This window comes from Streptomyces europaeiscabiei, from assembly GCF_036346855.1.
Lineage (GTDB): Bacteria > Actinomycetota > Actinomycetes > Streptomycetales > Streptomycetaceae > Streptomyces > Streptomyces europaeiscabiei.
On record NZ_CP107841.1, the window covers coordinates 9,878,920 to 9,936,590 of the forward strand.

The following is a 57,671-nucleotide window of genomic DNA, read 5'->3' on the forward strand; positions in this document are numbered from 1 at the left end:
GCCGGTCAACTGCCCTTCCGCGGCGACCAGCAGCTCCGTCACCCGCAGACCGAAGGCGGCGTCGCACGGATGCGGGCGGCCACTACGGGCGGCCGCCAGCAGCGCGTCCCCCGCCCGCACCAGAGCCGGTACGGCACCTTCGTCGGACGTGGGCAGTACGGTCGTCCCGGTCCGGCCGCGCAGCTCCACCGTGGCGCCGCAGGCCGCGGGCGGGGCGGTGAGGCTGAGGGTGACCGTGCTGGACGCCCCGCCGGTGTGCAGGAGGACCAGATGGACCGTGTCCCCGGGCCCGCGCACGGCGGCGGCCACCTTCTCCACGTCCCCGAGGACCGGCAGCAGCACGGACAGGGCATGCGGGCCCACATCCCACAGGCCACCCTTCTCGCGCCGCCACGGCGAGGCCGTGAAGGGGCTGTCGCTCTCTTCGTCGAACAGCGACCCGAACCACTCCGCACGGGCGGTGAACCAGCCCCCACCGGCGGCCTGTTCGGTGATCCACGCGTCGATCGCCGTCTGGAAACGGGCGGTGAAGAAGACGACGGACGCGACCTGGGCCTCCTCGACCGCCTCGACGACCGCCCGCCCCTCCTCGACGTCCGTCGCGAGGGGCTTGTCGAGCAGCAGATGGCAGCCGGCACGGGCGGCACGTGCGGCGAGCGGCGCCTGGACGGAGGGCGGCAGCGCCACGGCCACCGCGTCCACGTCGGCGAACAGGGCGTCGACGTCCTCGTACACGGGCACTCCGCCGTGCCGGGCGGCGAGTTCCTTGGCCGCCTCCGGCCGCCTGCCCCACACCCCCGCGAAGTCCAGCTCCTGGTGCGCGCTCAGCGCGGGGGCGTAGGCCATCTCGGCCCACGGTCCTGTTCCGAGCAGTCCGATACGCATGTTCCGGTCTCTCCTTGCGCGTTGGGGGCCGTGTCCACGGGGACACGGACCGCCGACGACCGTCAGGGCAGTGCCTGCTCGGTCCAGATGGTCTTGCCCGTGGGGGAGTAGCGGGTGCCCCAGCGCTGGGTGAGCTGGGCGATCAGGTACAGGCCGCGGCCGCCCTCGTCGGTCGTGGCCGCGTACCGCAGATGGGGCGAGGTGTGACTGCTGTCGGTGACCTCGCAGATCAGCTGGCGGTCGTGGATGAGCCGGACCCGGATGGGGCCGCCGCCGTACCGGATGGCGTTGGTGACCAACTCGCTGAGGATCAGCTCGGTGGTGAACTCCAGCTCCTCCAGGCCCCATTCGGCCAGCTGCCTGGTGGCGTCCGAGCGCGCCCGGCCGACGGCCGCCGGGTCGCCGGGCACCTCCCACTCGACGACACGGCCCCCGTCCAGCGCACGCGTACGGGCGACGATCAGCGCGATGTCGTCGCTCGCCCGGCTCGGCGGCAGCGCGTCGAGCACCGCCTCACAGGTGCCCTGCGGTGAGGTGTCGGCCCCGGCCAGCGCGGTCCGCAGCAGTTCGAGCCCGTCGTCGATGTCCCGATCCCGGTGCTCGACGAGCCCGTCGGTGTACAGCACCAGCCGGCTGCCCTCGTCGAGCTCCAGCTGGGCCGTCTCGAAGGGCAACCCGCCCAGGCCGAGCGGCGGACCGGCCGGCACCTCGGGGAAGTCGACCGTGCCGTCGGGCCGGGCCACCGCGAGCGGCGGATGGCCGGCGCGCGCCACGTCGCAGCGCCGCGAGACCGGGTCGTAGATCGCGTACAGGCAGGTCGCCCCGGTGATCGGGGCGGTGCCGTCCAGGACCGCCTCGTCCTGGTCGATGCGGCTGACCATCTCGTCGAGCAGCCCGAGGATCTCGTCCGGAGGCAGGTCCAGCGCGGTGAAGTTGTGGACGGCGGTACGCAGCCGCCCCATCGTGGCCGCGGCGTGCAGCCCGTGGCCCACGACATCGCCCACGACGACCGCTACCCGGGTGCCGGACAGGGGCAGTACGTCGAACCAGTCCCCGCCCACCCCGGCCTGCGCGGGCAGATAGCGGTAGGCGACGTCCAGGGCGCTCTGCTCGGGAAGGTTGCGGGGCAGCAGGCTGCGCTGCAGGGTCTCGGCCATCGTGTGTTCGCGTGTGTACCGGCGCGCGTTGTCGATGGAGACCGCCGCGCGGGCGACGAGTTCCTCGGCGAGGGCCAGCTCCTCCTGGTCGAACGGCTCGGGCTTCTCCGAGCGCCAGAAGTTCGCGACACCCATCACCAGCTGGCCCACGCGCAACGGCACGGTGATCAGCGAGTGGATGCCGTACTCGACGACCTGCGCGGACCGCTCGAAGTCCTGCGCCCGCCAGCCGGGTGCCCGGCTGAGGTCGGCCACGAGGGTCGAACTGCCGCTGTCGATGCTGCGGGCCTGCGGCGAGGAGGGGACGAGGTCGATACGTTCGCCCACCTTGTACAGGGGCGCGTCCTTGCGGATCCCGCTGCACGCCGTGCGGCGCAGTGTGGTGACCGTGTCGGGTTCTTCGCCGCTGAGCGCCGCGGGGGCGAGGTCCACGGTGACGAAGTCCGCGAACCGGGGGACGGCCACCTCCGCCAGTTCCTCGGCGGTGCGGGTCACGTCCAGGCCGGTGCCGACGCCCACTCCGGCGTCGTAGAGCAGCCTCAGGCGCTCCCGCGCGGCCTCGGCGCGGCCGGACAGGGCGCGCAGCTCGGTGGAGTCACGGAGGGTGGCGACGCTGCCGGAGGGCTCGCCCTGCAGATCGGTGGCCCGCTGGTTGACCGCGAGCAGCCGGTCGCCGACCAGGTGCACCTCGTCGTTGGCGACGCGTCCCGAGGTCAGCAGGTCGGCCATGTGCGATTCGAGGCCCAGGGCGAGGACGTTCTGCCCCTCGGCGTCCGCGGGCAGGTCGAGCAGTCGGTGTGCCTCGTCGTTGGCGAGCAGCAGCCGGCCCCCGCCCCCGATGATGATCACGCCCTCCCGCACGGCATGCAGCACCGCGTCGTGGTGCTCGTACATGCGGGTCATCTCGGACGGACCGAGGCCGTGGGTCTGGCGCAGGAGCCGCTTGCTGACGAGTGCCGTGCCCGCCGTGGCCAGGGCGAGGGCCGCCGCGGCGGCGGCCAGTACGAGGGGCAGCTGCTGGTCCGCGACCCCGCCCACGTTCTCGGTGGTGATCCCGGCCGACACCAGGCCCACGACCTTGCCGTCCGGATCCTTGATCGGTACCACGGCCTGGACGAGCGGGCCGAGGGTGCCGTTGACCTCCTCGGTGAAGGACTCGCCCTCCAGCGCGGGTCCGAGGGTGCCGACGAACTTCTTGCCGATGCGGTCCGTCTTCGGATGGGTGTAGCGGATCCCGTCGGTGTTCATCACGACGATGAAGTCGACCTTGGACTGGATCCGGGCGGCCTCGGCCCTCGGCTGGAGCACCGCCGTCGGATCGTCGCTGGTCAACGCCTCCCGGGTGCCCGGCGCGTTGGCGAACGTCTCCGCCACGGCGAGCGAACGGTTGTGCGCTTCCTCGGTGCTGTCGTGCCGTACCTGGAGGACCAGCGCCACCACGGCCGACACGACCAGCACCAGCACGATCACCACCTGCAGCAGGAACACCTGCCCGGCGACACTGCGCCCGCTCAACGCCGATCGCAGGCCCGCCAGCGGACCCTGCCCGTGTCCCGGCTCCCGACTTGCGGCGTCCCCGGATCCGTGCGGTACCCGCCGGGCGCGGTCGTCCCGGCCCTGCGCGGGCCGACCCTGAGGGCGGCGGGTCGATTGAGAGCGAGATCGACCCAGGAGACGGACCATGTGCCCATGTCTACACTGCCCCGCGCCCGGAGGCGAGAGGGGGTCACGCACGGTCACGGCCGATGGCGTCGGTCGTACGGCCCACGAAGCGTGCGCCACCGCTGCGACCTCGCTGTGACCACCTGTGACGTGCCGCTTCCTATCAGGTTCCTGTGAATTTACGAGACGTTTGAACGCATGGGGCTCCGGCTCCGTATTGGGCTGGGGTTTTTCATGCCCGGACCCGACCACGACGTTGTAGGAGTTATCCGTGGGACGCACCACCAGGCGCAGACGCCCATCAGGAGCCCGGCGCGCGACCTCTGCCGCGATCGCGCTGATCTTGGGCGGAGGCGGGCTCGTCGCCGTCAACGTCTACGCGTCGGCCACCGAGGACGACTCGACCGACGACTCCGTCCAGCAGGTCAACTCCGCCGCCGGCACGATCGACTGCCCGGACGTCGGCGATGAACTGACGGAGGTCCCCGACGGGGCACGGGGCGAGGTCGACAAGGAACTCGCCGCCCTGGACCAGCAGGTAGCCGAGGCCTACCAGCGGCTGCAGAACTCCGCGCAGGCCCAGCAGCAGGACGGCGGCTTCGCCGACAACGCGATCATGAACCCGCTGAAGGAGAAGCGGGCCGCGACGATCGAGCGGATCGCGATCGCCATCGACCGTGTCGGCGACCGCCCCGACGGACTCGACTCCCTGGCCGCCTGCGAACTGCGCCCCGCCGAGAACTGGAACGCCGACCAGAACGGTGGCGAGCAGAACGGTGGTGACCAGAACGGCGGCGGTCAGAGCGGCGGCGGTCAGAACGGCGGCGACGACGGTCAGGGCCAGGGCGACCAGCAGGGCGGGCAGGGCAACGGTGGCCAGGCCGGCAACGGGCCGGTGGCCGCGGACTACGCCGACATCAAGTCCGTCCAGCCGAACGCCGGGAACCGGGGCGGGCAGCAGAACGGCTCCACCGGCTCCTTCACCACCGCCTGCGGTGTGAACGCGAACGGTCTGTTCAACTCCGACAACGTCATCGTCGCCCCCGGTGTCTCCAACGGCGCCCACCACTTCCACGACTATGTCGGCAACCAGGGCAACAGCGCGTTCTCCAGCGACGAGGACCTCGCGGCGGCCGACACCAGCTGTGAGAACCAGGGCGACAAGTCCTCGTACTTCTGGCCGGTGATCCGGCTGCAGAACGGCACCGCCGAGCAGGACGCCAACTCTCCCGGCGGCGGCATCGAGGGCAACGCCGGTGAGATCGTGACGCCCAGGGAAGTCACGATGTCGTTCGAGGGCAGCCCGCGCGGTGACGTCACGGAGATGCCGCGACTGCTGCGCATCATCACCGGCGACGCCAAGGCCTTCGTCAACGGAACGGCCAACGCCAACGCGTCCTGGAGCTGCACCGGATTCGAGGACCGTCAGCTGAAGGACAAGTACCCGCTCTGCCCCGCCGGCAGCGACGTCGTGCGCACGTTCAAGTTCCAGAGCTGCTGGGACGGCCGCAACATCGACAGCGCCAACCACCGCACCCACGTGGCTTTCGCCGCCGCGGACGGCAGCTGCGCAGCCGGCTTCAAGGCCATCCCGCAGTTGGTCCAGCGCATCGTCTACGACGTCGACGCGCCGAGCCTCCAGGACGGCGGCCGTACGACCCCGCTGTTCGCCGTCGACGCCTTCCCCGAGCAGCTCCACAAGCCCGTCACCGACCACGGCGACTTCATCAACGTCTTCGACGAGGACCTGATGCGGGAGATGGTGGACTGCATCAACGACGGTCGCGAGTGCGACGCGGCCGACGTCGGCGGCGACCAGGGCGATGACGGTGGCCAGGACAACGGTGGCGACCAGGACAACGGTGGCGACCAGGGCGGCGACGCCGGTCAGGGCGACGACCAGGGCCAGGACCAGGAGCAGCCGGGTGGCGACCAGGGCCAGGACCAGAATCAGGGCCAGGACCAGGACCAGAACGACGGTCAGGACCAGGAGCAACCGGGCAACGACCAGGACCAGGACCAGGGTCAGGACCAGGACGACAACACGGCCGAACCCACCGAGACCGCGCCGGCTCCCGGCGGTACCGACGACGAGGCGAACCAGGGCGGCGACAAGGAGCCCCAGGTCTTCGGCTCGGTGAAGGCGACCCAGCGCGGCAACGCCGCCGGGAACGAGGGCGGCGAGGACGCCGACAACGGCGCGGACGACGGCGGTGACGCCGGAGGCGCGGTCGTGGCCCCCGAGCAGACGGCGCCCGCCGCCAACATCCCGTCGGCCGCCGGTCAGCCCGGATCGCAGGGATCCCAGTCGGCGACGGGCGACCTCGCCGAGACCGGGGCGCAGCTGTGGCCGGCGATGATCGGCGGCGTGGCCGTGCTCGCCGGATTCGTCCTGCTCCGCCGGGTCAGGCGCGGGAGCTACTGACCCCGCAGAACCGTCCGGATGCGGTCCCCATGCTCCGCCAACCTTGTTGATTTGAGCAGGAATCGATCCTGTATCGAACGACTCGGGGCGGAGCATGGCGGAGGTCCGGGCCCGGCGGCTGCCGCTGCTCGGTGATGTCGCCTCGGCCGCCGTGGTCCTCGTGGCCATGGTGGCCGTACGGCTGGGCTCGGGAAGCGGCACCGATGCCTCCCTGCCCGTGACGATCGTGCTCGGCGTGGTGATCGCCGGAAGCCTGGCGGCCGGGCGCCGCGCCCCGCAGGCCGGGTACGTGGTGGGCACGGCCGGGCTGGCCGTGGAGGCACTATGGGTGGGCCCGGTCCGCTGACACCGGTCGCGAACCTCATCGGCGTCCCCTCGCGGGATGAACGCGATGAACGCGATGAACGCGATGAGCGCGGGGGGCGGTTCTGGCGTCGGACGTGTGGCGGGCCGTACGTCCGCAGGGCCGCCGCCGGCAGCGGCTGCTGTGGTGGTGCGGGGCCGCGCCCTGACGGCCTCCGGGGTGTTGCACGGGGTGGTGGCGGTCGTGGACGCGGAGCCGTGGTGGGGGCCGGTGTCCTGGCGTAACCGGTGGTGTTCGGGGTGCCCTTCGGGCTGTTGATGTGGTCGGTGGTCCGGATCGTGCGGCAGATGCCCGCGCGATGGTGGGTGCGGGTCCCGGCAGGCGACCGGACGCGGGAAAAACCCCGCTCGTCGAGCGAACCGGACGGTGACCCCCGTGCGTCCACAGGCTGTGGGGCCTGTACCTTTCACGCGTCGGCGGGCGGTGCGAACGACCCGTTCGGGCCATGTCCCAGGCGGTGGTCACGAATGGAAGTCGATCTATGTCGGCGCCCGAGAATCACCTGTCGCGGCATCGAGTTTCGGCCGTACACTGACAATTCGTAAGCATGCGGGTGGAGTTGACGGGGGGATCCGAGATGTCCGGGGATCAGTACGGCGTAAGAGACCAGGACGGCTGGAGCCACAGCTTCGTCGTGCCGCCTGTGCCGCCCATGCCGCCGGGGCCGCCGCCCGGCCCGGCGGACGCCTGGCGGGCCGTCGGGGTGGGCCTGCTGAACCTCAGCGGTCTCGGGCTCGGCTACGCCCTGATCCGCCGCCCGCTCCTCACCCTGGTGTGCTGGGCGGCCACGGGTCTCCTCCTCTTCACCGTGCTGCCGGCCGACCCTGACGGCGTCTCGGGCACGACCCTCACCGTCTACGGCCTGTTCCTCCTCCTCGTGGCCGTCCACGGTGCCTTCCTCGGCCTGCGCAACCGCCTGGTGTGGCCCGCGAAGTCTCCACTCGCCATCGCGCTCGGCGTGCTCCTCCTCGGCGTACCGGTCGCGGGCGGTCTGCTCTACGAGACCGCGCGGAAGGAGGCCGTCGAGGCGATGCTCCTGGATCGGCTGGAGAAGGCCGACGACCTCGTGGACAAGGCCTCCGGCGAGTCCTTCTCCACGACCCAGTCCGAGTTCCGCAGGGCGCTGACCGCGTACGACGACCTGCGTACCGACCACCCCGACTCCCGGGCGGCCGAGAAGGTCCCGGACCGGCTGAAGACCTTCTACACGACCGTCGGCGCCCCCTACGAGAAGCAGGAGTACTGCGCCGCGGTCGCTCCCCTCGAATACCTGCGCACGGTCCCGCAGACCGTGAGCAAGCAGGACCTCGGCTCGCTGGCCACCTGGCCCGACGACCGGCTCGCCACCTCGCTGTACGAGTGCGCGTCCGCCGGCCTGGCGGGCGACACCGCGGGCTGGCAGGACCAGTTCAGCGACCTCCTCACCACGTTCCCCGACTCGGACCAGGCCGCGAAGGTCGAGCCCGACGTCAAGGCGGCCGTCGACAAGGCCGTCAAGGCCGTGGGCGGCGACGACCCGTGCACCGCCGTGGACGAGCTGGGCACGCTCGGCTCCCAGGTCAAGGCGCTGCCGGGAGACAAGGCGGGTGTGGCCGACGCCCTCGCCGCCGACGCCGGACGGGCCGAGAACGCCGCGTCCGCGGGCGTCTACACCTGTGGCGTGGACCAGTACAAGGACGGCGACTTCGCCGAGGCGGTGACGTCGATGAACGACTTCGTCGACGCCAACAAGAAGCACAAGAACGCGCCGCGCGCCAAGAAGATAGCGATCGCCGCCGAGATCGCGCAGGAGGTCCCGGCGGCCGGCAAGAAGCTGCCCACGACGCGTTCCGGCGGCAGCATCTCCGTCACGGTCAAGAACGACAGCCCGGACGAGATCCAGGTCATGTACACCGGCCCGGTCACCGGCACCTTCACCCTCAAGGGCTGCGGCACCTGCTCCAGCTACAGCTGGAGCAGCACCCTCGTCACCGGGTTCAAGCCGTGCAGCGGCAACGACAACTACCCGCAGCGCACGATCAGCCTGCCGGTGGGCACCACCTACTTCCTGCACAAGCCGAAGGGCGACAACGCGTCCAGCGCCGCCTCCGACACCGCCAAGCTGGAGTCGGGCTACATCTACACAGAGTGCGCCTATGTGACCTCGGGCTACGGCCTGGACTCCTGACGCGCACCCGGTGACCGGAGGGCCGCAGGGGCGGCTCAGCTCCTGCGGCCCTCCACCCACCCGGCGACGTCGTCGAGGTCCTTGGTGACGGCCTTGCGCACGGCGCGGGCGCCGACGGAGCCCATGACCTTGGCGAGCAGACCCGCGACGGCACCGGTCGCATCCGCCGAGAACGTCATGAGGATCGTCGTCGACTCGGGTCCGTCCGCCCGCAGCACCCACTCCGAGACATAGCGGGAGCCGTGCGACTCGGCCTCCACCACATAGCGCTCGGGCGGCTCGCTGACGGTCACCCACATCTCCTCGGTGGCGTCCTTGCCGAACATGCGCCGCGTCTCCCGCCACCGCGTGCCCACCCCGAAACCCCCGTCCGTGAGGACCTCCACCCGCGTGACACCGCTGAGCATCCGATCCATCCGGCTGAGGTCCGTCAGGGCCTCCCACACCCGCCCCTGAGAAGCGGCGACCCGCCGCTCGACTACGACACTTCTGCTGGTCATGACTCCCATGAAAGCACCGGGCACCGCCCCCCGCCCCGTGACGGCCGCCGCCCCGGCCGGCCCGCCAGGTTGCGTAGACGGGGTGCGTAGTTTCACGGACGACCGCGCGGGAGGCGTTCTGAGAGGCTTGGATCTTCGGGTGCGGCCGGGGCCCCTGAGACCGCATGGAAGGGATCGGGCCGCGGGTACTTCTCCTCCACACGTTCGAACACGACACCCTGCCGCCCGGTCCGGCGGCCCTTGTGGGCGAGCCCCGTCTCCGTCGCCGCACCCCATCCACCACGACACGAGGAGAAGCCGATGACCGAACGCCCCGAGGGCGCGCAGGATCAGCCGTCCGCGTCCCCGGCCTGGCCGCCCCCGGCCCAGCCCGACCCGCGGGCAGCCACGCCCCAGCAGGCCCCGCCCGCCGCGCAGTCCCAGCCACAGGGGCCGACTCAGGCGCCGACGCCCACTCAGGCGGAGATACCGATCCCCGCGCAGGCGCAGGCGCCGACCCCGAGCGCCTACCCCTACCCCAATCCCCAGTCACCGGCCGGCTACGGCCCCCCGGTCGCGCCGCCGCCGGCCCAGGCCCATCCGTACGGCCAGCCTGCGGGCGGATACCCGCCGGGCGGCTACCCGCCCCTCGGTGCCCAGCCCACGACGGGCGCCGGCGGACGCGCCGTGCTGTGGGCGCTGGTGGGCGCGGTGGTGGCCTCCGCCGCGTGGGCCGGCGGTGTCTTCCTGCTCGGCAAGGACGAAACGGAGGCGGACCTGCGCGGATACCAGGCCAAGTCCAACCTCTGTTCCTCGGTGGAGTACTCGTCGTTCAAGAACGAGTACCCGGAGGAGGACGACGCGCCGGTGAACAACTCCCTGGAGCACGCGGCCCTCGACCAGAGCTACTGCAGCATCTCCCTCAAGACGTCGTCGACCTCCTCCCTCTCCGACGCGTACTTCTCGGTCCAGATGGACCTCCACAAGAAGACCGACCCCGGCCCCGAGTTCACCGCCCTGTGGTCCGAGTACGACCAGCGGTACGAGGACTACGACGTGGACGAGGTCTCCGGCTTCGGCGACGAGGCGTATCTCGTCACCGAGGACACCAGCTCCGGCAACGACACCAGCGGCAGCCGGTCGGCCACCCTCGCGGTGCGCGACGGCTGGATGACGTACGAGATGAGGTGGAGCGCCTACGGTTCCACCTACGACGACGTGGCGATGCCGGAGGTGGACGACGTCGTGGAGTGGCTCAAGAACGACACCAACGCGACGCTGGACAACCTGCGGGACTCGGACGGGATCTAGGGCTGATCTAGGGCACCGGACCCAGGACACCGGATCCAGGGGCCGGTCGATGGCATCAGGACGAAGCCGCAGGGCTCGAACCCACGGGCGAACCCACGGACGGACGGAGGCGGGGCGCGTACGCCACCGCCTCCGGCCCCTTTCGTACCCGGCGCGGCTCAGTCGTCCTTCGCCTTGGCGTAGTCCTTCGCCATCTGTCCGGCGAAGTCGTACAGCAGGACCTGCTCGTCGCCCACGACCCACGCGTCGTGCCCCGGCGGGCACACGAAGGCGTCGCCCGGCCCGACCTCACCCTCACCACCGTCGTCCATGCGGATGTGCATACGTCCTTGGACGACATAGCCGTTGTGGTGGACCTGGCAGCTCTCCGTGCCCGCGATGGGGGCGACGGACTCCGACCAGCGCCAGCCCGGTTCGAACGTGGCCACGGCGAAGTCGAGCCCCGTGAGGTGAACGGCTTCGAGGTGACCCCGTGGGAAATCGCGCCGCTCGTCCGGCTTCTCGACCGTCTTGATCTCCAGCATGGCGGCTCCTTCCGTTCCGTCCCACCTCCCCATCGTCCGCCTGTCAAGCCGGGGCCGCCAACCGGGGGACCGGGCGCCGCAGGAGGTGCCGGGCCGACGGGAGCATCGTGTAATGGGGTCCGGGAGATCGCTCCCGAGGGAGATGCGATGCGCTCAGGTCGTTCCGCCGGGGAAGGCGGGGTCAGGGCCGCGGCGGGCAGGCTGCGGCGACTCGGCGAGTGGTGCGCCCGGCACTTCGTGGTCGTCATCGTCGCCTGGCTGGTCGCCCTCGCGGCCCTGCAGGTGCTGAACCGGTCCTACGGCGGCGACTACTCGGACGACTTCGACCTCCCGGGCGTGCAGTCCACGCAGGGCCTGGACGTCCTGAAGAAGCACGATCCGGCGGCCGGCGGCTACAGCAGCCAGATCGTCCTGCACGACAACGACAAGACGCTCACCTCCCTCGGCTCCCAGATGTCCGACACGGTCGACGACCTGCAGAAACTGCCGCACGTGCTGTCGGTGCAGAACCCGCTCACCGCACCTTCCACACAGCCGTCGCAGTCGTCGTCCCAGTCGCAGCAGCCGAACGTCGGCCCGCTGTCGTCCGACCAGAAGACGGCGTACATCACCATCCGCTTCGACGAGCAGCCCTCGACCCTCGGGGACGGCTACCTCGACGGCGTGGACGACTCGGTCAAGCCGCTGCGGTCGGCGGGCGCCGAGGTCGAGTACGGCGGGCCGCTGGGCGAACTGGCCCGTCCCGCGCCCGACGACCGGGTGAGCGAACTCATCGGGTTCGCGGTGGCGATCGTCGTCCTCCTCGTCGGCTTCGGCAGTGTCATCGCGGCAGGTCTGCCCCTGGTGACCGCGCTGCTGAGCGCGATCGGTGGCCTCGCCTGTCTCGGACTGCTCGCCGCCGCCTTCACCTTCGCCACCGTCTCCCCGACCCTGGCGACGATGATCGGCCTCGGTGTGGGCATCGACTACGCCCTGTTCCTGATCACCCGTCACCGGCAGAACCTCATGAACGGCGCCGACCCGGTGCGCGCGGCCGGGTACGCCGTGGCGACCAGTGGCCGCGCCGTACTCGTCTCCGGCTGCACGGTCATCATCGCCCTGTGCGGGCTGTACACGTCCGGAGTGAGCTTCATCGGGAAACTCGGCCTCGCGGCGGCGGTCACCGTGGTCTCGGCGGTCATCGGCGCCCTGACCCTGGTCCCGGCCCTGTTGGGGCTCATCGGCCGCCGCATCGACCGCTACCACGTGCGCAGACCGGTCGCCGAGACAGGCGTCGAGGAGGGCGCCGAGATCGAGGGCACCTGGCACCGCTACGCCCAGCGCGTGGAGCACCGGCCCTGGCGGTTCCTGGCCGCGGGCGTCACGACCATCGCGATCCTCGCCATCCCGGTCTTCTCCATCCAGCTCGGCCACATCGGCGACGGCGCCGACCCCACCTCCTTCACCGACCGGCGCGCCTACGACCTGATGACCGACGCCTTCGGCCCCGGCTCCAACGGCCCCCTCACCGTCGTCATCGACCAGACCTCCGTCCCGTCGTCCGACCGCCAGAGCCTCCAGAGCACCGCGCAGAAGAACCTCGACGCCGTGGAGGGAGCCCACGCGGTCACCCCGCTCTCCGTCACCCAGGACGGGGACGTCCTCGTCGGCACGGTCTACTCGAAGGAGTCCCCGCAGAACGCCGACACCACGGACCTGGTGAACCGCCTGGTCGACGACACCCTGCCCGCCTCCGTCTCCGGAACCAAGGCCGAGGGATACGTCACCGGCACCACGGCCTCCCAGGTCGACTTCCGCGACATCGTGGCGAGCCGGCTGCCGCTGATCATCGCCGTCGTCGTGGCCCTGGCCTTCCTGATCATCCTCATCGTCTTCCGGGGCCTGCTCGTCGCGCTGAAGGCGGCGGCCCTCAACGTCCTGTCCATCACCGCCTCGTACGGTGTGGTCGTCGCCGTCTTCCAATGGGGCTGGGGCGGTCCAGCGCTGGGCGTCTCCGGCAAGGTACCCATCGAGAGCTATGTCCCGATGATGATGTTCGCCATCATCTTCGGGCTGAGCATGGACTACGAGATCTTCCTGCTCTCCCGTGTCCACGAGGCCTGGTTGCGCACCGGCGACGCCCGTGCCTCCGTCGCCCACGCCCTGGAGATCACCGCGCGCGTCATCACCTGCGCCGCCCTGATCATGGTGAGCGTCTTCGCCGCGTTCATCATCAGCGACAACATCGTCGTCAAGATGCTGGGCCTCGGGCTCGCCGTGAGTGTCCTCATCGACGCGACGGTCGTACGGCTGCTCCTCGTCCCGGCGGTGATGACCCTCCTCGGCCCGCACGCCTGGTGGACCCCGCACTGGCTGGACCGCGTGCTGCCGCACATCGACGCGGAGGGGAACACGGCCGAACGGCCGGTCCCGCAGGGGCAGGACCGACCGCTCGGCAACTGACGTGCCTCAGTGGAAGGGTGACTGACGATCCATCAGATCGCGATCGTCAGAACGTCAGCTTCCAGCTGTTGATGTAACCGGTGTCGAGGCTGGCCACGTCCTGGACCCGCAGCTTCCAGGTTCCCGCGGCGGTCTCGGAGGAGGCGTCCACCGTGTACGTCGCGACCACGTTGTCGGCCGAGTCGGACGAGGAGGAGTTCTTCAGCCGGTACGCCGTGCCGTCCGGAGCCACGAGGTCGACGACCAGGTCACCGCGCCAGGTGTGGACGATGTTCACGTCCACGGTGAGCGCGCTGGGCGCCGCTCCGGCCCGGTTGACGTTGATCGGGGACTCGACGGTGGAGTTGTCGGGGATCTGGTAGTCGGCGGTGTTCTCGAACACCGACTGGTTCCCCTCCTCGTCCACGCGCCAGGCGAAGCTCGCCGTCCCGGTCTCGTCGGCCGCGTCCGTCACGGTGACGGTCGGGGTCCAGTTCCCGGCCGTGGTCGGGGTGCCCGAGATACGTCCCGTGGCGGCGTCGATGGACAGCCCGTCCGGCAGACCGGTGGCCGCGTACGACAGGGCGCCCGCGTTGGTGGACGACGCCTGGACGTCCAGGGTGACCGCCTGCCCGGTCAGGGTGTACTGAGCGGCCGGCGGAACGACCGTCACACCGTCGAGGATCCGGGAGCCGACGTTGATCGCGGCCCAGGCGTTGGCGGTGTTGTTGTAGGTGACCGAACCGAGCCCGTACAGGTCGGCGGCGGCCCGCAGGGTGTGGGTACGGGCGGCGGCGTAGTTGGTCGTGGACGTCATGTACGTGGTGAGCGCCCGGAACCAGATCTTCTCGGCGGCCTCGCGACCTATCGCCGTCACCGGCAGTCCGTCGAAGGTCGGTGAGTCGTAGGAGACGCCGTTGACGACCTTCGCGCCGCTGCCCTCGGAGGCCAGGTAGTACCAGTGGTTGGCCGGGCCCGAGGAGTAGTGGACGTCGATGTTGCCGAGCGTGGAGGACCAGTAGTCGCGCGAGGAGCCGTCCTTGCTGGGCCTGTCCATGTAACGCAGCGGTGTGCCGTCGCCGTTGATGTCGATCTTCTCGCCGACCAGGTAGTCCCCGACGTCCTCGCTGTTGCCGGCGGCGAACTCCACGGCGGCGGCGAAGATGTCGGAGGTCGCCTCGTTCAACCCGCCGGACTCACCGCTGTAGACGAGGTTGGCGGTGACCGACGTCAGACCGTGCGTCATCTCGTGCGCGGCCACGTCGATGGAGGTGAGCGGGTTGGCGTTGCCCGACCCGTCGCCGTACGTCATGCAGAAGCAGGTGTCCTGCCAGAACGCGTTGACGTAGTTGTTGCCGTAGTGGACCCGGCTGTACGGGGCGACCCCGTCGTTGCGCAGTCCGTTGCGGCCGTGGACGTTCTTGTAGTAGTCCCAGGTCAGCGCGGCCCCGTAGTGCGCGTCGGCGCCCGCGGTCTCCAGGTTGGCGGTGGTCCCGTCACCCCAGACGTCGTCGGTCCCGCTGAACAGCGTGCCCGTCCCGGACGAGCCGCGGTTCAGGTTGTACGTCCGGTGGTTGCCCCGGTCCGCGTCGGTCAGCGTGTACGACGAACCCGACTGGCTGGTGCCGAGCGTGACCGTGCCGCTGTAGCGGGTGTTGCCCGTGCCGGTGTGCACGGCCTCGTACTCGTACAGCTTCTTCCCGGTCTGCGCGTCGGTGATGACGTGCAGCTCGCTGGGCGTGTCGTCGTGCTGGAAGCCGCTCACGACGGTCTCGTAGGCGAGGGTCGGTGTGCCCTTCGCCGCCCAGACGACCTTGCGGCTGCTGTCCGCCTCGGTCTTGGCGGAACCCTCTTCCTTGGCCGCCGCGAGCGCCTGCTTCTCGGCCGCGGCCTTGCTGACCTCGGCGCTGAGGTCCGACACCTTCAGCTCGGGCTTGTAGGCCCGGGTGACGCTCTCGACCGCGCCGCTCTGGGCGGCGTGGACGACCAGGTCACCGCCGAGCACCGGGAGCCCGGCGTAGGTGCGCTCGTAGCGGGTGTGCACGGTGCCGTCGGCGTCCTTGACGACGTCACGGACCCGCAACTCCTCCTGGCCGCCCAGGTCGAGGCGGTCCGCGGTCTTGTCCGTGGCCTTCTCGGCCTTCTGGACGAGGGCGGCGCGCTGAGCGGGAGTGAGCTGGGCGGGCAGTGCGCCGCGGTCCGGTTTGGCGGCCGCGGGACGGGCGGTGCCTTCGCCGCCGTCACCGCGTGCCATCGCCGGGGCGCCAGGGACCGCGACGGCGAGGACCGCCGCCGCGACTACGAGGGCGGCCGTGGCCGTAGTACGTCTGTGGGGGGTGGATCTCACGCGAACTCCTTTGCTGCGGCCGACGTTGGACGAACGGCCGTACGAAGGACCCGGTGCACGGGTCGAGGCACCGGGTTGTGCAGGGAGTGCTGCGATGCGGGTGCGCGTGCGCCGTCGTGAGACGGGATGGGCACAGAGTGACAGACGTGAGGCGGGTATGTCAGGGGCATATCAAGTCTTTGGCCGGAAACTGATCGATCACTGACCACTGGTGACCAGGCGCTTCCCGGCGGCGGCGGTCCCGCGAGCGAGCGTGCGGGGTCGTCCTGGTCTCGTCGGATGTACTCCGGAACGCCCCCGCACGGTGGCCCGACAAACAGTGGCGCGGGCCCGGGCGGTTGGTGAAACCGCCCAGGCCCGCGCCACTCCACCTCACGGCATCACGCCGTCACTACGTGGTGTCACGGCTTGCGGGCGAGGCCGCCGTGTTCGGCGATGACCAGCGGGGCCGGGTCGGTGGTGTCCGGGCGCCAGAGGGGGACCGAGACCACGCCGGGGTCCAGCAGTTCGAGGCCGTCGAAGAACGAGGTGATCTCGTCGACGGTGCGCAGGTTGTACGGCACGGCGCCGCTCTCGTTGTACCCGTCCTGGGCCCGTTCGAAGACCGGGTCGATGCCCCGGGAACCGTCGTTGATGGAGAGATAGCTCCCGGACGGCAGCGCGCCCAGCAGACGGTCGACGATGGAGCGCGCCTGGTCGTGGTCGGCGACGTGGCCCAGGATGTTGCTGAGGATCAGCGCGGTGGGCCGGCTGAGGTCCAGCGTGTCGGCGGCGGCCGCGAGGATGCGGTCCGGGTCGAGCACGTTGGAGTCGACGTAGGCGGTCGCCCCCTCCGGCGTGGAGTAGAGCAGGGCGCGGGCGTGGGCCAGGACCATCGGGTCGTTGTCGACGTAGACGATCCGTGTCTCAGGGGCGATCCGCTGGGCGACCTCGTGGGTGTTCTCGGCGGTCGGCAGGCCCGTTCCGACGTCCAGGAACTGGCGTATGCCCGCCTCGGCGACCAGGTACGTGATGTTGCGCCGCAGGAACGCGCGGCTGCTGCGGGCGATGGTCACGATGCCGGGGAACACGGCGGTGTACGCGTCACCGGCCTGCTCGTCGACGGGGTAGTTGTCCTTCCCGCCCAGCCAGTAGTTCCAGATACGGGCCGAGTGCGGCACCGAGGTGTCGATCTTCTGATGCGCCGCGGGTCCGGGCGTGGTCGCGTGGTCGGTCATGTCTACCGTCCGTCTTTCAGCCGAAGCGAGGAGTTCCAGACACAACTTACGTCCCGACACCCGTTCTCCGTACGTCAGTTCACATTTCCGGTGGGCTCACAGAGGAACCCGGTCCCGAGGACGAGTTTGACGGTTCTGCGCTGCTCGGGGGCGATCGCACGCCGTGACGAACAGCAGTGAGCAGGACCGGTTCACCCAGGACGGAACCGTTCCTAGGGACTGAGCGGGAGTGAGTCCTGTTGCCAGGTCTCGTGCTCGGCCGAACGCCCCGGACGGTGTTGGGCGTTCTGGTTTGCCCGCGTTCGCTCCGCGTCCGGGCCCGACGGATCGTGTCCGTGGTCCGGGAATGCGGCGGCGCGGGGTTCCTCACACCCAGAAACCCGGCCTGCACCAGCCGCTGGGGCGCCCAGCACTGGCTGCGGCTGATCGGCGCGCATCGGCCCTCCGCCCCGTCAACGGCTTCCTCCTCGGACGCTACCGTGAGATCGGGCCGCAGGTCACGCTGTACCGCCCGGCACCCCTGCTGAGCGCAGGCGGGAACATGGTGACGGTCCTCGAACTCGAACGGCTCGGCGGGGAACTGGAGTTGCGGGACCGTCCCGAGCCGGGACCGCCGGAGGAGTACGTCGAGGAGTTCGACTGACCCGAGTAGCGTGCGAGTTGGCACGGACCGGGCGGCTGAAGGGGATCGACATGCCTGATGGATGGGAGTGGGACCGCACGCTCTTCCAGGGAAGCGCGGCCCACTACGAGCGAGGCAGGCTCCCGTACGCCCCCGGCTTTCCCGAAGCGTTCGCCGAGGCCCTCGGTCTGGACGGCCGGGGCAGACTCCTCGACGTCGGCTGCGGCCCGGGGACCGTGCTGCTGCCGATGGCACGGTTCTTCACGGAGGCGGTCGGCGTCGATCCGGACGAGGACATGCTGTCCGAGGCCGGGCGGCAGGCCGGGCGCCGAGGGGTGACCAACGCGCGCTGGGTGGCCGCCCGCGCCGAGGATCTGCCGGCGGGACTGGGGGCGTTCCGGGCCGTGGTGTTCGCGCAGTCCTTCCACTGGACGGATCGCGACCGTGTCGCAGCCACCGTGCTGGAGATGCTGGATCCGGGCGGCGCGCTCGTCCACGTGAGCGACCTGAAACACCCGCTTCCCGAGCCTCCGCCTCCGCCGTTGCCCGCTCCGCCGTACGACCGCATCGCTGACCTGGTGCGCCGATATCTGGGCCCGTTGCGCCGTGCGGGGCAGGGCGTGCTGGTCAACGGCACGCCGGGCGGGGAGGAACTCATCATCGAGCGCGCCGGTTTCCGGAACTTCGCACGACTTGTGGTGCCGGCCGGGGAAGTCGTCACCCGCACCACGGACGACATCGTCGCGTGGACGTTCTCCCGATCCGATTCGGCGCCGCACCTGCTGGGCGACGGACTCGCGGACTTCGAACGGGACCTGCGTGCGCTGCTGGAGGAGACGGCCCCCGACAACCGCTTCGCGGAGCGCCTTCCGGCCACCGAGATCAGGACCTGGCGGAAGCCTCCGAAGTGAACGCTGACGTCAGCGGCGGTCCGTCGGCGCTGTCGGTGGCCGCCGTCGGCCGCTGTCGGCCGCGGGCGGTCTCGTGCCCGGGAGAGATCGAGAAGCCACCCCTGGGGCGGAGGTGAGCAGCAGGGGGTCGGGTACGCTCGGCGGGTCCGGGGTGTTGGCAAGCTCGGGGCTTTGACCGGCGACCGCGCCCACCTGGCTCCTGCTCGAAGCGGGGTCCGTCTCATGACGGGTGGTCGCCTGTCGCACGCCCGGTGCGCCCACCGTGACCGTCCGGGACCCACCTTTCCACCGGATCCTGGAAGGAAGCGACGAGATCATGCGCGTCAGTGTGGCCCGAGGCCTGACGGAGGCCCGCCGATGACCGGCGGCGCAGAGCCCGTCCTCCTGCGCACCGCCGGCCGGGCCGCCCACATCATCCTCAACCGCCCCAGGGCCCTCAACGCCCTCAACCACGCCATGGTGCGGCGCATCGACGAGGCGCTGACCGCCTGGGAACACGACCCGGCCGTGCAGACCGTCGTCATCACGGGCGCGGGGGAGCGGGGCCTGTGCGCGGGCGGCGACATCCGTGTCGTCCACGACGACGCCCGCGACGGGGACGGCACCGCCTCGGCCGCGTTCTGGTACGACGAGTACCACCTCAACGCCCGTATCGCCCGCTACCCCAAGCCGTACGTCGCCGTCATGGACGGGATCGTGATGGGCGGCGGTGTCGGGGTCTCCGCGCACGGCCGCGTACGTATCGTCACCGAGCGATCGAGGATCGCCATGCCCGAGACCGGCATCGGCTTCGTACCGGACGTCGGCGGCACCCATCTCCTGGCCCTCGCGCCGGGCGAACTCGGCACTCTCCTCGCCCTGACGGGCGCTCGGATCGGCGCCGGGGACGCCCTGCTGTGCGGACTCGCCGACCACTACGTGCCGTCCACGTCGCTCGGGCACCTCCTCGACGACCTCGCCGAACTGCCCGTAGGGGAAGCCGTCGCCCGGCAGGTGCGGCAGCCGCCGGCCGGCGAGCTGGCCGGACGGCGGGAGTGGATCGACTCCTGCTTCGCCGCAGACACCGCCGAGGAGATCGTCCGGAGGCTCCTCGCCCACGGCGACCCGGCGGCGAAGGAGACCGCCGAGACGCTGCTCGCCAAGTCGCCCACCGCCGTCAAGGTCACCCTGACCGCCGTGCGCCGCGCCCGGCGGCTCGGCTCCCTGGAGAGAGCGCTGGAGCAGGAGTACCGCGTCTCCTGCGCGGCCCTGGCCACCGCCGACCTGGTCGAGGGCATCCGCGCCCAGGTCATCGACAAGGACCGCAACCCCCGCTGGTCCCCGGCAGGCCTCGCCGACGTCACCGACGCCGACGTGGAGCGCTACTTCGAACCCCTCGGCGACCGCGAACTCGGCCTCGCCCGGCCCGACGACCCCACGGGGGAGACGGCCCGGTGAGCGAGCCCGGCCGCACACCGCCGTACGCCGAAGCCGCACACCGCCGTACACCGGACAACACACGGCCCCCGCCCCGAAGCGCGCGAGTTCGCGGAATCCTGGACGCCTTGAGCTTTGAGCTTTGAGCTTTGAGCCTTGAACCGGACCGTGGTTGCCGCCCTGGGTGGCAGTGGCGTGCGGGTTCGGTGGAGCGGTGGCTGATGTCGGCGGTCGTTGTGGGCGCAGGGTTCGACAAGAACCCGAAGCCGTCTCCTTCCTACCGGCTTCCTACCGGCCGATGCTGGCGCACGTTACGGCACCCTCGGCCCGACAGGACCAGCAATTCCCGCCTTGGCAACGGCCCGCTCCCGTGGCTGGAGGTCGCCGTCGCGTCCTGCTGAGTTCCTGTGCAGGTCGGTACAGGTTCTGGGCGGCGTACATGGCAGCGAGGGTACGGAGCAGGAGGCGGAGCGCGGTTTCGGGCAGGTGGGGCTGGAGGCGGGAGCCGAGGCAGCCGTCGATGAGGCCGCCGAGGCCCAGCCGCCAGTCGGGTGCGATGGGGCCGGGGCCGGCCTGGGCCAGTGCCGGGTGGGCGGCGGCCCCCGGAGACGGAGGTGGTGAAGGTCGCGGCGAGCGTGGCCGTTGCGACGCGGGCCATGGGCATGCCGCGCGCGGCGAGGATGGGGTGTCGTATCAGTGAGCCCAGAAGCCGCCAGTTGTCGATCCGCAGACGCTATGACTCCAAGGTCAGTAACGACTGCGACACCCAAGGCACCTCGATCACTTCGGAGTAGTGCGGCGGGTCGCGAAGTGTTCCCCGCCGCAGGGGCCGATATCAGCGTGTGCGGCTACTTCGCCGGCTGGGCCGCTTCCAGGAGCTGCTTCACCACGGCCGCGTTCTTGCCGTGGGCTTTCTTCTCCAGGCCCTGAAGTCCACCGGCGTTCTCGCCGGTGCTGGTCTTCCCGGCGCTCTCGCCGGTGCCGACCTTCCCGTCGTCGTAGGGCATCGCGTGCGAGGTGGCGCCCCACTTGCCGTCATCGCCCTTCACCAGCAGGGCGATGTACTTGTGGCCCTCCTCGTAGCGGGGCTCGCCCTGCCAGGCGAACTCCCGCTCGCTGCCGCCCTCCCACCACCAGCCCAGGAGCTCGACCGGGTAGGTCTTTGGCGCGGCCTCGGCACCGGGCTTGGACCACAGAACCTGATCGACCTTCATCGTCGCGGTGCGCGGGATGTGCCCTTCACCGTTGTCCTTCTTGTCCTTTGGCAGCGCACCCCTGCGTTCGCTGCCGGGCGCCATCTCGATCACGACGGCGTGGTCGCCGTGCGTGACCCAGTCGGACGCGGTCAGGGTCGGGAACCCCGCCAACATGTGGGCCGCGACCGCCGGCGGCCCCTCGCCACCGCCATTGGCGGTGGCGACACCGGCGAACGTCCCACCGGCCACGGCAGCCACCGCGACAGCAAGAGCAGTCAAGCGCCCGCGCCGGGTCACGGGCAGCCACCGCCGGCCCGCAGCGGACTGGTCACTCTTCACACGAAACATGAAACGGCTTTCCCTCATGTGGTCTGGTACAGCCCGACGCCTCGACGGCCGCCCGGCAGAATCGGTGCCCGCAGCAGGGCCGGTCACGGCTTGACGTAGACATCGTTGATCTGGCCGACGTTGTGCGACCCGAGATTCGTCCAGGAAATCAACTGCTCAGCGGAGCCACCCGTGCGCATGCAGCCCAGGTCGCTGTCCGCATAACTTTGCGCGGGTGAGGCCTCGCCCCCGTGGGTGAGGCCGACGGCATGCCCGGTTTCGTGGCAGACAACGGCCTTCCAGGGGTTCGCCGACCCGCCACCCATGTTGTCGAAGCTGATGTGGTGCTGGTCGCACTCGTACTCGCTCGCGGCGTCATTGCACCAGGTCACGCCATTGACACCGGCGGCAAGACTCGGGTCGTTCCAGTCGAAGATGATGTCCGTCTCGGACGAGCCGTCGTACTGCATTTCACTGCCCGTGTGCTCGTGCCGTTCGAGATCGGTGGGCCCGTACTCATCCCCAAGCACTTCGCGCACATCGTTGTCGTCGGCGGTGGTCATGCCCGCCTCGATGCCGAAAGTCGGGTAGCCGTTGTCGGTCCGACAGCAATAGCCGTCGTCCTCACAGTCCCAGTACGTGTTGTCGGCCTTGTGCATGTTGTCGAAGCTCGCCGCCTGGGCGGTCAGCACAGCGCCGACAAACAGGGCGCCGGCCATGGCCATGACCGTGAAGATTTTTCTCGCGCTCCGCTGGAGGAGTACCTGCACGCGTTTGCCCCTCATCGACTTCCGGCCGATTCCTCCCCCGGCCGGGTGCAGGCGTTCGACTATATCTTTACAACATCATCTCTCGGCATGGAAGATCATGCTCCCGTTGTGAATGACCGTCAGAAACGTGATTTCGCAATGTTTGCCCACTTTTAATGGGCTGGTTGGCCGCCCTCCCGCACCACCGGTTTCCCCCTCGAACGCGGTGTCGTCGGGAACGGCGAGGCCGCAGCGACGATCTCGGGAAAGGCCGCCATCAGGCCTCCACCGGGGCGGGAACGGATCAGGATCCGGCCGCCGGGCCACCTCCCAGCAGTGCCCGGTAGCCGTCCCACTACGGTTCCGCCGCGTGTTCCGGATGGAGTACGCAGTCGGGTGTGGGGGTGGCGAGCATCGGCTCCGGCAGGGACCAGGTCGAGGACATGGTCGAAGGTGTTCCACCGTGAGCAGGCGACGGGGCGGGTGTCGCCCGGTCAGCGGATGCGTGGCAGGGCCTTGTCCGGGTGCGCGGTCTGTACGTATTTCACCGCGACGCCGGGGTGAATGCCGAACAGCCGGACGAGGTGCACTGGGTCGGCGGTCTGCTGGGCCTCGTAGAGTTTACCGACCGCGGGAGCTCGGATACCGGCTCTGAACTGCGACGATTCATAGACTACATGTCCGTGTCGGCGAGTTGGGATCGTTGTTGTCGCTCGTTCGTGTGGTCGTCGTGCCGCGAGCGGGAGCACGGTGCGCGAGGCTCGCAGCGCCGGGGGTGCCTGGGCCCCCGTCCCGTTGCAAACCAGTCGCCCAGGGGGCGTGGGGTCGGACACGATACGGCCATGACTAGCAATCTCTTGCTTGGCCGGGCCCGGGAGCTATGGAGTGAGCTGGCGGTGACGCCAGTGAAGTTCTCCTCCTCAGAGGGGGCGAACATTGTGGTCTCGCCTGCCTCGCAGTTGTGTCCGCCGTTGTGGACGGGGGTCGTGGTCCTCGGCGGCGCCAGCATCGTCACCGTGCCGAGCGTGCAGGTCGCCGAGCTGATGGCGGGCGCTTCAAGGAAGCTGTCCAATGAGGAGCTCGTCGACGAGGGTCGCTTGCGTGAAGTGTTGCCCGTCCTCGACGTACTTGGGCCCGCGTCCCTCCTCTATCTCGACCGCGCCGACTTCTTTCCTGTGCAAGGAGGCGCCGCTGTCGAGAAGGTGACGTGCGGCGACGATGAGCTGGCCGAGCTCCTGGCCCGCGCTGGTGAAGAGGACGCCGGCGAAAGCGGCTTGGAGGACATCACGTCTCCCGCATTCGTCCTCCGTGACGGTGACAAGGTGGTTGCCGCGGCCGGCTACCAAGCTTGGCCTCGGTCGGTGGCTCACCTCAGTGTGTTGGTTGAACCGGACCATCAAGGCCGGGGGCTGGCGCGGGTCGTGGCGTCTGCGGCGGTGGCCCATGCACTGGACGCCGGGCTGCTTCCGCAATGGAGAGCACGGCCGTATCCGTCAAGGCGTGTGGCGCTTGCGCTGGGCTTCCAGGAGCTGGGTTCCCAGCTCAGCATTCGCCTCGGCGACGGCGGCCCGCCAGCCTTGGCCGGTGAGCCGCCATCTGAACTCGACCGAGCTGATTCAACGCACCGTTGAGTCGGCGATCTGGGCTTCGAGGTCGGCGACGCGTCGGTCCTGGAAGCGGAGATTTGAGCGCGCGGCTTTGAGTCGTTCGTCGAGAGTGCGGTTGTCGGTGGTGAGCTGGCGGACCCGTTGCTTGAGTGTGGTGTTCTCGGTGGTGATCCGCTGGATCGCCTCCTCTGTCCACTCGGCCTGCAAGTCGCGGATCTGGCCGAGGAGTTTGCCGATGTGGGTGCGCTGGGTGAGGATCTCAGCGTGGGCGGCGTTGAGGGCGTCCTCGGCGTTCAGCGCGCGTTGACGCCAGGTCGCCTCGTGCTCGTTGTCCTGGTCGGCGAGCATCTGGGACCGGCGTTCGCCGGTCTTGGCCATGGCGGTGGCGACCGCGGTCCTGGCCTCGGGATTGTCGTAGAGGAAGGTGCGCGAGACGTCCGCGCGGCGGGCGACGGCGGCGACGCTGACCTGGGCCTTCTCCCGCCGGATCCGAGCGATGGCCTCGTGAACCCGCTGGAGGGCGGCCTCTGCTCTGCGACGGCGGGCCGCCAGGGCGGCGGCTGTGCGAGGTTCCGGGACGGTGGCGGGGTTCATCTGCGTGCTTCCTCGTCGTCGGCCGTTGTGTACTCGTCGCTGTACTCGCCCTCGTCGTGTCCAGCGGCGAGGTCGGTGGCGCGGAAGGCGGTGGACCACACGCGGTGGAAGTAGTCCTGGGGTTTGCGCAGGTCTAGGGCGAGGGCGTCATCGAGAAGGCCGAGGCCGGACAGGGCCTTCTCCAGGCCGTCGATGGCGCGGGCGGTGGGCTCGAAGTACTGGTGGAGGTAGTCGGCGGTCGCGTCGTCCGGGGCACCTTCGGCCAGCAGCCGCCACTGCTCGCGTTTGCGGCGCCAGTAGAGAAGGTCGGCGCCGGACAGGACGAACTTGTCGCAGTTGTGGCAGTCCAGGTTCCACGGACAGGCACCGCCGTCGACGACGGGCTGGAAGGTGCAGAAGCCGCCCTCGGCCGGGGTACTGCGGCGGGACAGATCGATGGCCATGGCCTGGGCCTGTTCGCGGGTGAGCGGGGTGGCCTCCCCAGCGAGGAGTTCACCAGGTTGGGCGGTGCCCGGGCCGGCGACCCAGACGCGCTGCAGCACGTCCTCCAGATCAGAGCTGGTCAGGTGGACATAGTGCTCGGCCATGCGGTCGGAGACCTGACCGAGGTAGCGGCGGATGTGCGTCAAGGTGGCCCCGGCCCGCAGCAGGCTGGTGGCCAGAGTATGCCGGGCCTGGTGCGGAACGTACTGGCCGAGGTCAAGCTGTCCCAGCCAGCGGCGGAAGCCGCGGTGGAACCAGCTATAGGTGAGGGATTCCTCCCCACCGAGGTTGCGGACCCGGGTGGGGAAGAGAGCCATACGGGTCCGTTCCGACCGGGTGGGCTGGCGGCCGTGCCGGGCTGCGAACCGGGCCAGAGTCTTTCGCTGACGCTCGGCGAGCACCTTGTAGAGGTAGTCGGGGATGCGAATGGCGACGTCGTAGTTGCCGACCTTGGTCTGATCGTGCCAGAACATCGCCAGTCCGCCATACCTGCCGATGCAGTCCAGCGGCACCTTCAGGACCTCACCGCTGCGGCGGCCGGTGATGATGATCGTCTCCCAGATGTCCCTCATGCCCTGGTCCAGCGGGTCATAAGTCTCCGCGAGTTGAGCCAAGTTGCTCTCATCGGCAAGAGCACGTGCGACGTCGTCGGGGAACGGGCGGCGAGAGGGTCGCGGCGCTTCCCCACCGGCAGCCGGCATGGCGGCAACAAAAGCGTGGCCAAGCCCCAGATCGTGCACCTGTCCGGACTCCAGCGCCTCGCGCAGGAGCTTGCGGGTGTAGTTGAAGACGGGTCTGCGCGTGTTCGTGGTGACGATCGACGGTGTTCCATCGGCGCGTTTCATCACCAAGGACGGCAGGCCGTTGCGTTCACGGTGCCGCTGGTCAGCAACGAACCGCGTCATGTGCTCTTCGCGCAGCAGGGAGGGATCATGGCCCCCGCCGGGTGCGTCGACCTCAAGAAATGCGCTCAGCTCGGTGATCGCCCGGCGGATCTGGTCGAACGGGCTCCTGCTGCGAGGGCACTGTGGGGAGCGCATCAGGGCAGCCAGGTAGTCCCACAAGAGATCACGCAGCCAGCGTTGAGACACCCCAGTCAGGTCGAAGTGGCCGCGCCGGTGCGGAATGCGAATCCCGAAGTGCTCGGTCTCGATGAACCCTGCTTCCCGGGTGTCAGCCGGAGCGAAGTAGACCAACCGGAGCGTGTTGGACATCTCGCGGGCCACCAGGCCCGTCGACCGGCGCTCTCCTCCGATGCTCAGGTCGGTGAGGGAGCTCAGTTCGTGGCCGCGGCATGAGTTGATCAGGTCCTGAACCCAGGGCAGTTCCCACTTGGCACGCTGTTGCTGGGCGTGAGCAAACAGGCTCCACTGGACCTCAGCCTTGGCCAGCGGCCTGAGCCCGAGCAGATTGATTTGTCCCGGGCGTGGCACCGGAGTAGCTGTCGCGCACCATCGCCGGAACTCCGCGAGGTCAACGTATGCGACGGGGACCGGCCGCCCATTCTGCTCGTAGCGTGACCACCACTGCTCCGGCAGCGATACTCCTCCGGGACTGCCGTGTGACCGGTAACGCTCCTCGTGCCACACGCATAGCCCCGTCGGCGCGTGCGCAAGATCGCGGCAGACCACGACCTGACATCGCCCGTAACCCGTGAGGGGTTCCTGGTCGCCCAGCCACTGATCGAACCCAGTATCAACACCGTGGGCGGTCCTGTGAGCGTGCCAGCGCCGCTGATGGCGGTAGCAGAGATGAGTGCCGGCACTCTGAGCAGGCCGGACCAGACAGATCCGGCAGGTGATCTCGTGAGCTCTCTCGGCGAGAGCCAAGGGCCGGGCGGTGCGCAGGAACTCACCTTTCGTGCCACCGCGGGCGCGTTCAACGCGCCACTGCTCGTTGTGGACCGAGCAAAGATCCCTGGTGGACGTCCGCCACCGTTCGCATCCGTTTACCAGACACGCCCAGGAGTAGACCGGGTGCTCTGGCGGGATCTGAATGATGTCCGCCCGATACAGGGGGTCGAAGCTCGGCCCGTTGATCAGCGCGCTCAGAATCTCCAATCGGTCCCGGCCTTCGCGATCCGGACGGTCGGTGTGGAGCGGCAGCAGAGAGGTCGCGGTCACTTCCTCTCCCCCCAGACCGTACGGAGCGCGGCGTCGAAGTCCGGGTCGTGGACGTCGACGTGCCCGTAGATCTCGTCGACCATCGTGGCCGAGGCCCAGCCGCCGGCGTCCCGGGCGATCAGCAGATTGCCGTGGGCGGCGTCGAGAACGGCCGAGGTAAAGGAATGCCGGAAGGCATGGGGCTTCACAAGTCCCAGACCGGCGCGTTTCCCAGCCCGGCCAAGCATCCGGCGGGCCGCGACCGGCGCCCACGGATGCCCGGTGTTCGCGCCGCGCAGCTGGACGAGGAGCATCCCGTGCCCGGCCTGCCCGCGCGGATACTCGCCGCCGGTGAGGTACTCGAAGTAGGTGTGCACCATCGCCGGGCTGACCCGCTTGATCAGCCCGCCGGTCACCGTCCCGCCCTCGAGGCGCCACGGGTGCTTGGTCTTCGCCTCGGCCCGGTTCGGGTTGCCGGGCCGGTGGCAGATGTGGACGTGGGGGGTGCGGCATTCGCCGCAGGCCGCGTTCTCGCGCAGGTGCAGGTCGACCAGGTGGAGCCCGCAGAGCTCGCCGATCCTCAAGCCTCCGTCCGCGAGCCAGGTGACCACCAATCGGTCCCGGGCCGAGTTCACCACCGTCAGGAGCCTCTCCCGGGCTCCCTCGGGGAGCATCTTTGGGTGCCGTCGGTGCGGGCCCTTCGGCGCGAGCGGGTTGGCGGGCAGCGCGGACTTCACGTGTCCGAGGAAGGAACGACGCCGGTCCACTCGCGACGGCAGCCGGGACGTGTCGAGCTTCTTGCCGAGTTCGCCGTTGACGCCGAGGGATGCCTGGTGCAGGTAGAAGCCCTTCAAGCAGGCCGCCGCGGTCGACAGAGCGGAGCGGCCGTAGGGGCGCTTGCCGACCCGCCACGGTTCTCCGAGCGGCATCCGGATCTCGGCGCCGACGACGCCCATGTATCGCTCAAGATCCCGCAGCACGACCTTGTCGAAGGCCAGGCACTCGCGCTCCAACCACCGCAGGTGGTCCACCAGCAAGTACGCGTACGTCCTCTGCGTGCCCGAACCGTCATGGACACGCAGGAACCGGTCCGCCTCCTTGTGGACCGTGCCCTCGGGCCAGACGATCGTCCACGACCGCCGTCCATCCTTCCGCTCGATCGGCTGGACCCTCAAGTCCCCGACCACCACGTGCCGTACCACTCGTCCTCCGTACCGACTCCGGAACATGACAGACGTCCCGGTCCCGGTCGGTAAACGAGCCCATGACGCCAACGTCACAGGTCCAGACGGACATCATGGGCGGCACTACCCACGGTCGGTAAAGTAGAGGATGCGGTCGGCCCACACCTGGCGGGGCAGCAGTCCGATCTGGTCGAAGGTGGCCCTGCGCGCGCAGTAGCTGATCGGTGGGGATGCCGGGTGCCGGTAGGTCCGGGAAGTGATCAGCAGATGCGGGTTGGTGGCCTCGGGCCAGCGCCGTCGGCGTTCGCGCAGCCAGTCGGCCACAAGGCCGGTGCTCAGCTCGTCGTGGTGGACGGTGTGGATGTGTTCACAAGGCGGCGACCTTGCTCAGCGACGGCGTGAACCCCGCCTTCGCGAGCGCCGCCTGCAGATCGACCGGTCGTCAGATGTCGCGCTTGGCTGCCGCCCAGCGCAGATTCCACTTCACCGCAAGCTCCCCCTGTCCGCGATCAGCCGCTGCCCGGCCCGCGTCGCCGACGACCTCCAGCGGTCCGCCTGCTCGGGATCAGCCTGGGCCGTCGCCAGGTAGTTGACCGTCGTAGTCGTCCAGACATGTCCGAGCATTCGTTGTACCTCCCACAACGTCATCCCGCGCTCGTAGTTGTGGGTCGCGCACGCATGCCGCAGCAGATGCGGGAACAACCGCGGCACCGGCCCCGGCAGATACAGCCCGTGATGACCAGCCAGGAACCCGTGCGTACTCCAGTTCGGTAGGCTGCCGACGTGACCGACACCCTCCACGGAATACGGATCAGAGCCGGCGCTCCGGCCGACGCTCCGGCCATCCTCGGCATGCTCGACGCGGCGGTGGCCTGGATGAACGAGCGCGGCAACACCGAGCAGTGGGGCACGATCCCGTACTCACGGCGGCCCGACGGGGTGGCACGGGTCGAGCGGTACACGACCGAGAACACCCCGTACATCGCGGAGCTGGACGGAACACCCGTCGGCGCCCTGGTGCTGGACTCCGGCCCCAGCCCCCAGATGCCGATCGCACCGGCCGGGGAACCCGAGAGGTACGTCCGGCTGCTGGTCTCCGACCGCCGCCACGCCGGTCGGGGCATCGGGGCGGCCCTGCTGGCCCACGCCGCCGAGGAGACCCGCCGGGCCGACGTACGGCTCCTGCGGGTCGACTGCTGGGCGGGCGGCGGCGGTGACCTCGTCGCGTTCTACGAACGCAACGGCTTCATCCCCACCGACCGCTTCCTCTCCGGCACCTGGCCGGGCCAGGTACTGGCCAGGCGCGTCGACTGACCGTGCGGCCAGGAACCACCGACGGTTGTCGCCGGGTGCCGTGATCGACCACCGGTCGATCCGGCAGGCCCGGGCGCGGGTCAGTGGGCGATGCCGTCGATGAGATCCCGGGCGCCCTGGCGGAGCAGGGCGACGGCGACGGAGGTGCCCAGGGTCGCGGGGTCGAGACGGCCGGCCCATTCGTGGGCGTTGATGACCGTCTTGCCGTCGGGGGTGAACACGGAGGCGCGGAGGGAGAGTTCGCCGCTGCGGTCCGTGCGGGCGAACCCGGCGATGGGGCTGTTGCAGTGGCCCTGGAGGACGTGCAGGAACATCCGCTCGGCGAGGGTTTCGCGGTGGGTGTCAGGGTCGCCGAGGCCGCTGACGGTGTCGATGGTGAGGTCGTCGCCTTCCCGGCACTGGAGCGCCAGGACGCCCGCGCCGATCGGCGGCATCATCGTCTCGACGGACAGGATCTCGCTGATCACGTCCGCGCGGCCGATCCGCTCCAGCCCGGAGACGGCCAGCAGCAGCGCGTCCGCCTCGCCGGCGGCGAGCTTCTCCAGACGGCGGTTGGCGTTGCCCCGGAACGGCACGCACTCCAAGTGCGGGTGGGAAGCGGCGAGTTGCGCCGTACGCCGTACGGAGGAGGTGCCGATACGAGTCCCGGCGGGCAGCTCGTCCAGGGTGCGCCCGGCGGGGTCCACGAGCGCGTCACGGATGTCGTCCCGCTTCAGGAACGCGGCGAACATCGTGCCGGCCGGGAGGGGCCGGTCGGCGGGAATGTCCTTCACACAGTGCACGGCGAGGTCCGCCTCGCCCGCGACGAGCGCGGCGTCGACCTCCTTGGTGAACGCCCCCTTGCCCTCGACCTGGGAGAGATCGCCCATCCACTTGTCCCCGGTCGTCTTCACGGGGATCACTTCGGTGCGCAGCGCCGGGTGGAGCACGGCGAGCTCGGCGCGTACACGCTCCACCTGGGCCAGAGCCATGGGCGAGTCTCGGGAAACGATGCGAATCAGGTCCTGCGACATGAAGGCACGATAGCCCCTCGGGCCCGGCCCCGTTGACCACCCTCGACCCCGGTCCTGACCCGGGTCCTGATCCCGGCCGGGCTCCACCCTCGACGACCATCCGGGACGACCAGCCCGAACGGTCGGCCTCGGCGACCGGTCTCACACATCCGCCTGCTGGTACTGCCCGAGAAAGTCGAACTCCCGGTCGACCACACGGAACAGGAACAGCGCGTCGTGGTTGTATCCGTTGGCCGAGGTGTACGCGACGGTCCGGCTGATGCCCTTGTAGGCCACCTCGCGCATACGACGTACGATCGCCCCGCGTTCCGTCAGGGGCGAGTCCCCGCTCGCGCACACCTCGGCCAGGAACAACACCGCGTCGTACGCCTCCGCCGCGTACCAGCCTGGACGCTCCCCGTACCGTGCCTCGTACGCCTTGGTGAACGCGCGGGCCGCCGGGGCGGCCGTCGGATCGATGAAGGTGGTGGCGAACACCCAGCCGTCGGCTGCCGGGCCCGCGCTCTTCAAGAACCGTGTGCCGAAGGCCCGTTGGGTCGCGACCCGGGCCCCGGAGAACCCGGCCCCGCGCAGCGCCGCCGCGAAGGCACCCGCCCGCTCCTGGCCCCCGCTGAACACGACCGCGTCCGCGCGATCCGTGACGACCTTCGTGGCGAGCGCGGTGGCGTCGAACTTGCCTGCGGCGACACTCGTGACGCTCGTGTCCCTCCCGTCACGGCCCAGTGCCCGCTGGATGAAGTTGCAGAGGGCCCAGGCGAAGTCGCCCTCGGCCCGGTCGTCGACCAGGAACACCTTGCGGGCGTCGACCTTGCCCGAGAGATAGACGTTGCACGGGGCGGCGAGCAACTCATCGGTCGGCGACAGTTGTGCATGCGAACGCAGTGTGGACAGGCCGGCCTCCCTGACCTGCGCCGTCACCCCCACCGAAACGGTGACCACGGGCAGCACGGCCTTGGTGTACGTGGTCTCCGTGGCGAGGAAGCAGTCGTCCGAGGTGGGCCCCAGCACCGCGAGGACCCGCTTGTCCGCCACGAGCCGTCGGGCCCGGTCCAGGGTCCGGTCGGGCTCGCCCCCGTCGTCGTACGCCCGAAGTTTCAGCCGCAACGGCCGGTCGGCGTCGGCGTTGACGCGCGCCACGGCCAGCCGGGCGCCGTTGAGCTGGGCCCGCCCGACCTCGCCGGTCGCGCTGGAGAGGTCGCCCTGGAAGGCCACGGCGAGTTCGGTGCGTGGGGCGGACGACGGTGAGGCGCCCGCGCCGGCCTTCCTGCCGCCACGGTTGCTCCACCACCAGGCTCCGCCGCCGGCCGCCAGCACCCCCGCCGCCCCCGTGGAGCCGAGCGCCAGGAACCGGCGGCGGCTCGCGCCCGGGGGCACGGCTTCCGGCCGCTTCAGGGACGTCACCGTCACCGCGTCCGAGCCCATCGGACCCTTCGTGACCGCGACGGCGTCCCCACGCGCGGTCGAGGCCGGTGCCGACACCCGGGTCGGTTCGATCGCGCCCATGGCGAGCACGATCGCGGACCGGTCCGCGATCAGCCGGGTCACCGGCTCCGGCAGCCACCGCTCCCGGTCGGCGGGCACGGCCGCGTCGAGCGCCGCACCGACCTCGACGGCGGTCGGCCGCCGCGCCGGGTCCTTGTCCAGGCACGCCCGTACGACCGGTTCCAGCGCCGCCGGGAGGCCGGCCAGCTCCGGATCGTCGTAGACCGTGCGCAACAGCATCCCGGCGGCCGCGCCGCCGCCGAACGGCCGTACGCCGGTCGCGGCGAAGGCCAGGACGCAGCCCAGCGAGAAGACATCGCTGGGCGGGCCGACCCCCGCGCCGCGCGCCCGGGCCTGCTCGGGCGACAGGAAACCGGGCGAGCCCACGATGACGCCGGTGGACGTGAGCGCCGTACCCTCCGGCGTGCGCGCGATACCGAAGTCGATCAGGCGCGGACCGTCCGGGGCCAGCAACAGGTTGCCCGGCTTCACGTCGCGGTGCACCAGCCCCGCCCGGTGGACGGCGTCCAGTGCCTCGGCGAGCCGCAGCCCCAGCACGCACACGGACGCCGGCGACCACGGCCCGTGATCCTCCAGCGCCTCCGTGAGCGAGGGACCCGGTACGAACGCGGTCGCCAGCCACGGATCCTCCGCGTCGGCGTCCGCGCCCAGCAACGGGACCACCCAGGGGCTGTCCACCTGCCGGGCCACCTCGATCTCCCGGCGGAACCGGGCCCGGAACCCCGCGTCGTCCGCGTAGGACGCCCGTACGACCTTGACCGCGGCGAAGGCCCCGCCCGGTGCGCGGGCCAGGAAGACGACGCCCATGCCTCCGGCACCGAGCCGTCGCAGCAGGCGGTAGTCGCCCAGCCGCGACGGATCGGTGGTACGCAGCGGCTCCATCAGGCTGTCAACGGCGCGGGGCCGCCGTACACGAACGCCCCGTCCTCGACACGCCAGAGGTAGGCGCCGGTGCCGTCGATGGTCGGCAGGCCGTTCTTCTGGAACCCGTACGTCCTGGTGACGCCCTGGTACTTGGCGGCCCGCAGCGCGGTGAGCAGTTCCTCGCGGGTACGGCTCTTGGACGGGAGGTCCCCGAGCGACTTGAGCACCATGGAGGTCACGTCGTAGGCCTCCGCCGCGTACCGGGGCGGCGCCTTCTTCCACCGCTTCCGGTAGGCGCTCACGAACGCCTTCGCCTCGGGGATGTCCGTCGGGTCGACGACCGGTGCGACGATCGTCCACCCCTCGGCGGCCTCCTTCGCGGCCGTGAGGAAACGCGGGTCGAGCAGGGCCGGTCCGGAGGCGCGGGCACCGGAGAAGCCGCGCTCGCTGAGCGTCCGGGCGAACGACGCGCCCCGGTCGGGCAGACCGGCGAAGGCGAAGGAGTCGGTGCCGACGGCCAAGAGATCGTCCACCGTGTCCCCGAAGCCGGACCGCAGGGTGCTGACCACGCGGGGCAGGAACGGCTGCCCGGCCGTGTGCAGTTGCCTGCTCAAGCTGCTGCTGACCTCAGCGCCGTAGTCGTCGGCGGCCCGGTCGACGACCAGACCGATCCTGCGCGGGCGGGTGCTCCGCAGGACCGCGTCGAGGTAGACGGGTAGCACAGAGTCGGGCAGCCGTGTGTGCAGGAACGAGCGGAAGCCCTGCACGACGAGGGCGATGGCGCCGGGGGACACCGCGAGTACGGGCAGGAGGGCGGCGTCGTACGCGACCAGCGCGGACATGGCGGTCGCGTCCGTGGTCGGGCCGACCACGGCGAGGACGGAAGGGTCATCGGCGAGTCGCTTCGCGAGCCGGGCCGATTCGGCCGGGTCGCCGGCGTCGTCCACGGCCCGCACGTCCACCTGGAAGGGGGCGTCGCGTCGCGCGTTGAACTCCTCGACGGCCAGCCGCAGTCCGCGTTCCTGGGCCTTGCCGGTGGCGCGCTGGTCGCCGCTGAGGTCGCCGTGCAGCGCGACGGTGTAGGCGGGGCGCCGGGAGGCGACGGCCGGCTTCTTGGCGCCCGAGCCGTCGTCCCTGCCCAGGGCCCACCAGGTCGTGGCGCCCCCTGCGGCGAGGAGCGCGCCCGCGCCGGCGAGCAGGATGCGACGCCTCGCCGGCGCTTCGGGCGGGTCGGTGGCCGCCGTGGGCCGGGTGTCGTCGGTGCCGGACGCCGGGGACGCGGTGTCGTCGTCGGAGGCGGAGCGCCGCGGACCGCTCCCCTTCGGGGACCCGCCGCCCGGGGCGGTGCCCGCGGGCGGGGGGTCGGCCGAGATCTCGGTGTGGTCGATGTCCGGCAGCGCGAGCGCTTCGGTCGAACGCCGGGCGATCAGCCTGATGACCTCCTCGGGGAGCCAGGAGGCGGGGACGGTGCCAGGCGCGTCGGCGGGCTCGGCCGGCGTCTCGCGGACTTCGGTATCGCGGACCTCGGCCTCGTCGTCCGCGCCCTCGGCGGCCGTGCCCCCCTCGTCGTCCGCGGCCTCGGCAGGCGTCTCGGCGGGTGTCTCACCGGACCCTGCGTCCGGGCCGTCCGCCGCCCCTCCGGGAGCCGAACTCTCCATCCCCTCCCCGGAGACTCCGCCCTCCGCGGAGTCTCCGGGCAGCAACTCCCGTACGACCTCCTCCACCTCGGGTCGGCGAACCGGGTCCTTCTCCAGGCAGCGGGACAGCAGGTCAACCAGCGCGGCCGGGACACCGTCGAGGTCGGCCGGGTCGTGCACGGCCCGGTAGAGGAGCGCGTCGAGTGCCCCCGCGCCGAACGGCGGGCGGCCCGTCGCCGCGAACGCCAGGACACAGCCGAGGGAGAACACGTCGCTGGGCGCGCCGATGGTCTGACCGCCACGCCCTTCGGCCTGCTCCGGCGAGAGATAGCCGGGCGTGCCGACCACGAACCCCGTCGCCGTGAGCGAGGTGTCCTCGGGCGCCCTGGCTATTCCGAAGTCGATGAGCCGGGGCCCGTCCGGCGCGAGCAGGACGTTGCCCGGCTTGAGGTCCCGGTGGACCAGCCCCGCCCGGTGGACCTCGCCCAGCGCCAGCGCCAGCCGGCCCCCGAGGATCCGCAGCCCGTGCTCGGTGAGCGGCCCGTGCGCGGCCACCGCCTCGGCGAGGGACGGACCGGGTACGTACGCCGTCGCCAGCCAGGGCGCCTCCGCGTCCGCGTCGGCGTCCACCAGCGGCACCGCCCACGGGCTGCTGATGCGCCGGGCGACCTCGACCTCACGCCGGAACCGTCCCCGGAAACCCGCGTCCTCGGCGTACTCCGCCGCCAGCACCTTGAGCGCCACCAGCGAGCCGGCCGACGTGCGCGCGAGATACACGACGCCCATGCCGCCGGCGCCGAGCCGGCCGAGCAGACGGTGGTCGGCGATCCGCGCGGGATCGGAGGAACGCAGCCGCTCCATCAGCCCTCGCCTCCGCCCAGCTCGTATGCCACCCGGTCGAGCATGGTGACGGTGCCACGGGTCACGTACGGCTCCAACTCTTTGACGGTGTATCCCTCGGCGCCCTTCAGCGACACCGCTACGGTCACCTGGCCGAGCCGAGTGACCATCCACCGGTACATGGCCTCGCCGCCGGCGGTCAGATAGACGCCGTCCTCCAGGATCGAGTCATCGGCGTAGTTGTTGTCGCGTATGCCGCGGGGGGTGCCCACGGACATCAACTTCGCGATCCGCTCGTCGGCGCGCACCTGCTGCTCCGGGCAGCGCAGCGCCTCCTCCAGCGTTTCGGACAGATGGTCGTCGGCGCCGAGCACCGTGGTGTGCACGGTCACCGTCGCCGTCACCCTGACCGTGCCGCGCTTCCCGGTGCCCGGCAGTTCGCTGTAGAGGGACAGCGAGGCGAGCACACCGTCGGGCAGTGCCCGACGCTGCCACCGGCACTCCTCGTCCAGTACGGCGGCCGTGCCTTCGGCGCTGCGGGCGAGGGGTTGTGCCCGGAAGCCCGCGCCCCAGTCCTGTGGCCGCATCGCGACCGCCTCCGCCAGCGCGGCGCCCTGCTGCCTCGAACGGGGCACGCGATCCGGGTCCGCCTCGAACGGCGTCATGGACGGTGTCGCCGACGGCTTCCCGCCCTCCGCCGACACCTGCCCGGTCGCGGAAGCGGAAGGTGTCGGGGACCCCGACGCCTTGGCACCGGGCTCGGCCGCCTGCTTTGACGCCCCCACGCTGCAACCGCCCAGCAGCACCGCGGCGGCGGCCCCCGACGCGACGGCCCTCAGCCGCCAACCACCTCTTCGTCCAGCCGATTTGTCGTCCATCGCCGTCCCCTCCACCGCGATACCCCGTGCGTGACCGGTGATCGTACAGAGGTACGCAATCCCGGCGGGAGCGGTTCCCGGGAGTCTCTTCGCACACGCCCGAAGCATTGACGCGGAAGAAGAACTGTCCCACTCTGAACAGATGTTCAGAACAAACGTTCAGAACGCGGGCCGTGATACGGACAGTTGCGGCGAGGGGCACACCAGCAGGCACACCGGCAGCCGCGCCGACGTGGTGGTGATCGGCGGCGGGATGGCCGGCATGGCGACGGCGCTGCGCCTGCAGGCGGCGGGTCTGTCCACGATCGTGCTGGAGGCGCACGGCCACGCGGGCGGCTGTGCCGGCTACTACCGCAAGCGCGGCTTCTCCTTCGACGTGGGCGCGACCACCCTGGTCGACTTCGGCCCCGGAGGCGTCGGCGGCGAACTCCTCGACAGCGTCGGCATTCCCCTGCTGGACGCACAGGAACTACCGGGCTACCAGGCACACCTGCCGGACCGACAGATCGTGCTCCACCGTGATCAGACCGCCTGGCACGCCGAACGGCTGCGCACGCTCGGCGACAGCGAGCGGCATCGCGCGTTCTGGGACCTGCTCGACCGGCTCGCGCACACCTTCTGGCGCGCCAGCCGGGCGGGCGTACGGCTGCCGATCCGCGGCCCCGCCGACGCCCTCCACGACCTGCGGGCGGTCGGCTGGTCCGGACTCCCGTACGCCCGGCACCTGAACCGGACCCTGGGGGACGCGCTGCGGGACCACGGCCTGCGCGCGGACGCCGCGCTGGTCGGGCTGCTCGCCATGCTCGTCGAGGACACCGTCCACACGGGTGTCGACGACGCCCCCCTCATCAACGCGGCGCTCGGGGTGACCATCCGGGGCGCGGGCCTCAGCAGACACAACGGCGGCATGCACGGCTTCTGGCGCGTGCTGGTCGGGCGCTACCGAGAGCTGGGCGGCTCACTCCGGACCGCCTGCCGTGTCACGCAGATCCGACACGCGGCCGGTGGCTACCGGTTGACGACCCGGCAAGGGAGCTTCCACGCCCGCCGGATCGTCAGCGCGGTCCCCGCCGTCACCACGGCGGCGATCTGCGCCGGGCTCCCCGTCGCCCCCAGACTCCGGAGATACCTGCGACGCGACGCGGATGCCGTCGGCGGCGCATCGGTCGTCTTCCTCGGAGTCCCCGAATCCGAGGTCGCGGACCGGACACTGACCCACCATCAACTGCTCCGGTCCTACGACCGTCCCCTCGGCGACGGCAACAACATGTTCGTCTCCGTGTCCGCCCCCGGAGACCCGCTCAGCGCACCGCCCGGCCATCGCGCCGTGATGATCTCCACCCACACCGACCTCGTCGACTGGCGCGACCTCGGCCCGGCGGAGTACGAGCAACGCAAGAAGGAGACCGGGGAACAACTCCTAGCCCACGCACGGCGCGTGTACCCCCGGCTCGGGGAACGCGCCGTGATCGCCCAGACCGGGACGCCCCGCAGCTACGAACGGTTCGCCTTCCGGCCGCAGGGCGCGGTCGGCGGCGTACGCCAGCGCCTGGCCAACACCAACCAGCACGCGATTCCGCACGACCTCGGCGGCCCCGGCCTGTGGCTGGTGGGCGACTCGACGTGGCCGGGCCTCGGCACCGTCGCCTGTGTGCTGGGCAGCCGCATCGTCGCCGAAGGACTGCTGAAGGAGAGAAGACGCGCGGGATGACCGCATCCGAGAACCCAGGACCCGCCGGGCCACCGAGCCCCCCGGCCCCCGGTCTGCCGACCCTGGCCGAACTCGGCGAGGATCTGCTCGTCACCACTCGCCGGCGGCGGATCGTCGCGCTGGTCCGGCCGGGCGCCGGAGTGCTGGCCTTCGCCGGCGCGGTGTGGCTCGGCTGGTGGTGGCTGACACCCGTGATCGTGTTCGGGATCTTCGTCGCCGTCGTGACCGTCACCCACGACGTGGTGCACCGCACGATCGGCCTGTCGCCACGCGCCACCGACTGGGCGCTGTTCGCGATGGGACTGGCCCTGCTGGAGAGCGGCCACGCCTACCGCGCCACGCACACCCAGCACCACCGCCTCTTCCCCCACCCCGACGACCCGGAGGGCCATCCCGCCGAACTGTCCCTCCTGGGCGCGATCTGTCACGGCCCCGTGTTCCTCGTTCGCCTCTGGTTCTGGTCCTACCGGCGCGGACGGGACCGGCGCTGGCTGCTGGCGGAGGCCGTGGCCCCGTTCGCCGCGCCGGTCGGGGGAGTGCTGCTCCTGCCGTACACGCCGGGACTGCTGGTCTATACGGTGATGGCGATCGTCGGAAGCTGGGTGTACCCGCTCCTGACGGTGTATCTGCCGCACCACGACTACGGAGACACCCCGTTGACGCAGACCCGCACGCTGCGCGGGAGGATCATCCCCGCCGTCTTCCTGGAACTCACGTACCACCTGGAGCACCACCTCTACCCGCGGGTGCCCAGCCACCACCTCCCGGAACTGGCGCGCAGACTCGAAGGCCACTTCGCCGCCCACGGAGTACGGCCGGTGCGCGTTGTCTGACACCCGCGGCACCCCCGAAACGGGCAACGGCCGTGGCGCTCAAGGTGCTCGTGGCACCCGTGACCGGGTCCTGGAAGCCGCCCTCGTCTGCCTGGTCCGCAACGGCTACGGCGGGACCACCGCGCGGGCGATAGCCCAGGCGGGCGACTTCGCACCCGGAGTGATCTACTACCACTTCGCGGACCTGGACGACCTGTTGGTGGCGGCGCTGGAACGGACCAGCGGAGCCCGCATCGACCGCTACCGGGCCGAACTGTCCGGTATCGACCGTGCCGTTCCCGCGATCGCACGGCTGCGCGAGCTGTACGACGAGGACACCGAGACCGGGCACATCGCCGCAGTCCAGGAGCTGTACGCCGGGGCGAGACCCGGAACACGGCTGGCGGCCCAACTGGCCCTTGAAACCCGGAAATGGGAGGACCTGGCCGAGGAACAGCTCACGGTCCTCCTGCGCGGCAAACCCCTCGCGTCCGTCGTCCGGGTTCGCGTACTCGCCGGCGCCGCGGTGGCCTTCTACCTCGGTATGGAAACCCTCACCCACCTCGACGGCGACCGTTCCCGCCCGGCCACCCTCTTCGCCCAGGCAGCCCGGCTCGCCGCGATCTTCGACCGCGTACCCCGCCTGAAGAGACGGGCGCGCCGGGTGCGCTGACCGAAGGAGTGGAAAGTGGAGAGAGTGGAAGGTGCCGAAGGAGTAGAAGGAATGTCCGTGAACGTCCCCCACCCACCCCCGCCGCCCACCCCGAGGCTCGCCCTCCGGCAGATGACGGAGGACGACCTCGACGACATGGCCGCGCTGCTCGGGGACCCGGACGTGATGCGCCACTACCCTCGCCCCCGGACCCGGGAGGAAGCCCTGGCCTGGATCGACTGGAACCAGGGCCTCTACCGGCGGGAGGGGTACGGACTCTGGCTGGTCACTCTCCGCGCCACCGGCGAGTTCGTCGGCGACTGCGGTCTGACACCGCAGGAGATCGAAGGAGTCACCGAGTTGGAGGTCGGCTACCGCGTCCGGGCCGGCCTTCAGGGGCACGGCTACGCCACCGAGGCGGCGGCAGCCTGCCGTGACCACGCCCGCGACGTCCTCCACGCGAAGCGGCTCGTCGCGATCATCCGCCCCGACAACCGCCCGTCCCAACGGGTCGCGGAGAAGATCGGCCTCCCCTTCGAACGCGACGCGATCTCCCGCTCGGGCCTCCCGGTCCACATCCACGCCGCGTCCCTGTGACGGTTACCGCCCCGGCCCCTCGGCCCGCGCCTGCGCGGGCGATCCGGACCTGATGCGTGGCCGAGCGTGGTTCACCGCGCGTCACCCGTCGCCAACCTTCCCTGCACGGTGGCGGGTTCGTCGGCACCCGAAGGTGTTCCCGTCCCGCCGCCACTCCGGTGGATCAGTGTCACGCCGAGCACCGCGAGCAGGGAGGCCGCGGACAGTGTGTACAGGCCGCCGTTGGTCGTGCCGGTCGTGTCCTTGAGGTAGCCGAAGAGGGTGGGGGAGACGAAACCGCCCAGGTTTCCAAGAGAGTTGACGACCGCGAGCCCCGGCGCGGCGATCCTCAGGTCGAGCCCCGACTGCGCCATGGGCCAGAACAGGGTGGCCGCGCACTTCCCGCCGACCGCGGCCAGCGTGATGGCCGCCAGGCCGAACCAGGGGGAGCCCAGCGTGGCCAGGAAGGTGCCCGTGGCGGACAGGACCAGGGCGGCGGCCAGGTAGGGACGGCGGTCGGGGGCGCGGTCGGTGAACCGGCTCACCGAGTACATCGCGATCACCGCGCAGATCCACGGGATCGCCGACAGCAGACCGATCTGGAACGGCGACAGCCCGCCGATCTCCTCGACCAGACTGGGAAGCCAGAAGGTGATGGCGTACCCGGTGAGGGCCATCGCGAAGAACACCGTGGTCAGCAGTGCGACCTGAGGGTGGACCAGCAGCTTCAGCCGCGACACCCTGGGGGCCCGGCTGCGCGCCTCCTCGTCCCGTGCGACCGCCGCGCCCAGCGCGTCCTTCTCCTCCGCGGTGAGCCACTTGGCGTCCTCGATGCGGGAGACGAGGAAGAACCCGGCGACGAAGCCGACGACGATGGAGAACAGCCCTTCCAGCACGAACATCCAGCGCCATCCGGCGAACCCGCCGACGCCGTGCAGTTCCAGCAGCGCCCCCGTGATCGGCCCGGTCACGATGTACGCCGTGGCCGAGCCGCCCAGGAAGATCGCGCTCGCCCGGCCCCGGCTGGAGTCCGGCAGCCACTGGGTGAAGTAGAGGAGGACACCGGGGAAGAAGCCGGCCTCCGCGACACCGAGGAGGAAGCGCAGCCCGTAGAACATCCATACGTTGTGGATGAAGCACATCGCCACGATCACCAGACCCCAGGTGATCATGATGCGGGTCAGCCAGACGCGGGCCCCGAAGCGCTCCAGGAGCATGTTGCTGGGTACTTCGAACAGGGCGTACCCGATGAAGAAGAGACCCGCGCCGAGTCCGTACGCGGTGGCGCTCACCCCGACGTCGGCCCGTAGCTCGTCCTGCACGAAGCCGACGTTCGTCCGGTCCATCTGGTTGATCAGCAGCATCAGGACGAGGATCGGCAGCATGCGGCGCAGGAACTTGCCGACGGCACGCCGTTCGGCATCGGGTATGACGCGTTCTGACATCGTTGTCTCTCCCTCCGGTTGTTCACATGCGTGAACCACCGTCACGTACGTAGGAATGGCGGGAACCTTACGGAGGGCTTGCCTCCGGGTCAATGGGCTGGTCCCGTAATCACGTATGTGAACTGGAGGGTGAGGGTGCTGTGTGGGAGGGGGGTTCAGTCGGCGTAGACCCTGCCCTGCTTCACCACGAAGTGGGCGGGGTCGGAGCAGCCGAGCGAGGGGGTGAGCAGCAGACTCACGGTGAGCGGGGCGGGCTCGGTGCCGGCGGTCGAAAGCTGGCAGACGGCGCCCTTGCCCGTGAGCGGGTACCAGAACCAGCCGTCCACGTCTCCGACGGTCACGCGGTCCGACTCCTTCCAGGCGCCGGCGGACCGCGTGTAGACCTGCAGGCGTACGGAGGCTGCGTACTCGTCCTCCGTCGAACGCAGTGCGGTCAGAGTGATCTTGTAGTCGGACCCCAGGACGGACGAGGCGATCTGTTGTGTCTTCGGCGCGGCGGAGTCCGCGTTCGACGCGCCGGCGCCGGCGGCTCCGAGAGCGGCGGTCAGCAGGACGGTGAGGGCCGCGGCGGTGCCGCGACGGGTGCGGGTCGAGCTCATGTGTTCCCCCGTCGGAACGAGTCGGGACAAAGAGTGGTTTTGTTCCGTTCGGTGAGGAAGACGAGGCAAACGGTTCAAAGGTTGTGTGGCGGCCGACGATGTCCCCGGATCGAGTGGATGAGGAGCAGCGCGATGTCGTCGCTGCGCGGCGCGGAGCGACGGGTGTGCCGGACGAGGGTGTGCCGGACGAGGGTGTCGGCGACCGCGGTCATCGCCGTCGGCCCTGCCTGCGCCGGCCGAGGGCCCGGCATCGGAAGGCGCGCACAGGGACCCCGCCCGACGTCCTCGCCTCCCGGGCAGGTCAGAGCGGACCGCCGCCGAACCCGATCTCGTTCCCGTCCGGATCCTCGTACGTGACCTTGCGTACGCCGTTCGCGTAGGTCTCGCGGGTCCTGGGCTCCAGGCCCCGCCCGGCGATCCCGGCGACGCGGGCGTCCAGGTCGTCGACGAAGACGGTGTGCAGGGCGTGGCCGCCGCGTCCGGGCCGGTGCTCGATGTACACATACCGGTGCTCGGACAGCTCCCACACGGCCTCCGCGTCGTTCGGGAAGAACGTCGGCGGGGAGCCGAACAGACGCTCGTACCAGGAGAGCGCCGCTGTGTAGTCGTTCACGGGAATACCTGCGAAGAGGACGACGGGCATGACCCCATGGTAGGTCCGGCGAAGCGCCGGCCCGCACCCCGAACGGCGAAGCGGTGGGTGCGGGCGGCGCGGGTTCCGCCCAGGTGCGCCGTGCGCGTCAGACGCCGATCCTGGCGGCGATGATCGGGGCGAGACGGTCGGTGATGGCGCGGTGCCCCTGGTCGTTGGGATGGACGGAGTCGGTGAGGTCGCCGGAGCCCAGCCAGCCCGTGGTGTCGACGAAGGAAAGCCGGGAGTCCCCGCCCGCGATCGCCCCCTGGACGGCGGCCTCGGTCTGCGGGACGAACCGGCCGCGGAAGGTCTCCAGCGCGAAGATCCAGGCCTGCGGATGGGCGGCTCGGACCTTGCGCAGCAGACTGGTGTAGGCGGCCTGGAACTGCGCCGAACTCACCCCGTGGCCCACGTCGTTGGTGCCCAGGTTGATGACGACGGCGTCGGCTCGGTAGCGGGCGGTGTCCCAGTCGGGTGTCGCCGCGTTCGGGTTGAGTTTGGTGTACTGCCGCTCCAGACCCACGCACCCGTCCGCCGCGGCGACCAGGCACGCCCCGCCCTGGGCGATCTGCGTGTGCTCGGTGCCCAGCCGCTCCCCGATCAGCCAGCCGTACGCGGTACGGGCGTTCTGCGAGGTCGTCGTGCCCACGGTGATCGAGTCGCCGACGAACTCGACCGTCCTGGCCGGCGCGGGCGCGGCGAAGGTGGTCGCACCGCTGTCCAGGACCAGCCCCTGGAATACGGCGTCACCGCGATAGGAGCCCGCCACCACCTGGTAGTTGACCTGGAGCGTGTGGCGGCCGGAGGACAGCGCGGCCGGGGTCAGGTTCACCGTTCCCTTCACGTCGTCGTAGAACTTCACGGGCCCGTTGTCGATCCGCGCCCAGAAGTCGATCGTGCCGCGCTGCTTCAGCTGGACGGTCCGCCCGGTGAAGCCGACGCGGTAGTAGGCACCGGCCCAGTAGGGCGTGTACGCGGTGCTGGAGCCGGCGGTGTCCCAGCGTCCGACGAACTTGATGTTCGGGTCGCCGGGCTGTCCGGGAGCGGCCGGCTTCACGGAGGCGGACGCCGTGCCGCTCAGGGCGGTACCGATGACGGAGGCAAGCCGGCCCGCGAACTTGGTGTGGCCCGCCTCGTTGGGATGCCCGTTGCCGTCCTCGTAGTCGGCGCCGTCCGTGAGCCAGCCGCTCGTGTCGACGTAACGGACCTTGCCGTCCCCGGCGTTGTTGCGCGCGCCGACGGCCGCCCTGGTCTCGGTGACGTACCGCTTCTTGAGCGTCTGCACCGCGAAGAGGACCGCGTCCGGGTACTTGGCGCGGACGTCCCGCAGGAAGGCGGTGTACGCCGACTGGAACGCGGCACCGGACACCCCGTGCCCGATGTCGTTGGTACCGAGGTTGATGACGACCGCGCTCGCCCGGTAGCGGGAGAAGTCCCAGTTCGTGGCGCCCGTACTGGCCGACTTGAAGAACTGACCGCTCAGTCCGGTGCAGCCGGACTGCGCGACGAGGCAGTAGCCGGAGCGGGCGATCTGCGTGTGCCGCATGCCCAGCCGCTCGCCGGTCTTCCACGCGTACGAGTCGAGCGCCAGCCGGTCGGTGAGGGCACCGGCGGTGATGGAGTCGCCGACGAACTCGATCAGCCCGGCCGACGCCCCCGGAGCGACCGTACGGGCCCCGGAGTCCAGGACCAGGCCCTGGAAGGCCGTGTCCCCGGACCGGTAGGTGATCCGCAGGGTGTGCGTGCCCGACGCCAGGGGCTGGGGGGTGAGGTTCACGGTGCCGCGTACGCCCGCGTGGAAGACGTCGGGTCCGCCGTCGACGCTGACGTAGAAGTTGACCGCGTCCCTCGCCTTCACCTTCACCGTGGTGCCGGTGAAGGACGTCTGTACGTACGCGCCGGTCCAGTTGGCGACGGCCGTCGTGCCGGAACTCGTGTCCCAGCGGCCGACGTAGGCGATGTTGGGGTCGGAGACCGAGCCGTCGCCCGGCGCGGCGTGGGCGTGGGTGATGCCGGCCAGCGACACCAGACAGGCGACGAGCACGGCCGTGAGGACGGCCGCGAGGCCGCGTCTGCCGGACCTGTGGGGGGAGGTCTGCATGGGGATCCTTTCTCACCGGAAGTGGGAGCGCTCCCATGAGCAGCCTTCCCACGGAACCAGCGGGTCGGATCGCGGTCAAGGGGGCCTGCGGTGAAGGAAGTCGGCCCATCGCCCGGACGTGGAAGCCCGGCGTGATCCCCGATGCCAACCTCTGTGCCATCGCGACCATCGCCGGCGCCTCGTTCACGTGGTGCTCCGCGTGGATGTGTTCCGGGTTCTCAGCCCGCGGCCCTCCTGATGAGCTCGCCGATCCGTGCCTCCGTGTCCGCGGTCAGTTCCGTGAGGGCGTACGTGGTGGGCCACAGGGGGCCCTCGTCGAGCTGTGCCTGGTCGCTGAAGCCGAGCGTGGCGTACCGGGACTTGAACTTCTGCGCGCTCTGGAAGAAGCAGACGACCTTGCCGTCCCTGGCGTACGCGGGCATGCCGTACCAGAGCTTCGGTGAGAGGTCCGGCGCTTCGGACCGGACGATCTCGTGCAGCCGTTCGGCGAGGACACGGTCCGCGTCCGACATGCCGGCGATCTTCGCGAGCACATCGCTCTCCCCGTCCGCCTTGGCCGTGCGCGGGCTGCGACGCGCGGACGCCTTCAGCTCCTGGGCGTGCTCCTTCATCGCGTCGCGTTCCTCGGCCGTGAACCCGTCGAACCTCGCCTCGGCCGTGCCGCTGCTCCGGGTGGACTTGCGTGTGTTCGTCATGGTGGGTTTCCTTCCTCGCACTGTCTGAATCTGTTCGTAGAACTCGGTTCTTCGTTGTCGTCCCGGCAACGAGCCACTTCGTTCCGGGGCGCGCCGGCGCGGTGTTTCAGGTGCGCCAGCGGCCGTCGCGCATCAGCTCACGCCCCGTCAGCTCGTTCGCCTCGCGCCACGCCTGGACACGGCGCGGGGTGATACGGAACCAGCGGTACGGCGTGGCCGACGCCCGCGGGTCGAAGCCGGTGCGCGCGGCGAACCGGTCCCCCCGCTCCCGCGGCAACGCGTCGATGGGGAGGACCTCGACCTCGCCCTCGATCATGACCACGTCCCGGGTGGGGCCCAGCCCCAGCCGAGTGGCCCCGGTCGCGGCCAGGTTCCCGCCGGTCGGGCTGTCGGCCGGGGTGGCCACCAGTAGCGTCTCGCCGTCCCAGTCGAAGGACAGCGGCACCAGATACGGCACACCGTCCACCGAGGCGCTCGCCACCCAGGCATCGACGTCGTGGGCGAGCCGGTGCTCGGTGTCACGGCGACGCTCCCAGCGGGGGCGTGGGCCGGCGGACGAACCGGTCATGGTCACTCCTGTGGTCCTCGGTTGCGTGGTGGAGGGCCGCGACCCGCCAGGTGTGTCCGCCAGGCGCGCTCTCCGTGGTCACAGCCTCTCCCCGCGGGGCCACGGCCCGCCTCCGTGGTGAGCACGGAATTCACCACGGAGACGCCACGGAGCGACGGATAATGGGCCGGTGTCCAGTCCAGTGGTCTCGGCTCGGGAAGCCGAAGTGCTCGCGCTGCTCGGTGAGCACCTCAGCAACGCGGAGATCTCCGCGCGGCTGTTCATCTCCGTGCGCACGGTCGAGTCACATGTCTCCGCCCTGCTGCGCAAGCTCGACGAACCGGACCGGCGGGCGCTCTCCCGGCGCGCGGCCGAACTGGCCCGCGCCGCGCGGCCCCGTCCGGCACCCGCACTCCCCGTACCGCTGACCGCGTTCGTCGGCCGGGCGCGCGAGCGCGCCGAGCTGGCCGAGGCGGTGAAGACACGCCGGCAGGTGACGGCGGCCGGTCCGGGCGGAGTGGGCAAGACCCGGCTCGCGCTCGCGGTGGCCGCCGACGCGGCCGGTGACTTCGCCGACGGGGTGTGGTTCGTCGACCTGGCCCCGGTCACCGACCCGAAGCGGGTGGGGGCGGCGGTCGCGGCGGCCGTGGGGGTCGGCGAACAACCCGGGCGCGGTGTCGACGAGTCGGTGCTGGCCGCCCTGGCGGACCGCCAGGCGCTGCTGGTGCTGGACAACTGCGAGCAGATACGCGACGGGGTGGCGCCGTTCCTGGAACGGCTGCTGGTCGCCTGCCCGCGGCTACGGGTCCTCGCGACGAGCCGGGCCCGGATGATGGTGCCGTTCGAATGGGTCTTCCCGGTTCCGCCGCTGTCCTGGGACGCCGGCGCCGAGTCGGACGCCGTGGCCCTGTTCATGGAACGGGCCGCGGCGGTCGGCCCGCCACCGGAGCCAGCCGTACGCGATCGGATCGCGGCCATCTGCGAACGCCTCGACGGCATGGCGCTCGCGATCGAACTCGCGGCCGCACGATGGCCCACCCTCGGACTGGACGGACTCACCGCCGGGCTCTCCGACCAGCTGCGGATCCTCGCCGGCGGCCCCCGCGCGGACGACCGGCACCGATCGGTGCGGGCGGCGCTGGACTGGAGCCACGACCTGCTGGAAGCGGAGGACAGGGCGCTGCTGCGCCGGATCTCGGTGTTCGTCGTGCCGTTCACCGCCGACGCGGCCACGGCCGTGGCCGGGTTCGCCCCGCTCGACGAGGCCGCGGTCGCCGACGGGCTCGGCCGGCTCGCCGAACAGAGCCTGCTCACCGCGACACCCTCCGCGACCGGAACCCGCTACCAGGCGCTGGAGACCATCCGCCAGTACGGGACCGAGCGGCTCGCCGACACCGCCGAGCTGACGGCCGCCCGGTCCCGCCACATGGACTGGTGCCTGACCGGCGCGACCGCCCTCACCGGAGCCGGAGCCGGAGCCGGAGCCGGGGGCGGGGGCGCGGACGGGCGCGCCCGTTTCGACGCCATGGCCGACGACCTCCGAGCGGCCCTCGCCTGGGCGACCGACCGCCCGGCGCAGCGCCCGCACGCCCACCGCCTCGCCCTCGCCCTGGCCGAACTGACCTTCACCCGCAACCTGCTGGGCGAGTCCCAGCAACGGTACGAGCAGGCGGCGGCACTCGCCGGTGACGTCGTCGGGGTGGGGGACGCGGTCGGTGGGGGTGACGTGGTCGGTGGGGGTGACGCCCCCGGTCCTGCTGGTGCGGCTCGTGCTGCCGGTGACGCGGCCGGTGCTGCCGCGGCTGCCGTGGCGTTGCGGGAGGCAGCCGGGGTGGCCGGCTGCCGCAGGCTCGGCGACGACATGTTCCGTCTGCACCGGGCCGCCGCCGAGGCCGCCCGCCGGGCCGACGACACCGCCGGTGCGGCGCGCGACCTGGCCGACGCGGCCACCGTCGCGTACCGCTTCTCCAGCGAGTTCGCCCTGCTCCCGGCCGTGGACGAGGTGACCGCCCTCCTCGCGGAGGCTCGACGACAGCTGTCCGACGCCGTCGTCCTGCCGACTGATCCGCCGACCGACCCTGCTGCCACTGCCACTGCCACTGCCACTGCCACTGCCACCGCCACTGCCGCTCTGGCCCTCGCCGAGGCGGCGGTCGTCGCGGACGCCTTCGGCGCGCTCCAGGGAAACGTGGACAACACCGCGCAGGAGACGGTCGGTTACGCGGAACGAGCCGTCGACCTCGCCCGGCGGGCGGGCGACCCGGTGGCCGAGTCCGCCGCCCTCGACGCGCTCTCCGGCGCCCGGACCTGGGCCGGTGACTCCTTCGGCGCGGCGGGCGCCGCCCGGCGTCGGATCGAGATCCTGGCCCCGCTACCGCGCACTCCCGCCGCCACGCACGAGCGGATGGACGCCCTCGCCATGGCCGCCGGAACGGCTCTCGGCGTGGGCGATCTGCCCCAGGCCCGCAGATGGGGCGGACAGCTCGCCGACGAGCCCCTGTTCGCCGAGGTGGAACACCACGCCACGTCCTGGCTCCTGGTCGCGGACGCGTTCGCGGGCAACGCCGCCGACGTACTCACCGGCAGCGAGCGGTTCCTCCACGCATGGCGACGGAGCGGCCGGCAACGGTCGTTCTCACTCGGCCCGGCCGCCGCGTCGGTCGCCATGATCCACGGCCTGCGCGGCGATCACGACGCACGGGCGGCCTGGCTCGCGATCGTCGACGAGGCGGGTACGGGAGCGGAACACCACCACGGCTACGGCGCGGTCCTCGACGCCATGTTCCTCCTCCACCACGGGGACCCGGACGCGGCCCTGGAACGCGTCGCACCGGGGCCGGAACAGGTGTGGAAGTGGGTCTCCTGGATCTGGCTGCACTGGTACGTGGGTCTCAGGGCCGAAGCGGCGGTCCTCACCGGCCACCCGGAGGCCCGGGACCGGGTCACCGCCGCGCGCGGCCTGGTCACCGGCAACCCGGTCGTCACCGCCCAACTGGACCGTGCGCAGGCCCTCCTGGACGGCGACCCGACCCGCCAACTCGCCGCGGCCACGGCGTTCGACGGCGCGGGCTGCCCCTACCAGTCGGCCCGCACGCTTCTCCTCGCCGGCAACGGCCACACCGCCGTCGGCACGAGCGCACTCGCCGGCCTGGGCCTCGCGCCCATCTCCGGATGAACGAGCCACCCTGCGACGGCCGATGAGGTGTGCTGATCCCGCCGGGTGCGGTGTGCCGCCAGGCCAGGCCGACACCTCACGGCCGCCCCGCAGATCGCCCGGGTGACCGACAGCCGGACGCCGATCACATCCGCTACCGCCTGGCCGAGGCGGGCCCGTCCGGCGTCAGCGCCCCTTGCGTACCCGGGCCGCCGCGCGCGCTTCCGCGGTCCTGCGGGCCTCGGCGGTCTTGCGGGACTCCTTCGCGGGACGGCCCGGACGGGTGCCGATGCCGCGGAAGGGGGCGTTGCCGCTGGTGGACTTCGTCGCGGTCGGCGGGCGCCTGGCTCCGGTGATGGCGGTCAACTGCGCCTCACCGGAGCGTACTTGGGTGACCGTCGGGCGAATCCCGGCGTCGGACATCAGCCGGTTCACCTCGCGCCGCTGGTTGGGGGTGACCAGCGTGACCACCTTCCCGGACTCGCCGGCGCGCGCCGTGCGCCCGCCACGGTGCAGGTAGTCCTTGGCGTCGGCGGGCGGGTCGACGTTGACGACGAGGTCGAGCGCCTCGATGTGGATGCCCCGCGCCGCGACGTTGGTGGCCACCAGCACGGTGACCGCGCCGTCCTTGAACTGACTGAGCGTGTGCGTGCGCTGCGGCTGCGACTTGCCGCTGTGCAGGGCGCCGGCCCGTACGCCACTGGCCCGCAGATGGCGGGTGAACTGGTCCACACCGGCCTTGGTGTCCAGGAACATCAGCACCCGGCCGTCCCGCGCGGCGATCTCGGTCGCGGTCGCGTACTTGTCGGCGCCGTGGATGTTCAGCACATGGTGTTCCATCGTGGTGACCGAGCCCGCGACCCGGTCGACCGAGGCGAGCACCGGGTCGTGCAGATGGCTGCGTACCAGCTGGTCGACGTCGTGGTCGAGCGTGGCGGAGAACAGCAGCCGCTGCCCGTCGGAGGGGACCTGGTCGAGGATCTCCGTGACCTGCGGCAAAAAGCCCAGGTCGCACATCTGGTCCGCCTCGTCCAGCACCGTGATCCGTACCTGGTTCAGATGACAGTCCCGGCGCGACACCAGGTCGGCCAGCCGCCCCGGCGTGGCGACGAGCACCTCGACGCCGGTCCGCAGCAGCGCCTGCTGCTTGTTGATCGACAGTCCGCCGACCACCGTCGCCAGCCGCACCTTCAGCGTCCGCGCGTACGGCTCCAGCGCGTCGCTCACCTGCTGCGCGAGTTCCCGGGTCGGTACCAGGACCAGCGCGAGCGGACGCTTCGACTCCGCCCGCAGTCCTGCCGTCCGGACGAGGAGCGCGAGTCCGAACGCCAGCGTCTTGCCCGACCCGGTCCGCGCCCGGCCGAGGACATCGCGGCCGGCCAGCGCGTTCGGCAGCGTCGCCGCCTGGATCGGGAAGGGCTCCGTCACCCCGAGGTCGGTCATGGCCCTCAGCAGCTCCGGCGGCAGCCCGAGCGTGTCGAAGGACTCGGCCGGCGGCAGATCCCGGGACGCCGCCTCCGGCGTCGAGGGCTCACCCTGCGGCGCCGCGGCGCGCCGGGGTGTGTCGTCGGGGGAGGGTCCGGAGGCCGACGGCTTCGCGTTCATGGGGAACCTTTCCTGTTCTGGCGCCCGGAACGCGCCGGGGCCCGTACCCATCGGTACGGGCCCCGGCGCTGTCGAAGCGTGCCCCCATTTTACCAGCGGGCGCCCGTCGGCCGGGCGGCCCACGTCATAGGCGCGCACCCGCCGACCGACCGTCCGGTGTCACCGCCGTGCGCCCGCCGACCGACCGTCCGGTGTCACCGCCGTGCGCCCGCCGACCGACCGTCCGGTGTCACCGCCGTGCGCCCGCCGGACACCCGGCCCGCGCACCGACGGCCCCGTCGGCTAGAAGCTGCCGTAGTTGACCTGCCAGGTCGGCAGGCCCATGCGGCGCCACACGGCGACCACCCGGTCGCGGTCGTCGAGGGAGACCCGTACGGCGAAGCGGTGGCGTACATGCCGGTCGAAGAGCTCGGCCTTGACCACGTCGTCGCGGCGCTGATCACCGGCGGCGCGCATCCACAGCTCGTCGTACGGGACCTCGTGCGCCCGCAGCCACGCCTCCGTCCGGCCCCGGTGCTCCTCACCACGCCCCGAGAGCAGGACGATGACATCGCCGTCGGCGCTGCGGAAGGAGCGCAGCGCCCCGCGCACCGAGACGTTGAGCAGGTCCTCCTCGCAGCGCGTGAAGTCGTAGGCGCCCCGGTCGCCCCTGAGCGCGAGGGTGCCGTCGATGTCGCACATGACCGCGGAGGGAAGCGCCGGGTCGGCGGTGTACGGCTCGACGGGGGGCTGGTCGTTCAGCCACTCCGCGGTGAGCCGCCAGCCGCCCTTGCGGGACTTCGCGTGCTTGTCGGCGAGGATCCGGATGATCTCCTCGCCGACCGGCCGCTCCCGCTCGGCGTCGCGCCGCAGGCACTCCTCCACGGGCACGTCGGTGAAGTCGTGCACGACGAAGGTGGCCAGCCCCGCCACGGCCGCCTTGAGCCGCTTCGGGATGTGCGGCGTCATGTGCGTGTTGTCCACCACGACGTCGAAACCGCCGTCGACGGCCGCCCGCACCGCCGCGTCCTGGATCGCCAGCACGGTCTGCTCGTGCGCGTACGACCGGCGCTCGGCCCCCTCGGGCAGCGGGACGTCGAGCATCGCCCGCAGATCGTCGAGGTTGACGCGGCGCATCCGCCCCTCGGACTCCGCCTGCAGCTTGCGCGCGGCGGTCGTCTTCCCCGAGGCGGGGAGGCCCGTCATGACGTGTACCACGGGCACGGTCAGTTCTCCTCGTCGTTCTTGAAAGGGTCGGACGCCTCCGGCCGGGTGGCACGGTACGTCACGAGTTCGGTCGGCCGCTCGTCCAGCCGCAGGAACATGGCGGGGCGGACGGCGGCGTCGGGCAGTTCCCGCACCGCGCGGGCGAAGGCTCCCCGGTCGCCGACGAGGTGCGCGAGGGACCGGAACGCCTCGTCGATCGCCCGCTCCCGGTCCTCCACCTGCTTCTCGATGCCCGCGACGACACCGCGCACCCAGGTGTCGAACTCGTCGGGCACCTGCTCCAGCAGCGCGTCCAGGGGCCGGCCGCCGGACGCGACGACGTCCTCGGCCGAGCAGTTCAGCGCCTGCGCCACCTGCTTGGCGGGCAGGCCCGCGAACCGCTGGATGCCGTGACCGCGCCAGATGTCCCGCTCGGTCACCCCGGTGAGCACCTTGTGGAGCCGCACGTACTCGGCGTACTTGGCCTTGGCCCGTACGCCCGACGCGAAGCGCAGCACGAAGCCCTCCGCGTCGGTGCCCGTGGCCGCCGGGCCGCCGGGCAGCCGGTTGCCCTCCGTCATGGCCAGCAGTTCGGCGAGCGGCACGGCGGGCCGGACGGTGACGACCGAGCCGATGCCGCGCCAGCCGGTCGCGGCCTCCGCCAGGGCGACCTCGGTGCCGTCCTTGGCGAACGCGGCCAGCAGTACCACGTCACGCCGGTCGCCGTAGTCGACGACGATCCGGTTCTCCGGGTACAGGATCTCGGCGAGGTAGGTCACCCCGGGAACCAGACCGGAGGTGTCCTTCCCGTCGAGCAGCCGCTGCGCCCAGGTGGCCTGGACGCTGACGAACGAACCCTTGGACGCGACCCGCCACCGGCCGGCGTAGTGGAAGACCACCGCGAGACTGCCGTCGACCTTGTCGTACACCTCGAACGGCTCGTCCGGGAGGCTCGGGGCGTACGGCTGACCGGACTCGTGCTCACCGACGTTGAAGAACTTCGGCAGCGGAAGCGCGACGATCTCACCGGTGGCGTCGTCGGCCACGAGACCGCGGCAGCGCGTGGTCACCCGGTTCCACACCCGCTCGTACTGACATGTCCTCGTGTACGTGTAGATGGACAACGGCAGTTCCGGGTGCGGCTTGCGCGTGACGTGCCCCGCTTCGAGCGCCGCCGCAAGCTCCTCCGGCGGCAGCAGCTCATGAAGAGTCAGGTGGGCCTGGCTCATGTGTTCCTCCCCTTGGTGGTCCCCGATTGTCACGTGGGGGAGGATCTGAGGACAGCGGTTTTTCCACGGGCCGACCAGGGGATGTGCCCTGCTCCCGTGTGACGGCGATCGGTAGTTGGCCCCGCCGATCGGTAGTTGGCCCCGAGGCGGTCTGTGATCGCGACCTTTTGGTCATCTGAGGAGATCGCCGTGTGGTGCAGATCAGCTGCTGCTCTTCCTGATGCGTGCATGCGAGAGGCGGGGTGCGGTCGGAGCGGTGCGGGCAGGTGTGACTTTGATCGGTAGTCGGCGGGTGCCGCAGCCGGACCGGCTGGTCGCGTAACGTCCTTGATCTCTGGTTGGCGGGTTCTTCGACTGATGGTCGGCGGTTCGGAGACCGTGATCCGTGACTCAACGTGAGGAGGTCTCCGCCCGCCGACGTGGATCAGAAGTGCGTTGCGATGCCGTGAACGCGGCGGAGTTGTGCCATGTCGTGACGATCGCGTTCCGAGGGCTCGTAGCCCTGGTGGAAGTAGACCTGCTGTTCGGCGGACAAGCACGCGACTGACGTCCCATGGACGGTGCCCGTCACGAAGCACGAGGACGGGTAGGTGAATGGACGCTCGGGTTCGGGTGACGCCTGCACTGCTGAGCCGTCGTCGGCGAAGACCAGCGGGTGCAGGTCGATCTCTCGTCCGTCCGGTGCCGTCACCACGAATCGGATGGGCCTCCAGTTCAGGGTCTCCACGAAACCGACCTCATGGAGGGCCGCCACCACAACGTCTTCCTGGTCCTGCCGGTGCATCAGGTCCAGGTCCCGATGGGTTCGCGTCTGCTCGCCGACCAGAGCGTCGATCCCCCATCCTCCGCCGATCCAGACGTCCGCATTCGCCTGTCGTAGCAGGGCCAGGACGAACAACACGTCTTCAGCTGTCATCACCTGACACAGGCTAGAAGCGTCCGCCCAGTGCCGCGAACGTTTTCCTGTCAGCCTTCCGCTGGCTGGTGGTGGCAGGGGCGAGCTCGGCGTGCGCAGCAAGAACACATCTTCGAAGTTGACCGCACCCACAGTCACCCGGACCGATCGCCCGCCCCCAAGAATCAAATCCGCCAACTGACGATCAAAGGACGATCAAAGTCACAGCAGGGGCTCCGACCCGCGGGGACTGCTTCCACGCCGCCTTCTCGGCGCCTGCTCCGCCGAATGCCGTGCGCCGGAAGCCGCTACTGGCCGACCGGCGCACGGACCCGTGGCTCGTCACCGCCAGATGGACTTCAGACGCCACGCCTGCATGTGGTTGAGGGTGGCGGTGCCGCCTTCGGCGAAGACCTCGACGCCGGTGCCGGCGGGGTCGGGGAAGATCTGGTCGGTGATCACGGCCTCGCCGTTGCCGCCGAAGACCTCGACGGAGGACCAGTCGACGAGGATCCGCAGTTTGACCTTGCCGTTCCTGGGCTTCAGGGGTGCCGTCTGGACGCCGGGGAAGGTGCTGTTGAAGTCCACGGCGCCGGAGCGGGTGCGGTCGACGTACAGCTCCTGTGTCGTGCTGTCGTAGCCGATGACGGTCTCCTCGCCGTTCGCGCCCGTGCGGACCTTCAGGCCGAAGCGGTCGGCGTCCTCGAGGGAGAAGGTGGCCTCGATGTCGAGTGCTTTGCCCTTGGCCGCGGGGCCGATCAGGGGCTTGGAGGTGCTCTTGACGGTGACGTCGGATGCGGTCGCCGCCGGGCGGTTGTGGCGGAGGGAGTCCAGGCTGCCCACCGGCTTGCTGGTCAGCCGGATCCGGCCGTTGATCGTGCGCAGTGCCATTTCCCGGGGAATGCTCTGCGCGCTGCGCCAGGGGGAGGTGGGGATGGACTGGCCGTAGTCCCAGTTGTTCATCCAGCCGATCATGTAGCGCTTGCCGCCCGGTGCGTTCTCCCAGGACACGGCGGCGTAGTAGTCCTTGCCGTAGTCGGTCCAGTCGGCGCGCTGTACGACGGACTTGGCGGGCTTGTCAGCGGTGGTGAACCGGTCGGCCATGACGTGGCCCCAGCCGGCGGAGTTCATGTCGCCGACCTGGATCTGCGCCTTCTTGCCGGCGTACGGGCGCAGGTCGAAGGACGCCCAGTCCAGGCCCTCGCTGTCGGCGCCGGTGGCGCTGCGGACGACCTCGCCGTCGACGAGCAGGTTGACGGACGTCTCCTGGGAGACGCGCGGGGCCAAGGCGTCGGACAGCATGATGTGGTCGACGTTGAGGTGGCCCCAGCCGCCGCTGTTGTTGTCGACGATTCTGATCTGCGCCTTCTTGCCGGCGAGTTCACCGACGTCCCACGAGGCCCAGTTGAGTGCCTCGCCGTCCTTTCCGGTGGAGCTGCGGACGACCTGGCCGTCCACGAGGAGCTCGACGGCGGTGGGGTTGTCGGAGTCGGCCGGGTGGTTGCCGCCGCCGATGAGGAAGTTGATGTGCTTCTTGTCGATGGTGAACTCGGGCGAGGTGAGTGTGCCCGTGGTCGAGTCGCCGTTCAGGAAGGTGTTGACCAGCCCGTCTCCCAGGAATCCGGAGACCTGCCCCTGGTCGGGGAGGGTGCCGGTGGCCGGTGCGGTGCCGAAGGCGTCCCCGGTCGCCGTCCAGTCGCCGTAGCTGCCGCCTTCGAAGTCGGCGAGGACCGTGCCCTCGGGCGGAGTTGTGTCCATAACGGTTCCGGCCTCGTGCGGGTGACGTCCGCCGCCGACCTTGAAGTTCAGGTAGGGGCTGTCGACGGTGAATTCGGGTGAGGTGAGGGTGCCGGTGGCGCCGTCACCGCCGTGGAAGCTGTTGGCGAGGCCCTTGCCGTCGAAGCCGGTGACCGCCCCCTGCCAGTCCACCGCCCCGGTTGCCGGTCCCTGACCGAACGCGGTGCCGGTGGTCGTCCAGGAACCGAAATCGGTGCCCTCGAAGTCCTGCACCACCGTGCCGGTGGGCGGGGTGTAGGTGCCCTTGTCGTCGGCGGTGAACTTCTTGCCGTCGAAGTCACCGATGAAGTACTGCGAGCCCGAACCGCCCGCGATACCGCCGGGGTTGATGTTGACGACCAGGACCCACTTGATCTTCTTCTTGTTCCCGTCGACCGCGAGGGGGAACAGGTCGGGGCACTCCCACACACCGCCGGTCGCGCCGGCCGGCCCGAACTCGCTCTGCAGCTTCCAGTCCTTGAGGTTCTTGGACGAGTAGAACTGCACCTTGTGCTCGGTGGACAGCGACACCGTCATCAGCCAGCTCTGGGTCGGCGCGTACCACTGGACCTTGGGGTCGCGGAAGTTGTTGGAGCCGATGTCGATGACGGGATTGCCCTGGTACTTGGTCCAGGTCCGGCCGCGGTCGGTGCTGTAGGCGAGCGACTGGGCCTGCTTGCCGCCGTTCTTGTAGGCGCTGGTGTAGATCGCCACCATGGGCGGGTTCTTCTTCGTACCGAAGCCGGTGGTGTTGTCCCGGTCGACGACCGCGCTGCCGGAGAACACCATCTCCTCGTCGTCGTGCGACAGGGCGAGCGGCAGCTCCTTCCAGTGCACGAGGTCCTTGCTCACCGCGTGGCCCCAGGACATGTCGCCCCAGGAGTTGCCGTTCGGGTTGTACTGGTAGAAGAGGTGGTACTCGCCCTTGTAGTAGACAAGGCCGTTGGGGTCGTTCATCCAGTTCTTCTCCGGGGTGAAGTGGAACTGGGGCCGGTAGGTCTCGGTGTACGGCGGGGTGTCGGCAGCTACGGCCTGGGGGGCGAGCGGGGCTGCGGACAGGGCGCAGACGGTCGCCACCGCCGCCATCATCCGTATGCGGGCATGCCGGGATACGCGTGCAGAGCTCATGGTGTCTCCTAGTCCCGCGGCTCGTCGGCGCAGCACTGACTGCGGCCCCGGCGCGGGCGGACCGAAAAGTGACATCCCAGCGGCGTCGACGTCCACGCAGCCGACTGGGGTGTCAGCGACGACGAATGTCATCGATGACAGCGAGTGCCCGATTATGAAGGGCAATCCGGCCGGCGCGTCAACGGTACGTGCGTGATTGTTCCGGGACGGCTCTGCGGTCCGTCAGGCGTCGTCGGCGGTCGGCAGCCGCGCCAATGAGCTCGGCCACGGCGGGTGGGAGTCGGCAACCGCGCAGGTCAGAGCGGTGGCTCGGGTGGCAGCGGCAGGTTTCCGCGGCCTCGTGCGAGACCGAGATCGGCTGCGTTAACGAGTTGTTTCCGGGGTGTTGACCGGTGAGGCCTCTCGGTGCTTCACTTCCGGAACCGGTTCCGAAACCGGTTCCGGGACTGCTTCCGGTACCGGTTGCACGGGTCTCTGTACGATCGGGCCTTCGGTGCGGGAGGGAAGTCTTCCGCCTCTGCAAGAAGGGAGGGGAGGTGACATGGGAGTCACTATCGCCGACGTGGCCACGCGGGCCGGGGTCAGCAAGACGACGGTCTCGCGGGTGCTGAACGCCAAGGGCGAGATCAGCGAGGACACCGTCTTGAAGGTCCGCGACGCGATTTCGGAGCTCGGCTATGTGCCGAGCGCCGGGGCAGTGGGGCTGGCACGCGGCACGACCCAGATGA

At 70.6% G+C, this 57,671-nt stretch carries 43 protein-coding genes and 4 pseudogenes (2 of these 47 only partly in view); 16 read left to right on the forward strand and 31 right to left on the reverse strand.

Features of this window, described 5'->3' with window-relative positions; all coding sequences use genetic code 11:
• Together OG858_RS42910 and OG858_RS42915 are read right to left on the reverse strand one after the other, a co-directional pair.
• Positions 1-885, reverse strand: partial view of a Gfo/Idh/MocA family protein gene (locus OG858_RS42910; protein WP_086748562.1) — the 5' portion only. It extends 3 nt beyond the left edge of the window; the window shows 885 of its 888 coding nt (coding positions 1-885); the start codon lies at positions 883-885; its stop codon lies off the left edge, out of view.
• 62 nt (positions 886-947) lie between these two features.
• On the reverse strand, positions 948-3,725 hold the full coding sequence (locus OG858_RS42915; protein WP_179200991.1) for a SpoIIE family protein phosphatase: 2,778 nt from the start codon (positions 3,723-3,725) through the stop codon (positions 948-950).
• 310 nt (positions 3,726-4,035) lie between these two features.
• Here OG858_RS42915 and OG858_RS42920 point away from each other — a divergent pair, with 310 nt between their 5' ends.
• The 3 genes from OG858_RS42920 (at position 4,036) to OG858_RS42930 (ending at position 8,660) form a co-directional block, all read left to right on the forward strand.
• Complete coding sequence (locus OG858_RS42920) at positions 4,036-6,129, forward strand: DUF1996 domain-containing protein (protein WP_327726142.1); 2,094 nt, start codon at positions 4,036-4,038, stop codon at positions 6,127-6,129.
• A 94-nt stretch (positions 6,130-6,223) separates the two neighbouring features.
• Positions 6,224-6,475: a histidine kinase gene (locus tag OG858_RS42925; RefSeq protein WP_319316620.1), complete on the forward strand. Its 252-nt coding sequence runs from the start codon at positions 6,224-6,226 to the stop codon at positions 6,473-6,475.
• Positions 6,476-7,070: 595 nt separating this feature from the next.
• Positions 7,071-8,660, forward strand: a complete 1,590-nt coding sequence (locus tag OG858_RS42930; protein WP_319316623.1) for a hypothetical protein — start codon at positions 7,071-7,073, stop codon at positions 8,658-8,660.
• A 35-nt stretch (positions 8,661-8,695) separates the two neighbouring features.
• Here OG858_RS42930 and OG858_RS42935 read toward each other — a convergent pair whose 3' ends face one another.
• Positions 8,696-9,160, reverse strand: coding sequence for an SRPBCC family protein (locus tag OG858_RS42935; RefSeq protein ID WP_327725798.1), 465 nt, complete (start codon positions 9,158-9,160; stop codon positions 8,696-8,698).
• A 300-nt stretch (positions 9,161-9,460) separates the two neighbouring features.
• Between OG858_RS42935 and OG858_RS42940 the strand changes: the two genes are divergently transcribed.
• Entirely contained in the window at positions 9,461-10,450 is a 990-nt protein-coding gene (locus OG858_RS42940) for a hypothetical protein (RefSeq protein WP_319065327.1), read from the forward strand.
• Positions 10,451-10,608: 158 nt separating this feature from the next.
• Here the strand turns inward: OG858_RS42940 and OG858_RS42945 are convergent, their stop codons facing one another.
• A complete protein-coding gene (locus tag OG858_RS42945; protein ID WP_086749734.1) occupies positions 10,609-10,974 on the reverse strand; it encodes a cupin domain-containing protein in 366 nt (121 codons plus the stop codon).
• 147 nt (positions 10,975-11,121) lie between these two features.
• On the opposite strand from OG858_RS42945, the gene OG858_RS42950 reads away from it, so the two are divergent.
• On the forward strand, positions 11,122-13,416 hold the full coding sequence (locus OG858_RS42950; protein WP_319065326.1) for an MMPL family transporter: 2,295 nt from the start codon (positions 11,122-11,124) through the stop codon (positions 13,414-13,416).
• A 46-nt stretch (positions 13,417-13,462) separates the two neighbouring features.
• Here OG858_RS42950 and OG858_RS42955 read toward each other — a convergent pair whose 3' ends face one another.
• The 3 genes and pseudogenes from OG858_RS42955 to OG858_RS42965 all read right to left on the reverse strand — a co-directional run.
• On the reverse strand, positions 13,463-15,742 hold the full coding sequence (locus OG858_RS42955; RefSeq protein ID WP_328543878.1) for a M4 family metallopeptidase: 2,280 nt from the start codon (positions 15,740-15,742) through the stop codon (positions 13,463-13,465).
• A 401-nt stretch (positions 15,743-16,143) separates the two neighbouring features.
• Complete coding sequence (locus OG858_RS42960) at positions 16,144-16,959, reverse strand: SAM-dependent methyltransferase (RefSeq protein WP_046709109.1); 816 nt, start codon at positions 16,957-16,959, stop codon at positions 16,144-16,146.
• 212 nt (positions 16,960-17,171) lie between these two features.
• Positions 17,172-17,316: pseudogene (locus OG858_RS42965) on the reverse strand (transposase); the annotation flags it as partial.
• Positions 17,317-17,410: 94 nt separating this feature from the next.
• On the opposite strand from OG858_RS42965, the pseudogene OG858_RS42970 reads away from it, so the two are divergent.
• The 3 genes and pseudogenes from OG858_RS42970 to OG858_RS42980 form a co-directional block, all read left to right on the forward strand.
• Positions 17,411-17,602, forward strand: a pseudogene (locus OG858_RS42970) (beta-galactosidase); the annotation flags it as partial.
• A 50-nt stretch (positions 17,603-17,652) separates the two neighbouring features.
• A complete protein-coding gene (locus OG858_RS42975; RefSeq protein ID WP_328543877.1) occupies positions 17,653-18,492 on the forward strand; it encodes a class I SAM-dependent methyltransferase in 840 nt (279 codons plus the stop codon).
• 357 nt (positions 18,493-18,849) lie between these two features.
• Positions 18,850-19,929, forward strand: coding sequence for an enoyl-CoA hydratase/isomerase family protein (locus OG858_RS42980; protein ID WP_086749737.1), 1,080 nt, complete (start codon positions 18,850-18,852; stop codon positions 19,927-19,929).
• Positions 19,930-20,328: 399 nt separating this feature from the next.
• Here OG858_RS42980 and OG858_RS42985 read toward each other — a convergent pair.
• From OG858_RS42985 to OG858_RS42995, 3 genes and pseudogenes are all read right to left on the reverse strand, one after another.
• Positions 20,329-20,611: pseudogene (locus tag OG858_RS42985) on the reverse strand (sulfite exporter TauE/SafE family protein); the annotation flags it as partial.
• 145 nt (positions 20,612-20,756) lie between these two features.
• Positions 20,757-21,353 (reverse strand): hypothetical protein, encoded by a 597-nt coding sequence (locus tag OG858_RS42990; RefSeq protein ID WP_330346578.1) that lies wholly within the window; start codon positions 21,351-21,353, stop codon positions 20,757-20,759.
• Positions 21,354-21,535: 182 nt separating this feature from the next.
• A complete protein-coding gene (locus tag OG858_RS42995; protein ID WP_328543876.1) occupies positions 21,536-22,201 on the reverse strand; it encodes a hypothetical protein in 666 nt (221 codons plus the stop codon).
• Between the two features lie 821 nt (positions 22,202-23,022).
• On the opposite strand from OG858_RS42995, the gene OG858_RS43000 reads away from it, so the two are divergent.
• Positions 23,023-23,811 (forward strand): GNAT family N-acetyltransferase, encoded by a 789-nt coding sequence (locus OG858_RS43000; RefSeq protein ID WP_328543875.1) that lies wholly within the window; start codon positions 23,023-23,025, stop codon positions 23,809-23,811.
• On the opposite strand, the gene OG858_RS43005 is transcribed toward OG858_RS43000, so the two are convergent.
• The 5 genes and pseudogenes from OG858_RS43005 to OG858_RS48395 all read right to left on the reverse strand — a co-directional run.
• Positions 23,797-24,381, reverse strand: a complete 585-nt coding sequence (locus tag OG858_RS43005) for a DUF6262 family protein (protein ID WP_328543874.1) — start codon at positions 24,379-24,381, stop codon at positions 23,797-23,799. The two genes, OG858_RS43000 and OG858_RS43005, sit on opposite strands and share 15 nt — an antisense overlap.
• On the reverse strand, positions 24,378-26,987 hold the full coding sequence (locus tag OG858_RS43010; RefSeq protein ID WP_328543873.1) for a tyrosine-type recombinase/integrase: 2,610 nt from the start codon (positions 26,985-26,987) through the stop codon (positions 24,378-24,380). The genes OG858_RS43005 and OG858_RS43010 overlap by 4 nt, the downstream gene beginning before the upstream one ends.
• A complete protein-coding gene (locus OG858_RS43015; protein ID WP_327745553.1) occupies positions 26,984-28,141 on the reverse strand; it encodes a tyrosine-type recombinase/integrase in 1,158 nt (385 codons plus the stop codon). Before OG858_RS43015 ends, OG858_RS43010 begins: the two co-directional genes overlap by 4 nt.
• 132 nt (positions 28,142-28,273) lie before the next feature.
• Positions 28,274-28,474 carry a hypothetical protein gene (locus OG858_RS43020; RefSeq protein ID WP_086751221.1) on the reverse strand — a complete coding sequence of 67 codons (201 nt, stop codon included), beginning with the start codon at positions 28,472-28,474 and terminating at the stop codon, positions 28,274-28,276.
• Positions 28,475-28,633: 159 nt separating this feature from the next.
• Positions 28,634-28,882 (reverse strand): annotated as a pseudogene (locus OG858_RS48395) (tyrosine-type recombinase/integrase); the annotation flags it as partial.
• A 51-nt stretch (positions 28,883-28,933) separates the two neighbouring features.
• Here OG858_RS48395 and OG858_RS43030 point away from each other — a divergent pair.
• Positions 28,934-29,464, forward strand: a complete 531-nt coding sequence (locus OG858_RS43030; protein WP_086751223.1) for a GNAT family N-acetyltransferase — start codon at positions 28,934-28,936, stop codon at positions 29,462-29,464.
• A gap of 80 nt (positions 29,465-29,544) precedes the next feature.
• On the opposite strand, the gene hemC is transcribed toward OG858_RS43030, so the two are convergent.
• The 4 genes from hemC to OG858_RS43050 all read right to left on the reverse strand — a co-directional run bounded on the left by hemC (position 29,545) and on the right by OG858_RS43050 (position 36,199).
• The gene (gene hemC / locus OG858_RS43035) at positions 29,545-30,477 is read right to left on the reverse strand and encodes a hydroxymethylbilane synthase (RefSeq protein WP_086751225.1); all 933 of its coding nucleotides are present in this window, start codon (positions 30,475-30,477) and stop codon (positions 29,545-29,547) included.
• Positions 30,478-30,618: 141 nt separating this feature from the next.
• Positions 30,619-32,862, reverse strand: a complete 2,244-nt coding sequence (locus tag OG858_RS43040; protein WP_086751226.1) for a bifunctional serine/threonine-protein kinase/ABC transporter substrate-binding protein — start codon at positions 32,860-32,862, stop codon at positions 30,619-30,621.
• On the reverse strand, positions 32,862-35,342 hold the full coding sequence (locus OG858_RS43045; protein ID WP_328543872.1) for a protein kinase domain-containing protein: 2,481 nt from the start codon (positions 35,340-35,342) through the stop codon (positions 32,862-32,864). The genes OG858_RS43040 and OG858_RS43045 overlap by 1 nt, the downstream gene beginning before the upstream one ends.
• Positions 35,342-36,199, reverse strand: coding sequence for a hypothetical protein (locus OG858_RS43050; RefSeq protein ID WP_086753076.1), 858 nt, complete (start codon positions 36,197-36,199; stop codon positions 35,342-35,344). The genes OG858_RS43045 and OG858_RS43050 overlap by 1 nt, the downstream gene beginning before the upstream one ends.
• Before the next feature lie 142 nt (positions 36,200-36,341).
• Here OG858_RS43050 and OG858_RS43055 point away from each other — a divergent pair, with 142 nt between their 5' ends.
• The 4 genes from OG858_RS43055 to OG858_RS43070 are packed head-to-tail and all read left to right on the forward strand — an operon-like array spanning position 36,342 to position 39,971.
• Entirely contained in the window at positions 36,342-37,910 is a 1,569-nt protein-coding gene (locus tag OG858_RS43055; protein WP_086753078.1) for a phytoene desaturase family protein, read from the forward strand.
• The gene (locus OG858_RS43060; RefSeq protein WP_086753080.1) at positions 37,907-38,743 is read left to right on the forward strand and encodes a fatty acid desaturase family protein; all 837 of its coding nucleotides are present in this window, start codon (positions 37,907-37,909) and stop codon (positions 38,741-38,743) included. Before OG858_RS43055 ends, OG858_RS43060 begins: the two co-directional genes overlap by 4 nt.
• Positions 38,736-39,395: a TetR/AcrR family transcriptional regulator gene (locus OG858_RS43065; RefSeq protein WP_179201409.1), complete on the forward strand. Its 660-nt coding sequence runs from the start codon at positions 38,736-38,738 to the stop codon at positions 39,393-39,395. The genes OG858_RS43060 and OG858_RS43065 overlap by 8 nt, the downstream gene beginning before the upstream one ends.
• 51 nt (positions 39,396-39,446) lie before the next feature.
• Positions 39,447-39,971, forward strand: a complete 525-nt coding sequence (locus OG858_RS43070; protein ID WP_319065308.1) for a GNAT family N-acetyltransferase — start codon at positions 39,447-39,449, stop codon at positions 39,969-39,971.
• Between the two features lie 71 nt (positions 39,972-40,042).
• On the opposite strand, the gene OG858_RS43075 is transcribed toward OG858_RS43070, so the two are convergent.
• From OG858_RS43075 to OG858_RS43105, 7 genes are all read right to left on the reverse strand, one after another.
• Positions 40,043-41,395, reverse strand: a complete 1,353-nt coding sequence (locus OG858_RS43075) for an MFS transporter (protein WP_319260112.1) — start codon at positions 41,393-41,395, stop codon at positions 40,043-40,045.
• Between the two features lie 155 nt (positions 41,396-41,550).
• On the reverse strand, positions 41,551-41,994 hold the full coding sequence (locus tag OG858_RS43080) for a hypothetical protein (RefSeq protein WP_086750024.1): 444 nt from the start codon (positions 41,992-41,994) through the stop codon (positions 41,551-41,553).
• A gap of 74 nt (positions 41,995-42,068) precedes the next feature.
• Complete coding sequence (locus tag OG858_RS43085; protein ID WP_179201184.1) at positions 42,069-42,206, reverse strand: hypothetical protein; 138 nt, start codon at positions 42,204-42,206, stop codon at positions 42,069-42,071.
• Between the two features lie 89 nt (positions 42,207-42,295).
• Positions 42,296-42,637 (reverse strand): VOC family protein, encoded by a 342-nt coding sequence (locus OG858_RS43090; protein ID WP_037698275.1) that lies wholly within the window; start codon positions 42,635-42,637, stop codon positions 42,296-42,298.
• A gap of 97 nt (positions 42,638-42,734) precedes the next feature.
• Positions 42,735-44,729, reverse strand: a complete 1,995-nt coding sequence (locus tag OG858_RS43095) for an SGNH/GDSL hydrolase family protein (protein ID WP_086750023.1) — start codon at positions 44,727-44,729, stop codon at positions 42,735-42,737.
• Positions 44,730-44,947: 218 nt separating this feature from the next.
• Positions 44,948-45,424: an iron chaperone gene (locus tag OG858_RS43100; protein ID WP_086750022.1), complete on the reverse strand. Its 477-nt coding sequence runs from the start codon at positions 45,422-45,424 to the stop codon at positions 44,948-44,950.
• A 106-nt stretch (positions 45,425-45,530) separates the two neighbouring features.
• Positions 45,531-45,992, reverse strand: coding sequence for a pyridoxamine 5'-phosphate oxidase family protein (locus tag OG858_RS43105; protein WP_086750021.1), 462 nt, complete (start codon positions 45,990-45,992; stop codon positions 45,531-45,533).
• A 169-nt stretch (positions 45,993-46,161) separates the two neighbouring features.
• Here OG858_RS43105 and OG858_RS43110 point away from each other — a divergent pair, with 169 nt between their 5' ends.
• On the forward strand, positions 46,162-49,146 hold the full coding sequence (locus OG858_RS43110) for an ATP-binding protein (protein WP_328543871.1): 2,985 nt from the start codon (positions 46,162-46,164) through the stop codon (positions 49,144-49,146).
• Between the two features lie 165 nt (positions 49,147-49,311).
• Here OG858_RS43110 and OG858_RS43115 read toward each other — a convergent pair whose 3' ends face one another.
• From OG858_RS43115 to OG858_RS43135, 5 genes are all read right to left on the reverse strand, one after another.
• Positions 49,312-50,730, reverse strand: coding sequence for a DEAD/DEAH box helicase (locus tag OG858_RS43115; RefSeq protein WP_086748049.1), 1,419 nt, complete (start codon positions 50,728-50,730; stop codon positions 49,312-49,314).
• Between the two features lie 282 nt (positions 50,731-51,012).
• Complete coding sequence (locus tag OG858_RS43120) at positions 51,013-51,933, reverse strand: phosphatase domain-containing protein (RefSeq protein ID WP_256960360.1); 921 nt, start codon at positions 51,931-51,933, stop codon at positions 51,013-51,015.
• A gap of 2 nt (positions 51,934-51,935) precedes the next feature.
• The gene (locus OG858_RS43125) at positions 51,936-53,144 is read right to left on the reverse strand and encodes an RNA ligase (protein ID WP_086748050.1); all 1,209 of its coding nucleotides are present in this window, start codon (positions 53,142-53,144) and stop codon (positions 51,936-51,938) included.
• Between the two features lie 424 nt (positions 53,145-53,568).
• Positions 53,569-54,060, reverse strand: a complete 492-nt coding sequence (locus OG858_RS43130) for a nucleotidyltransferase domain-containing protein (protein ID WP_328545261.1) — start codon at positions 54,058-54,060, stop codon at positions 53,569-53,571.
• Between the two features lie 321 nt (positions 54,061-54,381).
• Positions 54,382-56,943 (reverse strand): GH32 C-terminal domain-containing protein, encoded by a 2,562-nt coding sequence (locus tag OG858_RS43135; RefSeq protein WP_328543870.1) that lies wholly within the window; start codon positions 56,941-56,943, stop codon positions 54,382-54,384.
• A 541-nt stretch (positions 56,944-57,484) separates the two neighbouring features.
• On the opposite strand from OG858_RS43135, the gene OG858_RS43140 reads away from it, so the two are divergent.
• Positions 57,485-57,671: the start of a LacI family DNA-binding transcriptional regulator gene (locus OG858_RS43140; RefSeq protein ID WP_086748053.1), read on the forward strand. It continues 827 nt past the right edge of the window; only the first 187 of its 1,014 coding nucleotides appear in the window; its start codon is at positions 57,485-57,487; its stop codon lies off the right edge, out of view.

Excerpts from the sequence above, each read along its gene's own strand:
- OG858_RS42915 (WP_179200991.1), bottom strand. The coding sequence starts at position 3,725 with ATGGTCCGTCTCCTGGGTCGATCTCGCTCTCAATCGACCCGCCGCCCT.
- OG858_RS42925 (WP_319316620.1), top strand. The coding sequence starts at position 6,224 with ATGGCGGAGGTCCGGGCCCGGCGGCTGCCGCTGCTCGGTGATGTCGCC.
- OG858_RS42930 (WP_319316623.1), top strand. The coding sequence starts at position 7,071 with ATGTCCGGGGATCAGTACGGCGTAAGAGACCAGGACGGCTGGAGCCAC.
- OG858_RS42935 (WP_327725798.1), bottom strand. The coding sequence starts at position 9,160 with ATGACCAGCAGAAGTGTCGTAGTCGAGCGGCGGGTCGCCGCTTCTCAG.
- OG858_RS42940 (WP_319065327.1), top strand. The coding sequence starts at position 9,461 with ATGACCGAACGCCCCGAGGGCGCGCAGGATCAGCCGTCCGCGTCCCCG.
- OG858_RS42945 (WP_086749734.1), bottom strand. The coding sequence starts at position 10,974 with ATGCTGGAGATCAAGACGGTCGAGAAGCCGGACGAGCGGCGCGATTTC.
- OG858_RS42950 (WP_319065326.1), top strand. The coding sequence starts at position 11,122 with ATGCGCTCAGGTCGTTCCGCCGGGGAAGGCGGGGTCAGGGCCGCGGCG.
- OG858_RS42960 (WP_046709109.1), bottom strand. The coding sequence starts at position 16,959 with ATGACCGACCACGCGACCACGCCCGGACCCGCGGCGCATCAGAAGATC.
- OG858_RS42975 (WP_328543877.1), top strand. The coding sequence starts at position 17,653 with ATGCCTGATGGATGGGAGTGGGACCGCACGCTCTTCCAGGGAAGCGCG.
- OG858_RS42980 (WP_086749737.1), top strand. The coding sequence starts at position 18,850 with ATGACCGGCGGCGCAGAGCCCGTCCTCCTGCGCACCGCCGGCCGGGCC.
- OG858_RS43000 (WP_328543875.1), top strand. The coding sequence starts at position 23,023 with ATGACTAGCAATCTCTTGCTTGGCCGGGCCCGGGAGCTATGGAGTGAG.
- OG858_RS43005 (WP_328543874.1), bottom strand. The coding sequence starts at position 24,381 with ATGAACCCCGCCACCGTCCCGGAACCTCGCACAGCCGCCGCCCTGGCG.
- hemC (WP_086751225.1), bottom strand. The coding sequence starts at position 30,477 with ATGTCGCAGGACCTGATTCGCATCGTTTCCCGAGACTCGCCCATGGCT.
- OG858_RS43040 (WP_086751226.1), bottom strand. The coding sequence starts at position 32,862 with ATGGAGCCGCTGCGTACCACCGATCCGTCGCGGCTGGGCGACTACCGC.
- OG858_RS43045 (WP_328543872.1), bottom strand. The coding sequence starts at position 35,342 with ATGGAGCGGCTGCGTTCCTCCGATCCCGCGCGGATCGCCGACCACCGT.
- OG858_RS43050 (WP_086753076.1), bottom strand. The coding sequence starts at position 36,199 with ATGGACGACAAATCGGCTGGACGAAGAGGTGGTTGGCGGCTGAGGGCC.
- OG858_RS43055 (WP_086753078.1), top strand. The coding sequence starts at position 36,342 with ATGTTCAGAACAAACGTTCAGAACGCGGGCCGTGATACGGACAGTTGC.
- OG858_RS43060 (WP_086753080.1), top strand. The coding sequence starts at position 37,907 with ATGACCGCATCCGAGAACCCAGGACCCGCCGGGCCACCGAGCCCCCCG.
- OG858_RS43070 (WP_319065308.1), top strand. The coding sequence starts at position 39,447 with ATGTCCGTGAACGTCCCCCACCCACCCCCGCCGCCCACCCCGAGGCTC.
- OG858_RS43075 (WP_319260112.1), bottom strand. The coding sequence starts at position 41,395 with ATGTCAGAACGCGTCATACCCGATGCCGAACGGCGTGCCGTCGGCAAG.
- OG858_RS43080 (WP_086750024.1), bottom strand. The coding sequence starts at position 41,994 with ATGAGCTCGACCCGCACCCGTCGCGGCACCGCCGCGGCCCTCACCGTC.
- OG858_RS43085 (WP_179201184.1), bottom strand. The coding sequence starts at position 42,206 with ATGACCGCGGTCGCCGACACCCTCGTCCGGCACACCCTCGTCCGGCAC.
- OG858_RS43090 (WP_037698275.1), bottom strand. The coding sequence starts at position 42,637 with ATGCCCGTCGTCCTCTTCGCAGGTATTCCCGTGAACGACTACACAGCG.
- OG858_RS43095 (WP_086750023.1), bottom strand. The coding sequence starts at position 44,729 with ATGCAGACCTCCCCCCACAGGTCCGGCAGACGCGGCCTCGCGGCCGTC.
- OG858_RS43100 (WP_086750022.1), bottom strand. The coding sequence starts at position 45,424 with ATGACGAACACACGCAAGTCCACCCGGAGCAGCGGCACGGCCGAGGCG.
- OG858_RS43105 (WP_086750021.1), bottom strand. The coding sequence starts at position 45,992 with ATGACCGGTTCGTCCGCCGGCCCACGCCCCCGCTGGGAGCGTCGCCGT.
- OG858_RS43115 (WP_086748049.1), bottom strand. The coding sequence starts at position 50,730 with ATGAACGCGAAGCCGTCGGCCTCCGGACCCTCCCCCGACGACACACCC.
- OG858_RS43125 (WP_086748050.1), bottom strand. The coding sequence starts at position 53,144 with ATGAGCCAGGCCCACCTGACTCTTCATGAGCTGCTGCCGCCGGAGGAG.
- OG858_RS43130 (WP_328545261.1), bottom strand. The coding sequence starts at position 54,060 with ATGACAGCTGAAGACGTGTTGTTCGTCCTGGCCCTGCTACGACAGGCG.
- OG858_RS43135 (WP_328543870.1), bottom strand. The coding sequence starts at position 56,943 with ATGAGCTCTGCACGCGTATCCCGGCATGCCCGCATACGGATGATGGCG.